The organism is Comamonas sp. F1-6, assembly GCF_039581415.1.
Taxonomy (GTDB): Bacteria; Pseudomonadota; Gammaproteobacteria; order Burkholderiales; family Burkholderiaceae_C; genus Comamonas; species Comamonas thiooxydans.
This window is the reverse complement of the sequence record NZ_JBCPWN010000001.1, coordinates 398,072-454,634: the sequence shown is the minus strand read 5'-3', so window position 1 is coordinate 454,634 and position 56,563 is coordinate 398,072. Positions and strand designations below refer to the sequence as shown.

The 56,563-nt window shown below is 62.4% G+C and carries 51 protein-coding genes (2 of these 51 cut by a window edge); 28 read left to right on the top strand and 23 right to left on the bottom strand.

From position 1 onward, the window contains the following. From AAIL66_RS02095 to ahpC, 3 genes are all read right to left on the bottom strand, one after another. Positions 1–1,198, bottom strand: partial view of a TonB-dependent hemoglobin/transferrin/lactoferrin family receptor gene (locus AAIL66_RS02095; protein WP_343495884.1) — the 5' portion only. 1,067 nt of this gene lie to the left of the window's left edge; 1,198 of the gene's 2,265 nt are visible here — the first part of the coding sequence; its start codon is at positions 1,196–1,198; the stop codon falls past the left edge of the window. 390 nt (positions 1,199–1,588) lie between these two features. Next, the gene (ahpF, locus tag AAIL66_RS02090; protein WP_343495883.1) at positions 1,589–3,145 is read right to left on the bottom strand and encodes an alkyl hydroperoxide reductase subunit F; all 1,557 of its coding nucleotides are present in this window, start codon (positions 3,143–3,145) and stop codon (positions 1,589–1,591) included. Between the two features lie 175 nt (positions 3,146–3,320). After that, on the bottom strand, positions 3,321–3,896 hold the full coding sequence (gene ahpC, locus AAIL66_RS02085; protein ID WP_003057651.1) for an alkyl hydroperoxide reductase subunit C: 576 nt from the start codon (positions 3,894–3,896) through the stop codon (positions 3,321–3,323). Positions 3,897–4,288: 392 nt separating this feature from the next. On the opposite strand from ahpC, the gene bfr reads away from it, so the two are divergent. Beyond that, positions 4,289–4,765, top strand: a complete 477-nt coding sequence (gene bfr / locus AAIL66_RS02080) for a bacterioferritin (protein ID WP_003057652.1) — start codon at positions 4,289–4,291, stop codon at positions 4,763–4,765. 65 nt (positions 4,766–4,830) lie between these two features. Here bfr and AAIL66_RS02075 read toward each other — a convergent pair whose 3' ends face one another. From AAIL66_RS02075 to AAIL66_RS02060, 4 genes are all read right to left on the bottom strand, one after another. Continuing rightward, positions 4,831–5,787, bottom strand: a complete 957-nt coding sequence (locus AAIL66_RS02075; protein ID WP_003057653.1) for an alpha-E domain-containing protein — start codon at positions 5,785–5,787, stop codon at positions 4,831–4,833. Continuing rightward, positions 5,781–5,927, bottom strand: coding sequence for an alpha-E domain-containing protein (locus tag AAIL66_RS02070; protein WP_343495882.1), 147 nt, complete (start codon positions 5,925–5,927; stop codon positions 5,781–5,783). The genes AAIL66_RS02075 and AAIL66_RS02070 overlap by 7 nt, the downstream gene beginning before the upstream one ends. Continuing rightward, positions 5,927–7,387, bottom strand: coding sequence for a circularly permuted type 2 ATP-grasp protein (locus AAIL66_RS02065; RefSeq protein ID WP_034392114.1), 1,461 nt, complete (start codon positions 7,385–7,387; stop codon positions 5,927–5,929). The genes AAIL66_RS02070 and AAIL66_RS02065 overlap by 1 nt, the downstream gene beginning before the upstream one ends. 160 nt (positions 7,388–7,547) lie before the next feature. After that, positions 7,548–10,037, bottom strand: coding sequence for a DNA internalization-related competence protein ComEC/Rec2 (locus AAIL66_RS02060; protein ID WP_343495881.1), 2,490 nt, complete (start codon positions 10,035–10,037; stop codon positions 7,548–7,550). A gap of 208 nt (positions 10,038–10,245) precedes the next feature. Between AAIL66_RS02060 and AAIL66_RS02055 the strand changes: the two genes are divergently transcribed. Beyond that, entirely contained in the window at positions 10,246–10,704 is a 459-nt protein-coding gene (locus tag AAIL66_RS02055; protein ID WP_003064600.1) for a RidA family protein, read from the top strand. A gap of 163 nt (positions 10,705–10,867) precedes the next feature. After that, positions 10,868–11,764 carry a pyridoxal kinase PdxY gene (gene pdxY, locus AAIL66_RS02050; protein ID WP_012837395.1) on the top strand — a complete coding sequence of 299 codons (897 nt, stop codon included), beginning with the start codon at positions 10,868–10,870 and terminating at the stop codon, positions 11,762–11,764. A gap of 288 nt (positions 11,765–12,052) precedes the next feature. On the opposite strand, the gene AAIL66_RS02045 is transcribed toward pdxY, so the two are convergent. Both AAIL66_RS02045 and AAIL66_RS02040 read right to left on the bottom strand, forming a co-directional pair. Then, complete coding sequence (locus AAIL66_RS02045; RefSeq protein WP_343495880.1) at positions 12,053–13,534, bottom strand: MFS transporter; 1,482 nt, start codon at positions 13,532–13,534, stop codon at positions 12,053–12,055. 227 nt (positions 13,535–13,761) lie between these two features. Next, positions 13,762–14,226, bottom strand: coding sequence for a PACE efflux transporter (locus AAIL66_RS02040; protein WP_224650058.1), 465 nt, complete (start codon positions 14,224–14,226; stop codon positions 13,762–13,764). 83 nt (positions 14,227–14,309) lie between these two features. On the opposite strand from AAIL66_RS02040, the gene AAIL66_RS02035 reads away from it, so the two are divergent. Next, positions 14,310–15,194, top strand: a complete 885-nt coding sequence (locus AAIL66_RS02035) for a LysR family transcriptional regulator (RefSeq protein ID WP_343495879.1) — start codon at positions 14,310–14,312, stop codon at positions 15,192–15,194. 148 nt (positions 15,195–15,342) lie between these two features. Here AAIL66_RS02035 and parC read toward each other — a convergent pair whose 3' ends face one another. The 3 genes from parC to AAIL66_RS02020 are packed head-to-tail and all read right to left on the bottom strand — an operon-like array spanning position 15,343 to position 20,647. Beyond that, on the bottom strand, positions 15,343–17,733 hold the full coding sequence (gene parC / locus AAIL66_RS02030) for a DNA topoisomerase IV subunit A (protein ID WP_343484148.1): 2,391 nt from the start codon (positions 17,731–17,733) through the stop codon (positions 15,343–15,345). 40 nt (positions 17,734–17,773) lie between these two features. Next, on the bottom strand, positions 17,774–18,622 hold the full coding sequence (locus tag AAIL66_RS02025; RefSeq protein WP_343495878.1) for a transglycosylase SLT domain-containing protein: 849 nt from the start codon (positions 18,620–18,622) through the stop codon (positions 17,774–17,776). A 54-nt stretch (positions 18,623–18,676) separates the two neighbouring features. Continuing rightward, complete coding sequence (locus AAIL66_RS02020) at positions 18,677–20,647, bottom strand: DNA topoisomerase IV subunit B (RefSeq protein WP_003064589.1); 1,971 nt, start codon at positions 20,645–20,647, stop codon at positions 18,677–18,679. 419 nt (positions 20,648–21,066) lie between these two features. Between AAIL66_RS02020 and AAIL66_RS02015 the strand changes: the two genes are divergently transcribed. The 7 genes from AAIL66_RS02015 to bamC all read left to right on the top strand — a co-directional run bounded on the left by AAIL66_RS02015 (position 21,067) and on the right by bamC (position 28,492). Next, entirely contained in the window at positions 21,067–22,263 is a 1,197-nt protein-coding gene (locus tag AAIL66_RS02015) for an MFS transporter (protein WP_343495902.1), read from the top strand. Positions 22,264–22,279: 16 nt separating this feature from the next. Then, positions 22,280–22,411, top strand: a complete 132-nt coding sequence (locus tag AAIL66_RS02010; RefSeq protein WP_003057673.1) for a hypothetical protein — start codon at positions 22,280–22,282, stop codon at positions 22,409–22,411. Between the two features lie 42 nt (positions 22,412–22,453). Continuing rightward, positions 22,454–23,266, top strand: a complete 813-nt coding sequence (locus AAIL66_RS02005; protein WP_059441210.1) for an SDR family oxidoreductase — start codon at positions 22,454–22,456, stop codon at positions 23,264–23,266. Positions 23,267–23,299: 33 nt separating this feature from the next. After that, on the top strand, positions 23,300–23,935 hold the full coding sequence (locus AAIL66_RS02000; protein WP_343495877.1) for a class I SAM-dependent methyltransferase: 636 nt from the start codon (positions 23,300–23,302) through the stop codon (positions 23,933–23,935). A gap of 35 nt (positions 23,936–23,970) precedes the next feature. Next, positions 23,971–26,121 (top strand): hypothetical protein, encoded by a 2,151-nt coding sequence (locus tag AAIL66_RS01995; RefSeq protein ID WP_343495876.1) that lies wholly within the window; start codon positions 23,971–23,973, stop codon positions 26,119–26,121. A gap of 298 nt (positions 26,122–26,419) precedes the next feature. Next, positions 26,420–27,316 (top strand): 4-hydroxy-tetrahydrodipicolinate synthase, encoded by an 897-nt coding sequence (gene dapA, locus AAIL66_RS01990; RefSeq protein WP_003064577.1) that lies wholly within the window; start codon positions 26,420–26,422, stop codon positions 27,314–27,316. Between the two features lie 63 nt (positions 27,317–27,379). Continuing rightward, positions 27,380–28,492: an outer membrane protein assembly factor BamC gene (gene bamC / locus AAIL66_RS01985; RefSeq protein WP_034359980.1), complete on the top strand. Its 1,113-nt coding sequence runs from the start codon at positions 27,380–27,382 to the stop codon at positions 28,490–28,492. A 271-nt stretch (positions 28,493–28,763) separates the two neighbouring features. On the opposite strand, the gene AAIL66_RS01980 is transcribed toward bamC, so the two are convergent. The 3 genes from AAIL66_RS01980 to AAIL66_RS01970 all read right to left on the bottom strand — a co-directional run bounded on the left by AAIL66_RS01980 (position 28,764) and on the right by AAIL66_RS01970 (position 31,554). Then, the gene (locus AAIL66_RS01980; RefSeq protein ID WP_034359978.1) at positions 28,764–29,030 is read right to left on the bottom strand and encodes a hypothetical protein; all 267 of its coding nucleotides are present in this window, start codon (positions 29,028–29,030) and stop codon (positions 28,764–28,766) included. Positions 29,031–29,407: 377 nt separating this feature from the next. After that, on the bottom strand, positions 29,408–30,532 hold the full coding sequence (locus AAIL66_RS01975; RefSeq protein ID WP_343495875.1) for a cupin domain-containing protein: 1,125 nt from the start codon (positions 30,530–30,532) through the stop codon (positions 29,408–29,410). 71 nt (positions 30,533–30,603) lie between these two features. After that, the gene (locus AAIL66_RS01970; RefSeq protein WP_034378841.1) at positions 30,604–31,554 is read right to left on the bottom strand and encodes a helix-turn-helix domain-containing protein; all 951 of its coding nucleotides are present in this window, start codon (positions 31,552–31,554) and stop codon (positions 30,604–30,606) included. Between the two features lie 354 nt (positions 31,555–31,908). On the opposite strand from AAIL66_RS01970, the gene AAIL66_RS01965 reads away from it, so the two are divergent. The 4 genes from AAIL66_RS01965 (at position 31,909) to AAIL66_RS01950 (ending at position 35,956) form a co-directional block, all read left to right on the top strand. Continuing rightward, positions 31,909–33,360: an aldehyde dehydrogenase gene (locus AAIL66_RS01965; protein ID WP_343495874.1), complete on the top strand. Its 1,452-nt coding sequence runs from the start codon at positions 31,909–31,911 to the stop codon at positions 33,358–33,360. 176 nt (positions 33,361–33,536) lie between these two features. Continuing rightward, a complete protein-coding gene (locus AAIL66_RS01960) occupies positions 33,537–33,857 on the top strand; it encodes a cytochrome c (RefSeq protein ID WP_343495873.1) in 321 nt (106 codons plus the stop codon). Positions 33,858–33,870: 13 nt separating this feature from the next. After that, the gene (locus tag AAIL66_RS01955; protein WP_343495872.1) at positions 33,871–34,386 is read left to right on the top strand and encodes a hypothetical protein; all 516 of its coding nucleotides are present in this window, start codon (positions 33,871–33,873) and stop codon (positions 34,384–34,386) included. 19 nt (positions 34,387–34,405) lie between these two features. Further along, a complete protein-coding gene (locus AAIL66_RS01950; RefSeq protein ID WP_034378834.1) occupies positions 34,406–35,956 on the top strand; it encodes an FAD-binding oxidoreductase in 1,551 nt (516 codons plus the stop codon). A 279-nt stretch (positions 35,957–36,235) separates the two neighbouring features. Here AAIL66_RS01950 and AAIL66_RS01945 read toward each other — a convergent pair whose 3' ends face one another. Continuing rightward, a complete protein-coding gene (locus AAIL66_RS01945; protein ID WP_034359967.1) occupies positions 36,236–37,216 on the bottom strand; it encodes an AraC family transcriptional regulator in 981 nt (326 codons plus the stop codon). A 214-nt stretch (positions 37,217–37,430) separates the two neighbouring features. Between AAIL66_RS01945 and AAIL66_RS01940 the strand changes: the two genes are divergently transcribed. The 6 genes from AAIL66_RS01940 (at position 37,431) to AAIL66_RS01915 (ending at position 43,821) form a co-directional block, all read left to right on the top strand. After that, complete coding sequence (locus tag AAIL66_RS01940; protein ID WP_224650041.1) at positions 37,431–38,654, top strand: amino acid ABC transporter substrate-binding protein; 1,224 nt, start codon at positions 37,431–37,433, stop codon at positions 38,652–38,654. Positions 38,655–38,881: 227 nt separating this feature from the next. Next, complete coding sequence (locus AAIL66_RS01935) at positions 38,882–39,757, top strand: branched-chain amino acid ABC transporter permease (protein WP_343495871.1); 876 nt, start codon at positions 38,882–38,884, stop codon at positions 39,755–39,757. After that, on the top strand, positions 39,754–40,704 hold the full coding sequence (locus AAIL66_RS01930; RefSeq protein ID WP_343495870.1) for a branched-chain amino acid ABC transporter permease: 951 nt from the start codon (positions 39,754–39,756) through the stop codon (positions 40,702–40,704). The genes AAIL66_RS01935 and AAIL66_RS01930 overlap by 4 nt, the downstream gene beginning before the upstream one ends. Next, on the top strand, positions 40,701–41,471 hold the full coding sequence (locus tag AAIL66_RS01925) for an ABC transporter ATP-binding protein (protein ID WP_343495869.1): 771 nt from the start codon (positions 40,701–40,703) through the stop codon (positions 41,469–41,471). The genes AAIL66_RS01930 and AAIL66_RS01925 overlap by 4 nt, the downstream gene beginning before the upstream one ends. Further along, positions 41,464–42,177 (top strand): ABC transporter ATP-binding protein, encoded by a 714-nt coding sequence (locus tag AAIL66_RS01920; RefSeq protein ID WP_343495868.1) that lies wholly within the window; start codon positions 41,464–41,466, stop codon positions 42,175–42,177. The genes AAIL66_RS01925 and AAIL66_RS01920 overlap by 8 nt, the downstream gene beginning before the upstream one ends. A gap of 192 nt (positions 42,178–42,369) precedes the next feature. After that, complete coding sequence (locus AAIL66_RS01915; RefSeq protein ID WP_343495867.1) at positions 42,370–43,821, top strand: aldehyde dehydrogenase; 1,452 nt, start codon at positions 42,370–42,372, stop codon at positions 43,819–43,821. Between the two features lie 274 nt (positions 43,822–44,095). On the opposite strand, the gene AAIL66_RS01910 is transcribed toward AAIL66_RS01915, so the two are convergent. After that, on the bottom strand, positions 44,096–44,875 hold the full coding sequence (locus AAIL66_RS01910) for a DUF2076 domain-containing protein (RefSeq protein WP_343495866.1): 780 nt from the start codon (positions 44,873–44,875) through the stop codon (positions 44,096–44,098). Positions 44,876–45,110: 235 nt separating this feature from the next. Between AAIL66_RS01910 and AAIL66_RS01905 the strand changes: the two genes are divergently transcribed. Next, positions 45,111–45,632 carry an FKBP-type peptidyl-prolyl cis-trans isomerase gene (locus AAIL66_RS01905; protein WP_003064531.1) on the top strand — a complete coding sequence of 174 codons (522 nt, stop codon included), beginning with the start codon at positions 45,111–45,113 and terminating at the stop codon, positions 45,630–45,632. Positions 45,633–45,823: 191 nt separating this feature from the next. Here AAIL66_RS01905 and AAIL66_RS01900 read toward each other — a convergent pair whose 3' ends face one another. After that, entirely contained in the window at positions 45,824–46,429 is a 606-nt protein-coding gene (locus AAIL66_RS01900; protein ID WP_343495865.1) for a glycine zipper 2TM domain-containing protein, read from the bottom strand. Positions 46,430–46,706: 277 nt separating this feature from the next. Beyond that, positions 46,707–47,087, bottom strand: a complete 381-nt coding sequence (locus tag AAIL66_RS01895; RefSeq protein ID WP_003064525.1) for a PepSY domain-containing protein — start codon at positions 47,085–47,087, stop codon at positions 46,707–46,709. Positions 47,088–47,367: 280 nt separating this feature from the next. Between AAIL66_RS01895 and AAIL66_RS01890 the strand changes: the two genes are divergently transcribed. The 3 genes from AAIL66_RS01890 to AAIL66_RS01880 are packed head-to-tail and all read left to right on the top strand — an operon-like array spanning position 47,368 to position 49,869. After that, positions 47,368–47,676: a PepSY domain-containing protein gene (locus AAIL66_RS01890; RefSeq protein ID WP_012837366.1), complete on the top strand. Its 309-nt coding sequence runs from the start codon at positions 47,368–47,370 to the stop codon at positions 47,674–47,676. Positions 47,677–47,704: 28 nt separating this feature from the next. Next, complete coding sequence (locus tag AAIL66_RS01885) at positions 47,705–48,376, top strand: response regulator transcription factor (RefSeq protein ID WP_046461267.1); 672 nt, start codon at positions 47,705–47,707, stop codon at positions 48,374–48,376. Positions 48,377–48,381: 5 nt separating this feature from the next. After that, a complete protein-coding gene (locus tag AAIL66_RS01880) occupies positions 48,382–49,869 on the top strand; it encodes a sensor histidine kinase (protein WP_087865948.1) in 1,488 nt (495 codons plus the stop codon). A 6-nt stretch (positions 49,870–49,875) separates the two neighbouring features. On the opposite strand, the gene AAIL66_RS01875 is transcribed toward AAIL66_RS01880, so the two are convergent. The 4 genes from AAIL66_RS01875 to coaBC all read right to left on the bottom strand — a co-directional run bounded on the left by AAIL66_RS01875 (position 49,876) and on the right by coaBC (position 53,082). After that, the gene (locus AAIL66_RS01875) at positions 49,876–50,685 is read right to left on the bottom strand and encodes a hypothetical protein (RefSeq protein WP_343495864.1); all 810 of its coding nucleotides are present in this window, start codon (positions 50,683–50,685) and stop codon (positions 49,876–49,878) included. Between the two features lie 30 nt (positions 50,686–50,715). Further along, the gene (gene dut, locus AAIL66_RS01870) at positions 50,716–51,165 is read right to left on the bottom strand and encodes a dUTP diphosphatase (RefSeq protein ID WP_003064513.1); all 450 of its coding nucleotides are present in this window, start codon (positions 51,163–51,165) and stop codon (positions 50,716–50,718) included. A 148-nt stretch (positions 51,166–51,313) separates the two neighbouring features. Next, positions 51,314–51,832, bottom strand: a complete 519-nt coding sequence (locus AAIL66_RS01865; RefSeq protein WP_039049908.1) for a hypothetical protein — start codon at positions 51,830–51,832, stop codon at positions 51,314–51,316. Positions 51,833–51,855: 23 nt separating this feature from the next. Continuing rightward, on the bottom strand, positions 51,856–53,082 hold the full coding sequence (gene coaBC / locus AAIL66_RS01860) for a bifunctional phosphopantothenoylcysteine decarboxylase/phosphopantothenate--cysteine ligase CoaBC (protein ID WP_034359938.1): 1,227 nt from the start codon (positions 53,080–53,082) through the stop codon (positions 51,856–51,858). 113 nt (positions 53,083–53,195) lie between these two features. Here coaBC and AAIL66_RS01855 point away from each other — a divergent pair, with 113 nt between their 5' ends. The 3 genes from AAIL66_RS01855 to eno form a co-directional block, all read left to right on the top strand. Continuing rightward, positions 53,196–54,857, top strand: a complete 1,662-nt coding sequence (locus AAIL66_RS01855; RefSeq protein WP_034359936.1) for a CTP synthase — start codon at positions 53,196–53,198, stop codon at positions 54,855–54,857. A gap of 149 nt (positions 54,858–55,006) precedes the next feature. Beyond that, positions 55,007–55,864 (top strand): 3-deoxy-8-phosphooctulonate synthase, encoded by an 858-nt coding sequence (gene kdsA, locus AAIL66_RS01850; RefSeq protein WP_343495863.1) that lies wholly within the window; start codon positions 55,007–55,009, stop codon positions 55,862–55,864. Between the two features lie 435 nt (positions 55,865–56,299). After that, positions 56,300–56,563, top strand: partial view of a phosphopyruvate hydratase gene (gene eno / locus AAIL66_RS01845; RefSeq protein ID WP_003057720.1) — the 5' portion only. 1,023 nt of this gene lie beyond the right edge of the window; 264 of the gene's 1,287 nt are visible here — the first part of the coding sequence; it begins with the start codon at positions 56,300–56,302; its stop codon lies beyond the right edge, outside the window.

The window sequence follows — 56,563 nt, the reverse complement described above, 5'->3', positions numbered from 1 at the left end:
GGCCATTTTCCCAGCGCAGCGTCTTGCCGGCCTGGGCATGCAGCTGCAGCGCATCCTCGTCATAGGTCACATCGCGCTCGCGATAGGCCAGAGGCGGGGTGCGGGTTTCGGTCACGAACTCGCGCGAGCTCGAGCTTTGATAGCTGGCCATCAGCTTGAGCTCGTCGGCCAGTGCCGTATCCAGCTGCTGCCACTGCCCCTGCCAGGTAGCGCGCCAGCGCTTCATGGTGGTCTCGGCACGCGAATCGGTGACGGTGGCGCTGCGAGCGCTCAACAGGTCGTAGTCGGCGCGCTTGTCCACGTTTTCCAGCGTGAAGACATGTTTTTGCACGGCCGATGGCGTGTAGACCAGGCGGCCCAGCAGCGAATGGCTCTTGTCCTTCTCGGGGTTGGGCGTGGTGCGCAGAGCACCCACGGTGTTATTGCTGCCCATATTCTCCAGCGCGCTGGAGCGGCCCACACCGGCCGAAAGCAGCCAACTCCATTCATCGCTGGCCTTGCCCGCGAGGGTTGCGCCCAGGCGCTTGCCGTTGTCCGAGCCGTCATAGCTGGCCGAGACCCGGCCGCCAATGGTCTTGCCGTCCTTGAGCAGATCGTCGGGCTGCACGGTGATGAAATTGACCAGGCCGCCCATGCCGTCCGAGCCATAGAGAGCGGGCACGGCGCCGCGCAGGATTTCCACGCGTTGCACCAGACCCAGATCCAGATAGTCGCGGCCAAAGGCATTGGCGCTGAAGGTATAGCTGCGCGGCAGGCGCACGCCATCGACCAGCATCAGCACGCGGTTGCCTTCCAGGCCACGGATATTGAAGCCGCTGTTCTGGTCACGCCCGGTGGGAGAGCCGGCCAACGTGAAACGCGCAGGACTGCGCGGCACGGTCACATTGGGCAGCTTGGCTGCAAGCTCACGGATATCGCCGATCTGCTCCTCTTCCATTTGCTTGGCGTCGATGACGTCCACCGTCATGGGCAGGCTGTCGGCATCCTGCTCGTCGCGCGAGGCACTGATGACCACATCGCGCAAAACAGGAGTGTTGCGGTCGGCGCGGGCCGCTGCGACCTGTATGGACTCGGAGGATTGCTGCTGGGCCTGGGCCGAAATGGCGGCGCAGGCCAGTGCGCAGGCCAGCGCCAGCGGACGGAGATTGGAGCGTGGCGCCGGCATGGCGCGGGCGTGCAAAGCGGTGGCGGAAGCCATACCAGAAACCCTCTTTATTCATAGAAATGGAAAAGAGCTGGCTTCTGATAGGTACGTCAATGGCCACAGGTCGAAACGTCAGAGGCTTCGCGGCCTGTAGCTGGCACGGCATTGGCTGGCTGAATGTGGAAGAAGTATATGCGAATAATTCTCAACCGCAAATAAACTTGTTACAAAACCGGGAATTGAGTCTTGCGCAAGGCTACGGCTTGCAGCGCCGCCTGTTTTCACGGGCTGCTTATGTCCTCAACCCGCCCCGAGGAACGCTGCAGCCCTGACGACCCCGGCGGAAATGCCCCCTCCTCCAGGCCGCCCATAAGAAAAAAGGACTGCCCAAGCAGTCCTTTTTTAATAGCTACCATCGCTTACCTTGCAAGCGATGAAGGCCGTTTAGTTGCGGATCAGATGATCGAAGGCCGACAGTGCCGCCGTGGCACCGGCGCCGGCGGCGATCACGATCTGCTTGTAAGGCACCGTGGTGCAGTCACCGGCGGCGAACACCCCGGGCAGACTGGTCTGCCCCTTGGCATCCACAATGATTTCGCCGAACTTGCTCAGCTCCAGTGTGCCCTTGAGCCATTCGGTGTTCGGCACCAGGCCGATCTGCACAAACACACCTTCGAGCTCCACATGGTGCTCGGCACCGCTCGTACGGTCCTTGTAGCTCAGGCCGTTGACCTTGCCGTTGGCACCCGTGATCTCCGTAGTCTGGGCGTTGGTGATGACGGTCACATTGGGCAGGCTGTGCAGCTTCTTGACCAGCACGGCATCGGCCTTGAGTTGATCGGCAAATTCCACCACCGTCACATGGGCCACCAGACCCGCCAGGTCAATCGCAGCTTCGATGCCGGAGTTGCCACCGCCAATCACCGACACGCGCTTGCCCTTGAACAGCGGACCATCGCAGTGCGGGCAGTAAGCCACGCCCTTGTTCTTGTACTCGGCCTCGCCAGGCACGTTCACATTGCGCCAGCGCGCCCCCGTGGACAGGATCACGGTCTTGGCCTTGAGCGAGCCGCCATTGGCCAGTTGCACTTCCACCAGATCGCCAGGGTGCGCAGCGGGAATCAGCTTCTCGGCGCGCTGCAGGTTCATGATGTCCACGTCATAGGCGCGAGTGTGGGCTTCCAATGCAGCGGCGAACTTGGGTCCGTCGGTTTCCAGCACGGAGATGTAGTTCTCGATCGCCAGTGTGTCGTTGACTTGGCCGCCAAAGCGCTCGGCTGCCACGCCGGTGCGAATGCCCTTGCGAGCCGCATACACGGCGGCTGCCGCGCCGGCAGGACCGCCACCGATGATCAGCACGTCGAAGGCTTCCTTGGCCGACAGCTTGGCTGCGTCACGCGAGGCTGCACCGGTGTCCAGCTTGGCCACGATTTCTTCGATGGTCATGCGACCGGAGCCGAACACGCTGCCGTTCATGAACACCATGGGCACGGCCATGATTTCGCGCTCGGTCACTTCTTTCTGGAAGGCACCGCCTTCGATCACCGTGGTCTTGACCTTGGGGTTGAGAATCGCCATCAGCGACAGCGCCTGAACCACGTCGGGGCAGTTGTGGCAGCTCAGGCTCATATAGACCTCGAAGTTGAAGTCGCCGTCCAGAGCCTTGATCTGGTCGATCACATCCTGCTCCACCTTGGGAGGATGGCCGCCCGTCCACAGCAGGGCCAGCACCAGCGAGGTGAATTCATGCCCCAGGGGCAGGCCGGCAAAACGCAGCTGGGTGGCCGTGCCCTGGCGCTGCAGCGTGAACGAGGGCTTGCGGGCATCGCTGCCGTCGGTGCGCAGCGAAATCTTGTCACTGCGCAGGGACTGGATGGTCTTCAGCAGATCGTGCATCTGTGCACTGGTCTCGCTGTCATCCAGAGAAGCCACCAGCTCAAACGGCTGCTGCACGCGTTCCAGATAGGCGGCGAGTTGGGCTTTGAGTTGATCGTCAAGCATGGTGGATTCCTTTGAATTTAGAGTTGTTGATGCAATGCAGCAAAGTGCTTTTGAGGCCTTTGCCCGCCCATGAAAGCAAAAACTGGGCGAAAAAAAGCCGGACAGACAGGCGGCACTCGCCTGAACGTCGTCCGGCTTTCAGAGCGCTTGCACGCTCAGCCGATAGGTATCAGGCTTAGATCTTGCCGACCAGATCCAGCGAAGGAGTGATCGTGCTGGCGCCTTCCTTCCACTTGGCGGGGCACACCTGGCCGGGGTTGGCGGCGGTGAACTGGGCAGCCTTGAGCTTGCGCAGGGTTTCGGACACGTCACGAGCGATTTCGTTGGAATGCACTTCCATGGTCTTGATCACGCCTTCGGGGTTGATCACGAAGGTACCGCGCAGAGCCAGACCTTCTTCGGGGATGTGCACGCCGAAAGCGTTGGTCAGCTGGTGTGTGGGGTCGCCAACCAGGGGGAACTTAGCCTTGCCCACTGCGTCGGAAGTTTCGTGCCACACCTTGTGCGAGAAGTGGGTGTCGGTGGTCACGATGTAGACCTCGGCACCGGCCTTCTGGAACTCGGCGTAGTTGTTGGCTGCGTCTTCGATTTCGGTGGGGCAGTTGAAGGTGAAGGCGGCGGGCATGAAGATCACCACAGACCACTTGCCCTTCAGGCTCTCTTCAGTCACGGTGATGAATTCACCCTTGCCGTTGCGGTTCACATAGGCTTCGGTCTTGAAAGGTTGAACTTGAGTGTTGATCAGAGACATTTGCTGTTTCCTTGTGGTTAGTGTTTGAAGACAGGATGAAGTTTAGAGCGGCCCACTTAATAAAACCAATCGATTGATTTCATCAAATTGATTTACAAAACCTATCAAACCAGATTCCCGGCTTCTGAAGTCAAGCCGCACCGCTGTGCAGCTCAGCTTTCTATTGTGGGCCGAAACCAGGTAGTTCAAGCCAATAGTCCTTCAATCACGCTCATAGCTTTTGTTGTCATCACTGAGTCAAACCTCGCGAGGAAGGTCCGTCCGGCAGCACGTAAGCTAAACGAGAACGCGCATCAGATGCAGCCAATTCGCGCGGGCATGGGCTTTGTTTGATTTGCCTCATAAAGCATGGACAATCGACTCGAACAACAACTGCCCGAGAAGGAGTCCTCATGAAAGGTGATGCACAAGTCATTTCCTGGCTGCAAGCCCAGCTCAAGAACGAACTGACCGCCATCAACCAGTACTTTGTGCATTACCGCATGTACAAGCACTGGGGCTTCGACAAGCTGGCCAAGAAGGAATATGAGGAATCCATCGGCGAGATGAAGCATGCCGACGCGCTGATGGACCGCATCTTCATGCTCGACGGCCTGCCCAATCTGCAGGACCTGGGCAAGCTGCAGATCGGCGAGGACGTGCCGGAAGCCCTGGCCTGCGACCTGCGCCTGGAGCAAGCGGCGCAGCAGACCATCAAGGACGGCATCGCGCACTGCGAATCCGTGCGCGACTATGTTTCGCGCGATCTGCTGCAGAAGATTCTGGACGACACCGAAGAGCACATCGATTTCCTCGAAACCCAGCTCGACCTGATCGACAAGGTCGGCACGCAGAACTATCTGCAGTCTCTGATGGGCGAGATCGAATAATTTCGGCTTCACGCTGAAAGACAAAAGCGGCCTCAGGGCCGCTTTTTGCTTTGGAGACCCCGGCCTCAGGTCGGCATCAGGAAGTCCCGGCTGATGCCGGAGCCCAGATCGTTGACGCGATCGAGAAACTGCGTCAGATAGGCGTGCAGGCCGGTGGTCAGTATCTCGTCGATGCGACCGTATTGCAGGTCGGCCAGCAGGCGCCCGGCCTTGCGCGTGGTTTCCTGCGAATGGTCGTTGGCCACGCGCTCCAGGTTCTTGACCACCTCATGCATGCTGGCCAGCAACGAGCGCGGCATGTCGGCGCGCAGCATCAGCAGCTCGGCTACGCGTTCGGGCGTGATCACATCGCGGTAGACCTTGCGGTAGACCTCGAAGGCCGAGACGCTGCGCAGCAAGGCGCTCCAGTGATAGAAGTCGAAGTTCATCAGGGCACGACCGCGCGGCATGCCGTGGTAGTCGCGCTCTATGGAATGGAACTTCACATCCAGCAAACGTGCCGTGTTGTCGGCCCGTTCGACAAAAGTGCCCAGGCGCACAAAGTGCAGCGCCTCGTCCTTGAGCATGGTGCCCAGCGACACACCGCGCCACAGGTGCGAGCGGTATTTGACCCATTCGAAGAACTGCGCCGGATCCTTTTTCCAGGCATCCTTGCCGAAGTGGCGCTGCAGCGCCAGCCAGGTCTGATTCTGCGTTTCCCAGGACTCCGTGGTCAGCGCACCGCGCACGGCACGCGCGTTCTCGCGTGCAGCCTTCAGACAGGCAAAGATGGATGACGGATTGGCCTCGTCCGACACCATGAACTGCAGCACCGACTCACGATCCACCACAGGAAACTGAGCCTTGAAGGCCGGGATCAGCTCGCTGATGGACAGCACGCTCTGCCAGCCACGGTGCGCATCATGGATGGCCTGCGGCAGCATGGCGGTTTCATAGGCCACGCTGAGCATGCGCGCGGTGTTCTCTGCCCGCTCGGTGTAGCGGGACATCCAGTACAAATGATCGGCGGTACGACTCAGCATAGGCCCTCCTTGGGCAGAGAACCCCGCACGCGCTGAACGCGCGCGCCGTATTCTGGTGAAAAAATGCTTGCAGCATTTTTTTCCGCCCGCTCGGTGTAGCGGGACATCCAGCACAAATGATCTGCGGTACGTGACAGCATCAGCGAGCTCCCCCTTGATCTTCCAGCACCCAGGTATCCTTGGTTCCGCCGCCCTGAGACGAATTCACCACCAGCGATCCCTGCTTGAGCGCCACACGCGTGAGTCCACCGGCCACCATATTGACCTCGGTGCCCGTGAGCACAAAGGGCCGCAGGTCGATATGGCGCGGTGCAATGCCTTTTTCCACCATGGTCGGGCAGGTGGACAGGGAGAGCGTGGGTTGAGCGATATAGCCCGATGGATTGCCGACCAGCACGCGGCGGAAGGCCTCGATCTCGGCCTTGGTCGCCGCCGGCCCGATCAGCATGCCGTAGCCGCCTGCTCCGTGCACCTCCTTGACGACCAGCTCATGCAGGTGATCGAGCACGTATTTGAGGTCGTCCTCCTTGCGGCACAGCCAGGTCGGCACGTTCTGCAGGATGGGCTCCTCACCCAGATAGAAGCGGATCATCTCCGGCACATAGGGGTACACCGATTTGTCATCGGCCAGGCCCGTGCCCACGGCATTGCAGATATTGACGTTGCCTGCACGGTAGGCCCGCATCAGGCCCTTGCAGCCCAGCGTCGATGTGGGCCTGAAGACTTCGGGGTCGAGGAAATCATCGTCCACACGGCGGTAGATCACGTCCACACGCTGCAGCCCCTGGGTGGTGCGCATATAGACCACGTCTTTCTCGACCACCAGATCCTGGCCTTCGACCAGCTCCACCCCCATTTGCTGGGCCAGGAAGGCATGCTCGAAATAGGCGCTGTTGTACATGCCCGGCGTCAGCACCACCACCGTGGGCTCCAGCACGCCCGACGGTGCGCTGGCACGCAGCGTGTCGAGCAGCATGTCGGGATAGTGGGCCACGGGTGCCACGGCATGCTTGCCGAAAAGTTCGGGGAACAGGCGCATGGTCATGCGACGGTTCTCCAGCATGTAGGAAACACCCGATGGCACGCGCAGATTGTCTTCGAGCACGTAGTAGACGCCGTTGCCCTGCTCATCGGGCGCCCGCACGATGTCTATGCCGGCGATATTGGCGTAGACATCGTTGGGCACCTGAATGCCCTCCATCTCGGGCCGGTACTGGCTGTTGCCGCGCACCAGCTCCGTCGGGATCAGGCCGGCACGCACCATGTCCTGGCCATGGTAGGCATCGCGGATGAAGCAGTTGAGCGCCTTCACGCGCTGGGCCAGACCGGCCTGCATGCTGGCCCACTCATGGGCCGGAATGATGCGGGGGATCAAATCGAACGGAATCAGGCGCTCCGTACCGGCGCCGCTCTCGTCCTTGTCGCCATAGACGGCAAAGGTGATACCCACGCGGCGAAAAACGATTTCCGCCTCGGCACTGCGCGCTCGCAGGTATTCCTGCGATTGCTTGCCCAGCCACTGCGCATAGTCCCGATAGTGGTCTCGCACCGCACCACCTTCGGCGGGCAAGCTCAGATACATCTCATCGAATGTGCGCATCTTGTCCTCTCTATTTTTGCCGCTGCTCACACAGGCAAGCCACGGATTTCAGTTTAGCGACGCCGCACCGGACAAGCTGCCAGGCAACGAGCGTGCAACCATGCATGTATGCACCCGCCCGAAGGCGGTACAGCATCAATGCAAGCCCCATGCCAGTTTCTCAGGGCTGCTCCATGGAAACGGCATGGACATCCCAATAATGCGCCCGAATCAAGCGCTCGCATTCCAATTTTTCAGGTTGAGCAGAGTTCCAGTAGGCCGCGCCGCAGCGATCCTGAGCCACCAGCTGGCTGCCCACCGCCTGATAGCGCTGCACCACAGCTGCCACCGGATGTCCGAAACGATTCCGATAACCCGCCTGCACCACTGCCCAGCGCGGCCGCAGAGTGCTGACCCAGGACTCGGTCGATGAAGTCTTGCTGCCATGGTGAGGCACCAGCAGCCAGTCCACTGGCTCGTCCAGACTGGTTTGCAACAGTTGCTGCTCCTGCGCTGCCTCGATATCTCCGGCCAACAGGGCCACGCGCCCGCTGGCCGAACGCAGGCGCAACACGCAACTGCCAAAGTTCGGCTTGGCCTTGCGACCATTGAGCCAGGCCTCTCCTGCAGGCGGATGCAGCACTTCAAACGTCACACCATCCCATTGCCAGTGCTGCCCCTGTGTACAGCGCTGAACCGGAGCCAGGCCCGCCAGTTGCGGGGCTTGAATCACCGAGTCCGAGCCCCAGACTTTCGCGCGAGGCTGAGCCTCCTTGACGGCCAGAGCCCCGCCGGTGTGATCCTTGTCGCTGTGACTGAGCATCATGGCATCAATCTGCATGCCATTCGCGGCCATCAGCGGCAGGAGCACACGCTCGCCGGCATCGCTGTGGCGGCTGTACTGCGGCCCTGCGTCATAGAGCAGACGGTGGCTGGCTGTGCTGATGATGACGGCATTGCCCTGGCCGATATCCGCCGCCAGCAGTTCAAACTCGCCCGCACGCGGCCATGATCGAGGCCAAAACAGGGCTGGCAAAACAAATATGGCCGCCACCAGCCGCAACCTGAGTGGCAAAGGCGCAATCACCAGCAGTCCGGCGGCTATCGCCAGCACACTGGCCCACCAGGCAGGTTGCGGCAAGGCCCATACGGCCCCGGGCAGCGCAGCCAGCCACTGCAGCAGGCTCATCAAGGGCAGCATGGCGACGGCGGCAGCGCTTGCCGCCATGGGCAGCACGGCAGCCAGCAAGGCCAGCGGCGTGACCACCAATGTCACCCAGGGAATGGCCAGCAGATTGGCCAGCAGGCCCACTACGGACACTTGACCAAACAGCAGCAGACCCAGTGGTGCCAAGGCCAGGGAGATCAGCCACTGCTCGCGCCACAATTCCTTCAAGCGTGCGAGAAATCGTCTTTTTGCGCTTGCAGCTTCAGCGCTAACGGCCCCTGAATTGGAAGCAAGCAATACGCCGACGGCGACAAAACTGAGCCAGAACCCAGCCTGCCACAACGCCCAGGGGTCGGCCACAACAATCACCGCCAGTGCCAGCAGCCATACACAGGCCCAGGGCCAGCGCACGCCCAGCCATTGAAGCAGCGCCACTACAGCCAGCATGCAGATCGTGCGCTGCGCAGGCAGGCCCCAACCGCTGAACAAGGCATAGGCCGCCGCCAGTAACACGCCCATGACCAGGGCCGCGCGCGGGGCAGGCATCCAACGACAAGCGCGCGCATTCAGCCTCCATACACGGCCCACGATCAAGACTGCCAGCCAGGCAAACATGGTGATATGCGGGCCCGATATGCTCATCAGATGCGCCACACCTGTCTGACGGAACAGGGTCCAGTCCTTGCGGTCAATCGCCTGCTGATCGCCCACGGCCAGCGCAGCCACCACACCCAGAGCGGTCTGAGCATGCTCTGCACCGCCACCTGGCAACCAGCGCTGCAAGCGCAATGCCTCGCCCTGAATGCGATCGCGCAAGCCCTGTCGCCAGCGCTGCAGCGGATATTGGCTTGTCACGGCCAGCAGTTCGGGCGCGGGCTGCTTGCGCACATAGCCCGTGGCCAGCACTCCTTGCTCCCAGGCCAGCAGCTCATAGTCAAACCCGTGCGGATTGCGCGAGCCATGCGGGCGCTTGATGCGCACCGTGAAGCGCCAACGCTGTCCGGGACTCAGCGCCACGCCTTTGGCCCAGTCAGGCACGAGAGGCTGGTTGGCATCCGGCACCTGCCCGAACGGGCCATACCAGGACAGCTCCAGCAGCCTTGGCACGCCTGCGTCCGAACTATCGACCACAAAACGCCAGCGCTGGCCGTTGGCCTGGTTCTGCAGCATGGAGGCAATCCGGCCTTCCACCTGCAAGTCCACCGCCTCCAGCGCCTGTGGCAGGGTCTGCGTCAGATAAACATGTGCACGCCAACCCGTCAGCCCCGCCACACAGCAGGCAGCACCCAACAGCATCAGCCACCAGCTCTGCCAGGACCTGTCACGCCATCTGCTTGCAAACAGCAGTGTCAGCAAGCCCCAAGCCAGCAAGATCTGGTAGAGCGACAGATGCCACAGCCTGGCCTGGGTCACCTGCCATGCAGCGCCCAGCACACAACCCCAGAGCGGCGCCAGCCACGACAAGCGGCGACGCTGAGAGCTTGGAGTCTGATGGAGCGGCATGCTGCCATGCTAGGAGGGAGCGACCAGGCCCAGCATTGCGACTATCCCTGCCCTGTCTCGGACATCAAAACAGCATCAAACATTTGCTCTCATTGTGCGAGCAGCTATCAATTCAAAAGCTATGGCCACTGTGCCAAGGCGATCCATGCCCGGGCCCGCTGCTGTGTCAAACTTGTCGATCCTTAGCCTCGCACTTTTTGGAGCCGTCATGAGCGTCTATGAAAAACTCAAAGCCCTGAACATCACCCTGCCCGAAGTGGCCATGCCTGCAGCCGCCTACCTGCCCTATATGCAGACCGGCAATCTGGTGTTCCTCAGCGGCCATATCGCCAAGCAGAACGGCCAGCCCTGGGTCGGCAAGCTGGGCGAGAACATGACGACCGAAGAAGGCAAGCAGGCAGCCCGCGCCGTGGCCGTGGATCTGATGGGCACGCTGCAGCATGCCTGCGGCGGCGATCTGAATCGCGTCAAGCGCATCGTCAAGGTCATGAGCTTGGTCAATTCCAGCACCAGCTACACCGAGCAGCATCTGGTCACCAATGGCTGCAGCGAACTGCTGGGCGAAGTCTTCGGCGAAGCCGGCAAGCACGCCCGCAGCGCCTTCGGCGTGGCCCAGATCCCCCTGGGCTGCTGCGTGGAAATCGAGCTGATGGCAGAGCTGGGCTAAGACTTCCGCTCACACACATAAAGTGAGCTAATACCGCTTGCCATTCATAGAGTTCAGATAAAAAACCATCTGAATTGATTGACAGGCAAGCGCAAGCAGCTCACTTTATCTTTGCAGCGCGATGCTTGCCGCAAGCATCTCGATCACTCACGAAAGAGCCCTCATGCCCAGCACGCAGGCACCCCCGCTGGTTCTCAGCATTCAATCCCATGTCGCCTACGGCCATGTGGGCAACGACGCCGCCATGCTGCCGCTGCAACTGCTGGGCATAGAACCCGTGGCCGTGCATACGGTGCAGTTCTCCAACCACACGGGCTACGGCGAATTCAAGGGCCAGGTCTTCACGCCGGCCCATGTACAGGATGTGCTGGACGGCCTGCGCGCCCGCGGCGTGCTGGCGCGCTGCACGGCCGTGCTCTCGGGCTATCTGGGCGATGCCGGTGTGGGCGAAGCCATTCTGGCCGCCGTGCAGGAGGTGCGCGCCGCCCAACCCAAGGCACACTATCTGTGCGACCCGGTCATGGGCGATGTGGGGCGCGGCGTGTTTGTGCGCCCCGGCATCCCTGACTTTCTGCGCAAGCGCGCGCTGTCCCAGGCCAGCGTCATCACGCCCAACCATTACGAGTTCGAGCTGCTGTGCGGCGGCCAGCCGCTGAGCACCGTGGAAGCAGCCACCCAGGCGGCCCGAGCCATGCTGACGCAACTGCATCACAGCCCATCGGCCCTGATCGTCATCACCAGCCTGCGCACCGACGATCTGCCTGCCGACCAACTGGCCACGCTGGCCGTGACTGCCGACAAGTCCTGGCTGGTACAGACGCCCTATATCGACCTGCACCCTCTGCCCAACGGCATGGGCGATGTGTTCTCGGCCGTTCTGCTGGGCCATCTGATTCAAGGGCGCGCCGTGCCCGATGCCGTGTCCAGGGCCGTGAGCACCTTGTATGCCCTGGTTTCTCGCACCGAATCGGGGCAGCGCGACCTGCCCCTGGTCGCCTGCCGCGACCAGATAATAGCCCCAGCGCAAACCTTCACGGCATTGCCTGTGCCAGCGCAGTGAATGGGCGCAAGAGCTTTGCCAAAGCTCTTTGCATCAACAGGCCTCCGGGGACTGGAGCGAGCTAGGCCTCAACCCAGTTCGAAATCGAATTTCCTGCTGTGAGCATTAATCCCCGGCGGCCGGAATTGAGTCAGCGAGGCAAGCTGCTTTGGAATAGATTTTGACTGTCGCCGTTCGGCGCCCCAAAGCCGCCGCACGCGTACTTTATGAAACGACAGCTTTGGACCAAAGCTGCGGCGCGCTGTTGCAAAAGCAGAGCAACCTCAAAATCCTGCCTCTTGCCTGGAGTCAGCTGCCCGTCTGCTGCTTGGGTAAATGACGAGCCAGCACCAAAACGACTAGCGCGAGAGAAAAAAGCAACGCGATGACAACACCGCTAACCGCGGCAAAAGACGCTTCAAACGCTTGCATTGCGCTTTGTAAAACGGCTGGAGATTGGATGCCTTGCTGGGTATTTCGGTACGCTTCGTCCAGGCCGCTGCCAGCCATGGCCTCTATACCGCCGTGTCGTACATGCGCGACGTAGACCGCCGTCATCAGGGAGCCAAAAATAGTCACCCCCAACCCTCCTCCAAACTCATAGGCCACGCCTTCTACAGACCCCGCCATGCCTGCGCGGTCTTCTGACACATTCGTCATTACCAGCGCGCTGGAGGCGGTCAGGCTGAAGCCTATTCCCACACCGCACAAGGCCAGGCCCCCCACTTGCCACAATGCGCCTGCCTCGTTCAAGCCAAGATATCCCCAGATGCCTGAGGCACACATGACCAGGCCGGCAGCAATGACACGCGGACCGCCAATGCGTCCAATCAATACCCCCGCCAATGGTCCTGCGAAGAAAGACCCCAAGGAGATAGGCAGAACAGATGCACCTGCCTCAAGAGGACTTTTTCCCAGAACCAACTGCAGCCTCTGACTGAGCACCAACTCAAAGCCGATCAGCATCATTGACGCCACGAGGGCGATAAAAATACCCATGGCTATGGGGGTGACTGAAAGCAAGCTGAAATCAATCAATGGTTGAGGCAGCCGGAGTTGACGTCGCACAAAGACTGTCAATGTCACAGCTCCCGCAAGCAAAGCCCCCCAGGCCAAGAGCACATGACTATCGAGCCTGGCCAATTCCTTGATGCCATAAGCCAGTGCAATGATGCCAAGCGTGCTTTGCCAGCAGCTATGCAAGTCGATGGTGACGCTCGCATTCCCCGCGCTCTTGGGAACCAGCCACCAGGCCAGCACTGCAGCCACAGCAATGACTGGGACGTTGATCAGAAAAACCGAACCCCACCAAAAATGCTCCAGCAAGACTCCACCCAAAACCGGGCCCACCGCAGCGCCACCAGAGGCCACAGACGCCCAGACACCAATGGCAAAAGCCAGTTCTTTGGGGTCGTGGAAGGTGGTACGAACAATGGCAATCGTGGCCGGCATCATGGCTGCGCCGCCAATGGCAAGCAATGCACGAGCAGCGATCAGTACAGCGGCGCTGGGAGCAAATGCTGCAATCACGGAGGCCAGTCCAAACAGAGCCATGCCACTGATAAAGACCGCCCGGTGGCCCAGACGATCGCCCAAGGCACCCATGGCCGGCATCAATCCGGCCATCACCAAAGAGTAGGCATTGAGAATCCACAGCTTTTCCGAAGCCGTGGTGTGCAGGGCCTGCGCCAGACTCGGCAACGCCGTGTAGAGCACCGTCATATCGATGACGATGAGCAGCAACGCCGTTGAAACCACGCCAAGCGTGAGCCAGCGGCTCTGGAATTTCATAGAGAACCTTCGAACATTGACTTCGGTGCCTTGCAGATGCAGGCCTTGTGGCATTCGATGGATAGCGCGACTGGCTACCCCTCAAGCCAAACGACATGATGGGCGCTCCAATTCAGTCTTCAGTCCGACACTGGATTGCGCGGGGAATCCGTAACTGCAACTCAAACCTGCACCACGTCATGAAGCCAGCCCCTCCATGAGACTTGGCACCCAAGCCGGGCTGTGAACTATGAAGCCTCGCCCAAGTTGGAAACAACCTGAGGGCGGCTATTTGCCATGACCGGGAAAAAGCGGTCATAGGCGACGTTGAACACAAAGTTGTAAACAAGATAGAACACGACGATAGCCAGATCGAGCACCAGCGTATCGAGTAGCGTCATATTCAGATACCAGGCTATCAACGGCAGCAGAATCAGCAGCAGACCCGCCTCAAACAAGACAGTGTGCAGCAGGCGTGCTTTGAAGCTCTTGCGAATGTGGCCGTACATCTTCCGCATGCAGCGATCAAATCCGATGTTGAACGTGAAATTCCAAACCGTCGCGATCGTGGCAGAGCCGATACCCACCACACCCATGTGCGTCATGGGCTTGTTGAACAAGGCTGCCGAGGCCGGGATGATGATCATCAACCCGATAGCCTCGAACATCAAAGCGTGCCGCACCCGATCAGAAAGACTGCGCGTTTTCATCATTTTTCTCCAATCACATTGATTGGTGTGCAATGTATCTTGATATCAAATAATGAAAAGTTATCTTCCATCTTAAAATCAGATAGATGAGCATATCCATGGATCAACTGGAAGCATTCGTCTCGGCGGCAGAAAAAGGATCGTTTTCTGCTGCCGGACGAGCTTTGCGCAAGGCGCAATCGGCCGTCAGCACCCAGGTTTCCAACCTGGAGACGGATCTTGGGGTGATGCTGTTCGACCGGGCCGGACGCAACCCCTCGTTGACGGCTGCGGGCGAGCGCCTGCTGGCTGAGGCCAGGCTGATCCTCGACCGCCGCGAACACCTCATTGGGGTTGCGGCGAGCTTCGAGGCGCATGTTGAAAAGCGCCTTGTCGTAGCCATCGACGAGCTCTACCCGGAGCATGTGCAGGGAGAGCTATTCGCCGAGTTCGCGACCCTCTTTCCCCATGTCGAGCTGGAGTTGCTGTTCCCCATGATGGAGGATGTCAGCAACATGATTCTTGATGGAAAAGCGGATATCGGAGTGATGTGGCGCCAGGAATCGCTGCCCGCAGAACTTGGCTTTCACACTATTGGCTGGGTACCGCTCAAACTGGTTTGCGGAAGCAACCATCCGCTTGCGCACACCGTTGTTGACTGGGAGGAGCTCAAGCGTCACCGCCAAATCATGGTGACCCTGAGGTCCGAGGGAACCGAAAAGCACCGCCTTCGCGTCGCTGCCGAGGTCTGGTGGGTCGAAAGCCATTGGGTCATCCTGCAAATCCTCAAGCAAGGAATTGGCTGGGCACTGATCCCTGATCACATCATCGCGCGCTCGCCTATCGCCAAGGACCTCGTCATGCCAGCGCTACGATTCGACGAAGGGGCGCACCCAGTGGCCTTGGAGCTGGTTTGGCACAAACAGCGGCCCAGCGGGCCCGCGGCCACATGGCTGCGCGAGAGATTTGCGGCAACGAAGATCTATACGTGACAATTTCTGAGAAAGATCGAAGCGATACCGTTGACGGCTTCGACACAAACGTCCGCCAGGGATCGTTCTCTGTCACTCCTTCTTCAAACCCGATAAAAAAACCGCTCTAGCAAAACTGACGCGGTTTTTTCATGGGCGTATTGATCACCTATTCCACACGCGTCACCGCCTGGGGCTTGAAGCCCAGGTCGGCAGCCTTGCCCTTGCGGCCGCGGTTGCCACGGGCGTTGTTGAGGCTGCGGATCTCCAGCGTCTCGGTCCGCGCCTTGCCGCCGCGCCCCACGCCATCCAGGCGGATGCTGCGCGTATAGGCGGCCGCGCCGGCCAGCTGATCCTTGTCTTCCAGGCTGATCAGCATCAGGCCGCGCCCGCCCTTGGGCATGGCCTTGAGCTCTGCGATCTCGAAGGTCAGAATGCGACCGCCCACCGAGGCACAGATCACATGGCTGGCGAGGTTGAGCAAACCGGCGCCCTGCTCGCCGCCTTCCACATATTCGGCACGCGCATTCATGGGCACGCCATGCACCACCGAAGGTGCGCACAGGGTCTCGCCCTCGCCCAGCGTGACAAAGGCCTTGCCGGCCTTCTGGCGCGAGACCATATCGCCCACACTCGCCGTGAAGCCATAGGCGCCCGAGCCCGACAGCAGCAGCTGCGTGCTTTCGCTGCCGGCAAAGTAGTACAGCAGCTGGGTACCGGCTTCGAGTTCGATCATCGTCGTCACGGGCTGGCCGTCGCCGCGTCCGCCCGGCAGGGCCGACACCGGCACCGAATAGACCCGGCCGTTGCTGCCAAAGGCCAGCAACTGATCGACGGTGCGGCACTCGAACGTGCCGTAGAGGCTGTCGCCTGCCTTGAAGCTCAGCGTGCCCGCATCCACGCCATGGCCTTGACGCGTGCGCACCCAGCCCTTTTCGGAAATGATCACGGTCGTGGGTTCATCCACCACCTTGACCTCGGCCACCACCTTTTTCTCCTCGTGGATCAGCGTGCGACGGGCATCGCCGAAGGTCTTGGCATCGGCCTCGATTTCCTTGCAGATCAGGCGGCGCATGGTCGCCTCGCTGCCCAGGATGTCTTCCAGCTTGCCCTGCTCGCTGCGCAGTTCCTTGAGCTCCTGCTCGATCTTGATGGCCTCCAGGCGCGCCAATTGACGCAGACGGATTTCAAGAATGTCCTCGGCCTGACGCTCGGAAAGATTGAAGGCGTCGATCAGGGCCTGCTTGGGTTCATCGCTGGCGCGGATGATGGCAATAACCTTATCGATATTGAGCAGCACGGCCTGACGGCCTTCGAGGATGTGGATGCGATCGAGCACCTTCTCCAGCCGATGCTGGCTGCGTCGCGTCACGGTCTGGAAGCGGAAGGCAATCCACTCCTCCAGCATCTGGCGCAGCGACTTCTGCACCGGGCGGCCATCGAGGCCGATGCTGGTCAGATTGATCGAGCTCGAAGACTCCAGGCTGGTGTGGGCCAGCAGCGCCGTGATCAGCTCCGACTGGGGAATCTTGCCGGTCTTGGGTTCGAACACGATGCGCACCGGCGCATCCTTGCTCGACTCGTCACGCACGCAGTCCAGCACGGCCAGCATGCTGGCCTTGAGCTGGGTCTGCTCCTGGCTCAGCGCCTTCTTGCCGGTCTTGACCTTGGGGTTGGTGATGTCCTCGATCTCTTCGAGCACCTTCTGAGCCGACACGCCGGGCGGCAGCTCGGTCACCACCAGTTGCCACTGGCCGCGTGCCAGCTCTTCGATCTTCCAGCGCGCACGCACCTTGAGACTGCCACGGCCCGTGCGGTAGGCATCGGCAATATCGCTGCTCGATGAAATGATCTGGCCGCCGCCCGGATAGTCGGGGCCGGGAATCAGCGCCAGCAGCTCTTCCTCGGGCAGCTGCGGCTTCTTGATCAGGGCCACGCAGGCCGCCGCCACCTCGGGCAGATTGTGGCTCGGGATTTCCGTTGCCAGACCCACGGCAATGCCGCTGGCGCCATTGAGCAGCGAGAACGGCAGGCGCGCCGGAAGCTGCTTGGGCTCCTGGGTGCTGCCGTCGTAGTTGGGCACAAAGTCCACCGTGCCCATATCGATTTCGTCGAGCAGCAGACCGGTGATCTTGGACAGGCGCGCCTCGGTGTAACGCATGGCCGCTGCGCCGTCGCCGTCGCGGCTGCCGAAGTTGCCCTGGCCGTCGACCAGCGGGTAGCGCTGGTTGAAGTCCTGGGCCATGCGCACCAGTGCGTCGTAGGCCGACTGGTCGCCGTGCGGGTGAAAGCGGCCCAGCACGTCGCCGACGACACGGGCGCTCTTGACCGGCTTGGCCGCCGTATTGCCATTCGGGCCGCTATAGCCCAGACCCATGCGGTCCATGGCATAGAGGATGCGGCGCTGCACGGGCTTGAGGCCATCGCTGACGTCGGGCAGGGCACGGCCCTTGACCACCGACAAAGCGTATTCGAGATAGGCGCGCTGTGCGTATTGACCCAGGTCCAGTGCATCGCCAGCGGCTTGTTGAGACAAATCCAGTGTGGTTTGATCGCTCATGAATTCTTTGTGATTTTCCAAATTGCGCCGATCCGGCGACTCAAGGTATTTGCGCGTCCGCGGCCGCAGAGGCCGCGCCCGGCAGAGTCATGCGTATGCGGGAGCCGGCCGCAGCCAGCCGACCGCTCAGGGGCCGGGCTGCCTGCAACTGCTCGTAGATGCCGGTGACGGCCTTGACGTAATTCATTGTTTCTTTGTAGGGCGGAATCGCCTTGCCGAATTTCTGCACCGCACCTTCGCCTGCGTTATAGGCGGCCAGCACCAGATCGAGCCGCCCCGGGAACAAGTCCATCAGATAGCTCAGATAGCGCGCGCCGGCAGGCACGTTCACGGCCGGGTCGGCCAGTTGCTGCTGCATGCTGCGCTTTTTGCTGGCCGACACGCCAAAGCGCTCTGCCGTGGCCGGCATCAGCTGCATCAGGCCGACAGCGCCCTTGGGCGAGACGGCCTGGGCATCAAAGCCGGACTCCACGGCGATCACGGCCTTGATCAGGTCGTAGTCCACGCCGGTTCTCTCGGCCGCCTTCTGCAGATGCGGCCTCACGCTCTTGTAGCGCGGCGAGACCTCGAAAAAGCTCTGCATGCGCGTGCGGGCGTTGAGCCCCTTGGCCGCCGAATCCTGCTTGAGCTGCAGACCCGGCTGGCTGCTGTCGTAGAGCTCGCCCTTGAAGAACAGCTTGTAGCGTTCGTCCAGCGCCTCGGCCGCAAAGTGCGTGACGCCGAATTCGTCGACATAGGCCCAGAGGTCGGCATGCGCCGCCGGCGCCAGGGCCAGCCAGCCCGAGCCCGCCAGCAGGGCAGCTGCCACCGCACGTCGCAAGCGCACAGACGCGAACCCGCCGCGCGCGGGCGGCTGGCTGAGTGAGGCATCGAACATGGGCTTGTGCATGGCTGGCTCCATCGACCGCTAGTGAGCACTAGTGCAGACGTTGGCAACGCCCGCCTAGATATCGACCTCCACGGCATCGCCATGCAGCTCCATCAGCTCGCGGCGGGCGGCGGCTTCGCCCTTGCCCATGAGCTTGGTGACCACGGCCTCCGACTGTGCAAAGTCCAGATTCATGAACTGCACCGGCAGCAGACGACGCGTATCGGGGTTCAGCGTGGTTTCCCACAGCTGTTCGGCATTCATCTCGCCCAGGCCCTTGAAGCGGCTGACCTGGCATTTCTCGCGCGGCACGCCGTCCTTGGCGCATTTCTCGATGATGGCATCGAGCTCGCCCGCATCGAGCGCATAGACCTTGATGGCCGGCTTCTTGCCGCGCGCAGGCACATCCACCCGGAACAGCGGCGGCAGCGCCACATGGATGTGGCCGGCCTCGATGAGCTTGGGGAAATGCTTGAAGAACAGCGTCAGCAGCAGCACCTGGATGTGCGAGCCGTCCACGTCCGCATCCGAGAGAATGCAGATCTTGCCGTAGCGCAGGCCGGACAGATCGGGCTCGTCATTGGGGCCATGCGGGTCCACGCCGATCGCCACCGAGATATCGTGGATTTCGTTGTTGGCGAACAGCCGGTCGCGGTCCACCTCCCAGGTGTTGAGCACCTTGCCGCGCAGCGGCAGGATGGCCTGGGTTTCCTTGTCGCGGCCCATCTTGGCGCTGCCGCCGGCAGAGTCGCCCTCGACCAGAAACACCTCGTTGACGGCTATGTCCTTGCTCTCGCAATCGGTCAGCTTGCCGGGCAACACGGCCACGCCGCTGCCCTTGCGCTTTTCCACCTTCTGGCCGGCCTTCTGACGGGTCTGGGCGGCCTTGATGGCGATTTCGGCCAGCTTCTTGCCCCAGTCCACATGTTCGTTAAGCCACAGCTCCAGCGCCGGGCGCACAAAGCCCGAGACCAGACGCACGGCATCGCGCGAGTTTAGGCGCTCCTTGATCTGGCCCTGGAACTGCGGGTCCAGCACCTTGGCATTGAGCACATAGCTGGCGCGCGCAAACACGTCGTCGGGCATGAGCTTGACGCCCTTGGGCAGCAGCGAGTGCATGTCGATGAAGGCCTTGACGGCCTGGAACAGGCCGTCGCGCAGGCCGCTGTCATGCGTGCCGCCCGCCGTGGTCGGAATCAGGTTGACATAGCTTTCGCGCAGCGGCGCGCCGTCTTCGGTGAAAGCCACGCACCAGGCCGCGCCCTCGCCTTCGGCAAAGCTGTCGTTGTTCTTGTCGGCAAAGCCCTCGCCTTCGAACAGGGGGATGACGGGCTCGCCATGCAGGCTCTGCGCCAGATAGTCGCGCAGACCGCCCTTGAACTGCCAGCTCTGGGTGTCGCGCGACTTTTCGTTGATCAGCGAAACGGCCACGCCGGGCATGAGCACGGCCTTGCTGCGCAGCAGATGCACCAGCTCGCCCATGGGCAGGGCCGAGGATTCGAAGTATTTGGCATCGGGCCAGGCACGCACCGTCGTGCCCTGCTTGCGCTCGCCGGCCTGCAGAGGGCGCACCTTGAGCGGCTCGATCACATCGCCGCCCGAGAACACCAGCGTGGCCACCTGGCCGTCGCGGTGCACCTGCACCTCCAGGCGCGTGGCCAGCGCATTCGTCACCGAGACGCCCACGCCGTGCAGACCGCCCGAAAAGCTGTAGGCGCCGCCATTGCCCTTGTCGAACTTGCCGCCCGCGTGCAAACGCGTGAAGACCAGCTCCACCACGGGCGCCTTCTCCTCGGGGTGCAGACCGAAGGGAATGCCGCGGCCGTCGTCCTCCACGCTGTAGGAGCCGTCGGCATGCATGGTGAACTTGATTTTCTTGCCGTAGCCGGCAAGCGCCTCGTCGGCCGCGTTGTCGATCACCTCCTGCAGGATGTGCAGGGGGTTGTCGGTGCGCGTATACATGCCGGGACGCTGTTTGACAGGCTCCAGACCCTTGAGAACGCGGATCGAGCCTTCGGAATATTCGTTGGACGGTTTAACTGCCATGGGGGCGGATTGTAGTAGCCTCTCCGAGTGAGAGCTGGATAAATTCACAGTTGTTTACTCCCAATACTCTTGCACAAAGCCCGAACATCTGTCTTGGCAACGTGTTTTTACCGGGTCTTCATCGCTGCGGATACTCTGAAAACAATAGCATTTACTGCTTGCCATTCATACGTTATGGATAGTTTCAAATCCATATCTATTACACGGATTGCGCAAAGCGCTCACTTTTTATTTTTTTCTGCCCGGCTGCGGCTCCCGCGCAGCAGCTTGCCGGTCACGCATTCTGGCAGGGCAGCCTGCCACGCATGTGACGGCCTGTGCAGGCGCAAAACAGCTTGTTTCGTTAAAGTGACAAGTTGACCGCACCCCAAGCCTTTTTTCGCACACACGGCATGACTACAAAGACAACTCAAGCCCCCATGTCCATGGCGCAGATTCTTCTGTGCGGTGGCGCCATCGTCACGCTCTCCATGGGCATACGCCACGGCTTCGGCCTGTGGCTGCAACCCATCACCCAGGAGATGGGCTGGACGCGCGAGAACTTCTCCCTGGCCATTGCCGTGCAGAACCTGTCCTGGGGCATCTTGGGCATCTTCGTCGGCATGCTGGCCGACCGCATCGGCGCCTTCAAGGTGCTGATCGGCGGCTCCATCCTCTATGCGCTGGGTCTGGCCGGCATGGCGCTGTCTCCCGATGCCACCGTGTTTTTGCTGACCGCCGGCGTGCTGATCGGCGCGGCCCAGGCCGGCACCACCTATGCCGTGATCTACGGCGTGCTGGGCCGGCAGATTCCCGTGGCGCGGCGCAGCTGGGCCATGGGCGTGGCCGCGGCAGCAGGATCGTTCGGCCAGTTCTTCATGGTGCCCGTGGAAGGCAAGCTGATCGCGCAGTTCGGCTGGTCCAATGCCTTGCTGATACTGGCGCTGTTCGCGCTGCTGATCGCCGCCCTGGCCTTCGGCCTGCGCGAGCCGGGCTTTGGCGGCAGCACGCCCATCAAGCGCGAGCAGACCGTGGGCCAGGCGCTCAGGGAAGCCTGGACCTACCCCAGCTTTCTGCTGCTGATGGCGGGCTACTTTGTCTGCGGCTTCCAGGTCATGTTCATCGGCGTGCACATGCCCAGCTATCTGAAGGACTTCGGCATGGCGCCCCATGTGGCCAGCTATTCACTGGCACTGGTCGGCCTGTTCAATATCTTCGGTACCTATCTGGCCGGCAATCTGGGCCAGAAGCTGCCCAAGCGCTATCTGCTGTCGGGCATCTACGGTCTGCGCTCGGTGGCCACCGTGGCCTTTTTGCTGACACCGCTGTCGCCCTGGTCGGTCTATGCCTTCTGCGCCGCCATGGGCTTTCTGTGGCTGTCCACCGTTCCGCTGACCAATGCCACCATCGCCCAGATCTTCGGCGTGCAGCATCTGTCCATGCTGGGCGGCTTTGTCTTCTTCAGCCACCAGATCGGCAGCTTCCTGGGCGTCTGGCTGGGCGGCTATCTCTACGATATCAACGGCAACTACGATATGGTCTGGTACATCTCGATTGCCCTGGGCATTTTTGCCGCCATCGTCAACCTGCCCGTGCGCGAGGCAGCCATTGTGCGCCGCGCGCCCAGCGCCGCCTGATACCGGAGACACCCACATGCAGCTCAAACTCTGGCAACGCATCTCCATCTGGTGTGCCGTGCTCGTGCTGCTGCTGGCGGTGTTTGCCCTGTATCTGCAACCGGAATTCATGCTCACACTGGCAGACCAGGTCTGGGCCTGCTTCTGAGCTCTTGGGCAAGCTGCCCGGGCGGCATGGCCGGGAGAGAGCATGACCCGCATCATCATCACCGGAGCCTCGGACGGCATAGGCGCCGAAATGGCCCGACAGCTGGCACAAACCCATCAGAGCAGGCTGCAGCTGACGCTGGCCGCGCGCAATGCCGGCAATCTGCAAGCCGTGGCAGAGCAATGCCGGGCCCTGGGGGCGCAGGTGCTGACAGTTCCCACCGATGTGAGCGAAGAGGCCCAGTGCCGTGCGCTGATCGACGCAGCCGTGCAGCAGTTTGGCGGGCTGGACGCCCTGATCAACAATGCTGGGATCTCGGCCCATGCGCTCTTTGAACAGGTCAGCGCACAAGACCTGGGCTGGTATGAGAGATTGATGCGCATCAACCTCTGGGGCAGCGTCTGGTGCACCCATGCAGCGCTGCCGCACCTCAAGACCAGCCAGGGCTCCATCGTCGCCGTGTCTTCGCTGGCAGGACTGATAGGCGTGCCGGGCCGCACGGCCTACAGCGCCAGCAAATTCGCCATGGCCGGCTTCTTCGAAGCCCTGCGCATCGAGCTCAAACCCGCCGGCGTGAGCGTGACCACGGCCTACCCCGGCGTGGTGGATACGCGCATCCGCTACCACGGCTACAACGCCAGAGGCGAGGCCGCAGGCGTCAGCGGCCTCAAGGAAGACGGCGCGATGACGGTGGCCGAATGCGCGCACCTCATACTCGACGGCATGAGGCGCCGCCAGCGCGAGGTGGTGATGACGGGCAAGGGCAAACTGGGTCGCTTCATCAAGCTGATCGCCCCGGGCATGGTGGAAGACATGGCCCTGGCCGCGCTCAAGGACGATGTGAAGCCGCACTGAGCTGGCGGCCTACATCTGACGCTGCGGCAGGCCATGCAGGAACAGGGCTGCGGGCACTGCTATAGTTTTCGCAAGATGACCAGCAACACCCAGCCTCCCACACCCGCCGCCATTCCTGCGATTGCCGCCAGCCACTGCGCGCCGGCGCCCTCCGCCTGGATTGCCCGCTTTGCCCATCTGCTACGCCCGCAGGGCTCTGTGCTGGATCTGGCCTGCGGCATGGGCCGCCACACCCGTTTCCTCTCGGCCTTGAATCACGCGTTGACCAGCGTGGACAAGGCGCCGGAAGCGACCCGGTCCGTGGCGGATATCGCCGAGACGATTACCGCCGACATCGAGAACAGTGCCTGGCCGCTGACGGGGCGCAGCTTTGATGGCGTGGTCGTCACCAACTATCTGTGGCGACCGCTGTGGCCGCTGATTCTGGCCAGCGTCAAGCCCGGCGGCGTGCTGCTCTACGAAACCTTCGCCCAGGGCAACGAGGCCTATGGCAAGCCCTCGCGCCCGGACTTTCTGCTGGCGCCAGCCGAGTTGCTGCAGGTCTGCGCAGGCTGGAATATCGTCGCCTACGAGCACGGCCTGCTGCACCAGCCCGAGCGCGTGGTTCAGCGCATTGCCGCCATCAGGCCCGGTGGCCCGGCCGCGCCTGCCGCATTGCTTCAAGCCTGACGCCCTTCTTCTGCATCCACATCTGCCCGACTGCCATGCCCGCCTACGCCCTGCTGCTTGCCCACGACGAACACCCCAGTCCCTCGACAGAGTGGCCCGCAGAGCCCGGCGGCAGCTGCGACGGCTGGGCCGAATGGTTCAGCAGCACACCGCTGCTGTTCAGCGTGCTGCTGGGCGATGCGCGGCATCTGCCCGAACTGGTTCCCTGCAGCGCCTACCAGGACAAGCAAAGCCTCTCGGCCCTGGCCGCCCCCATGGAGCAGGTCCGGGCCCGCTGGCAATGGCTGAGGAGCGTGATTGAGCCATTGCCCGCAAAAAGCCCTGCGCATTGGCCCGACTCCGTCAAGAAGCAATGGCAGCACATCGATCACACCATCAGCACCAGCACGCGCCAGTGGCTGCTGCTGGACTGCGCCACGCTATGTCCGCATGACTTTGACGAAGCGCAGTTCACAACCTTTTTGCAGGCCCAGCGCGAGCTATGCTGGCAATGGAGCTGCAGCGGCGGCGAGCTGCCCGAATCTCTGCAGGCCTTGAAGCGGGCGCCGCAATCCCATCTGGGATGGTGGAGCGATTCGGTCATTGCCCGCACCGAGGTCATTGAGCAGGAAAGCGAAGAAGACTGGCCCGGCTGGCTGGCCGATCACTACGAGCCGCGCCACCATGGCGCCTGGGACGAAGCGACCGAAAGCTATTACGTCATGCCCAAGCTGCACCCGCGCACGGGCCTGAAGCCACAGAACGAAGCCGAGCGCGACCACTGGCCCGTGGGCATGGTCACGCCCTATGGCCGCTGGCTTCAGCGCCCCTTGGAAGGCGCGAGCATGACTTTTGTCTCTGGCAAGCATCTGAGCGTGCACTATCCCGAGACCATGCCGGGCGAAGGCGCGAGGTCCGGCATCAAGGATTTGAACGGCATCTGGCTGGTATCGCCCTCCGAGGGCTATCGCGACGCCTATGCCGTCACGCCCCATGTGATGGCCTGCAGATCACCGAGGCAGGAAAACATGCAGGACCTGCGCAACCTGCCCGGCCTCGCGTTGCTGCACGAAGGGCTCAGCAGCATCGACTACAACGAGGAACAGGACGAATTCATCCGTGCCGAACAAGGCCCTTATGGCGACTCGCGCCAGCTGCTGCTCAAGCCCGACGGCCACCCTGTGTTTGATGCGGGCCGCTATGAGCACATCAACGACTTCAGCGCCAAGACAGAGCTGGCCGTCGCCTGCGTCCGGGAACCCTTTGTCAACGAGCAGGGCGAGCAGGAGTTCCGCATCCTCGAAGGCGTGATTGACATCCGCGGCCAGGAAATCATCCCCTGTCAGTTCAAGACCATAGAGCGCGGCTTCAGCAGCTCGCCCCCCAAGGTATTTCCCGGCCGCAAGCTGCTGGCCATCACCGAAAAAGGCGAGCCCCGCATCTTCAACACCAAAGGCAAGCTGCTGGCCGCCCCTGATATCTGGTGCCCGCCGCTGAACTGCAGTCCCAAGAAAAATGAACTGCTCACCTTTGTGGGCGAAGGGCCGGAGGCCGAACTGGTCATGTTCTCCATCCAGGATTTCAGCATCACCCGCACTGGAGAAACCTGGGAGGACTACCGTAACGCGCTGCGCGGCATGTTCAAGAGCCTGGGTGGCGACACCCCCGAAACCACGGCCATGACCCGCGCGGAACTGATAGAGGCAGAGGATGAGGCCTGGATGCAGGATATGTCGCGCATTCTCTGCCTGAATGACGCAAGCCAGGCTGCAGAACTGCTGCTGCAATGGCGTGACTGCGTGGCGGCACCTGATCCTGACGACATGGGCTGGGACGAAGATGACGAGATCGACCCCGATGTCATGCATCTGCCCGCTGGTGAAAACGCGCTGACCCTGTACTGGGTTCATCTGCTTGCCGTTGCCGCTCAGTTCGCCCGCTTTGACTGGAAGGATGCCGATGGCATTGCGAACACGCACTGGCTGCCCGGCACCGATGACTGGCAATGGGACACGCCCGCTGACGGTGTTGAATCGGGCCTGGAGCATATGGCCGAGCATCTGGCCGGCCGCCAGCTGGCCCTGATCAAGCTGGCCACCGATGACGACAGCCTGCGCGTGACCGTGGTGCGCTCGGCAGATGCCGAGGACTTCATGGAGCGGCTGGCGCAGGCCCATATCAGCGCCTGGAACTACAGCGCGAACTGAAGCGATGCCGGCGGGGCTGGAACCACGGTCGCCGGGCCTGCCTGCAGGCTTTGAGAAAAGCGGCCGGACCGCATTGTGCAAGACTTGCAAAGCCGCCAGATTGCAGCCATGCCGTCCGAAACAAAGCCACGACCAACGAACAATATGACGCACAGAAATTAAATATTTCGTCATTTCGTCATTTATCAACAACACTTCGACAAAAACAGAGTTTTGCTAGACACTGTTGATCGCAAACCACTGCCTGCACCCTGTCCCTGTTTGTAGAATTCATTTTTACCGTTTTCTGATTGCGGATATGACATCACCCTCCGTTGCTCTCACTGGCAGCATTGTTGCCCTCATTACGCCCATGCTCGAAGACGGTAGCGTCGACTACCCGTCGCTGCGCAAACTCATCGACTGGCATGTGGCCGAAGGCACCAACTGCATCGGTGTGGTCGGCACCACCGGTGAATCGCCCACCGTGAATGTCGAAGAGCATTGCGAAATCATTCGTGTCGCCGTGGAACAGGCCGCCGGCCGCGTCTCCATCATGGCCGGCTGCGGTGCCAACAGCACGCACGAAGCCATCGAGCTGGCCAAGTACGCCAAGAAGGTGGGCGCCGACAGCCAGCTGCAGGTCGTTCCCTACTACAACAAGCCCACACAGGAAGGCCAGTACCAGCACTTCAAGGCCATCGCCGAAGCCACTGGCGACCTGCCCGTGGTCCTGTACAACGTGCCCGGCCGCTCGGTTGCGGACATGCAGCATGACACCGTGCTGCGCCTGGCCCAGATCCCCGGCATCATCGGCATCAAGGAAGCCACCGGCAACATCGAGCGTGCTCAATGGCTGATCCGTGACGTGCCTGCCGGCTTCGGCGTCTACTCCGGCGACGACCCCACCGCCGTGGCACTGATGCTGTGCGGCGGCCACGGCAACATCAGCGTGACGGCCAACGTCGCTCCCCGCCTGATGAGCGAGCTGTGCAAGGCCGCCATGGCCGGCGATACCAAGCGCGCCATGGAAATCCAGTTCAAGCTCATGCCCCTGCACAAGAGTCTGTTTGTCGAAGCCAATCCCATTCCCGTGAAATGGGCAGCAGCCCGCATGGGTTTGTGCGGCCCCGCCATGCGCCTGCCCATGACGCCGCTGAGCGAGCAATGCGAAGCAGTTGTTGAGGATGCTCTGCGTAAAGTTGGCGTACTCTGATCGAGTTGCGCTAAGCTAGCGGTTTTTCGCACATAGCTTGAACGCTACCCAAGGACAATCCGCGTGAAACAACAAACAGCACGTTTGAGCCTGCTCAGCATCGCGCTGGGCCTGTCTGCCTGCACGACCACGTTCCAAGAGACCAAGATCGACTACAAGAGCGCGGGCAAGAATCAAGCTCCCTCTCTTGAAGTCCCTCCGGATCTGACGCAGCTGTCGCAAGACTCGCGCTATACCGTCCCTGGTGGCGTGGTATCCGCTGCTGCCATGCAGGCCAATGCCAAGGCCGCCAAGCCTGCCGACAACAACACCGCGGCCAACAAGATTGGCGACGTCCGCATCGAGCGCGACGGTGCCGAGCATTGGCTCGTGGTTGATCGTGCAGCCGACAAGCTCTGGGAGCCCACTCGCGACTTCTGGCTGGAAAACGGCTTCATCTATGCGATGGAAGACCGCCAGTTGGGCATTCTCGAGACCGACTGGGCCGAAAACCGCGCCAAGCTGCCTCAGGACATCATCCGAAAAAGCCTGGGCAAGGTGTTCGATTCGCTCTACTCCACCAGCGAGCGCGACAAGTTCCGCACCCGCCTGGAGCGCGAGCCCGATGGCAAGACCCGCATCTATGTCACCCACCGTGGCATGCAGGAGGTCTACACCAGCGAGCGCAAGGACAACACCATCTGGCAACCGCGTCCTCGCGATCCCGAACTGGAAACCGAATTCCTGCGCCGCATCATGGTCAAGCTGGGTGTGAGCGAAGAGCAGGCCTCTGCCGTTGCCAAGGCGGACAAGTCTGCAGCCACCACCTCGACCAGCGCACGCATGGACACCATCAACGGTGTGCCCACGCTGCAGCTGGAAGAAGGCTTTGAGCGCGCATGGCGCCGCGTTGGCGTGGCACTGGACCGCACCGGCTTCACCGTGGAAGACCGCGACCGCAGCCGCGGCCTCTACTACGTGCGCTACGTGGACCCGAACGCCAAGCCTGAGTCCAAGGGCTTCTTCAGCAAGATCTTCAGCCAGGGCAAGGAAGCTGCCGCGCCTCAGAAGTATCAGATCCAGGTCAAGGGCGACGGCAACAAGTCCCAGGTCAGCGTGCTCAATGAGCAAGGCCAGCCGGACAACTCCGCCAACGGCCAGCGCATCGTGCGCATCATCACCGATGATCTGAAGTAAAGAGCGCTGCCCCCATGCAAAAGCCACCGGACTGCGCTCTGGTGGCTTTTTTCATGCCCGAACGAATCGAACTTCGGCTTGGGGGCTGCAATGCTCATGGCGCGCTTGCCCGCGAGAATCCGCCCAAGTGCTGATACAGGTGCAGATCTTGTATGCCGACAAGCATCCGCGGCTCGAAAATCCGCTGTGAAATCCAGACGTAAAAAAACCGCACCTGAGTGCGGTTTTTTCATGCTTGAGGCCTGGGCCTCAAGCTGGCTGATGCAGCGAATTACTTGGCAGCAGGAGCTTCAGCGGCGGGAGCAGCAGGAGCGTCAGCGGCAGGAGCAGCAGGAGCGTCAGCTGCGGGGGCAGCAGGAGCATCAGCAGCAGGAGCAGCAGCGTCAGCGGCGGGAGCAGCAGGAGCTTCAGCAGCAGGAGCGGGAGCAGCAGGAGCTTCCACAGCAGGAGCGGGAGCAGCAGGAGCTTCTTCCTTCTTGCCGCAAGCAGCCAGAGCAGCAGCAGCGATCACGGTAGCCAGAATCAGAGAGTTCTTCATGACAGTTTCCTAAATGGTAGGTTCAGCAGACGGTATGCAGATTGCCATTACGGTCAGCCTTTTGCAGCTATTGATCGCTCTGGCAGATCAGGTCAAACGATAAATTCGACTCAGCCCGCATTATAGGTAGTTTTGCCCATTGCTGACTAACACTGACAGCAACCAAACAATTCTGCACAAATCGGCGCGTTCTCATTTATCGGGCAAGCCCACGCTTGCCTTGAGCCACACTGTGGAGCATAAATTTATTCCTGTCAAATCCCTGACAAAGCTTTGATAAAGATTTACATAACCTACACAAAGCCTGCGAAATCAGCAGGAGCCACAGAGGACAAACCCGTAAGTTAGCACGATCGCTGTTACAAGTCCACCCTGTTTCAGTCGCCGGAGCGAACCCAGCCAGCATCAAACCACGACGACAGCAACTCCAGCGCGTCATCGCTGGCAGTTGCCAGATCCTTGCGCGACAGGGCTCGGCTGTCTGCCAGCTTGCGCATCAACGTGGCATCGCGGCCACCTGCCAGATAGCTTTCGCCATTGATGAAGATGTGCTTGGCGTCATACATCATGCGCGTGCGACGATCCAGCACCACGCTCTCGAACATGCCGTTTTCATCGCCATGCTCGAACCAGACATTGGGCTTGGGGTCGGTCAGGTACTCGCCCAGCGCGCGCTCCAGCGCCAGCGGATCGGCCATGGCCTTCTTCAGTGCCTCGCGGGCAAAGTCATACATGCCTTCAGGAATCAGCGCCGGGTTGCTCACGGCCTCCTGCTTGGGGTCGCGATAAATGACCGGAGTTTCGGGCTCGTCGGGCTCGTCCGACATGCGCAGCAGCAACTCGCGGCCCAGCTCGCTGCGATCGGGCGAGCGAAAGCCTATCGAATACGTCATGCATTCGCCTTCCGCCACACCGTCATGCGCCCATTTGGGCGGCAGATACAGCATGTCGCCGGGCTCCAGAACGAACTCTTCCTCGGGCTCGAAATTGGAGAGGATTTTCAGTGGCTTGCCCTGCTGCAGAGACAGGTCTTTTTGACGACCGATGCGCCAGCGGCGCTTGCCCTGGGCCTGCAGCAGAAACACGTCATAGCTGTCGAAATGCGGGCCTACGCCCCCCTGATCGGTGGCAAAGCTGATCATCAGATCATCGAGGCGCGCCTCGGGCACAAAGCGGAATTGCTGCAGCAACTCATGCGCCTTGGCGTCATGCATGTCCACGCCCTGCACCAGCACGGTCCAGCCCGGCTTGGTCAATGCAGGCAGGCTGCGACGGGACAGCGGGCCGTGGCTGAGCTTCCAGTTGTCGCCTTCGAGCTGCTGGATCAGGCGCGACTCCACGCCATCCTCGCCCGCCATGGCCAGCAGTCGGGCGCGCGAAATAGGGGCCTTGAAGCCGGGGATGGCCTGGCGCACCAGCAAAGGCTTTTTATGCCAGTGGCGGCGCATGAATTGAGAGGCGGTGAGCCCACCCAGCAGGGTGAGCGGCGTATTGATGTCCATGAATACAGTCCTGCTTTCTAAGCAACGGCCTGCATTGTCCTATAGGCCTCGAAAACGCTGGTCGGCACAGATCAATGACCGAGCGCTCTGAACTCGGACGGCGACATGCCGGCATAGGCCTTGAAGGCACGGCTGAAGTGCGCGCTGTTGCCAAAACCACAGCCCATGGCAATTTCCGTAATGGTGCGGTGCGCGAGCGCCGGGGAATGCAGCTCCCGCATGCAAAGCTCCAGCCGGCTTTGCTGGATGAAGCCGCCCAGCGACTGGTCTCGCCCCGCAAAGGCGTTGTGCAGATGCCGACGGCTGCAATTGAGGGCTTCGGCCACCTGATCGACCGACAACCCGGGGTCGCGCACATGGCAGGCCACATGCTCGCAGATGCGGTCGTACAGAGCCTGCTTTTGCGTCACCGCCGTGGCCTGCCCGCCAAGTGCCTGCAGGGACAGATGCACCATATCCACCAGCAACTCCCCGGCGCGGCGCGCCAGCGGTGCCGTCATATTGTCCAGTTCCTGGTAAGTGCTGCGCATGGTCTGCAGAGCAATACGCGCAATGCCGGCGCTGCCCCCCACCGATCGACCCATGAGGTTTTCCAGACGCAGGCCTCGCTCGGCAATGCTCTGTTTGGGCACCATCATGATCAGGTGCTCCGTGTGCCGGGGGTTGGCCACCACATAGGGCTGCGAGGTGTCATAGATGGCCCAGCTGCCATTGCTCACGCAGGCCTTGCTGCCGTACTGCTCCACCTCGGCATGGCCGCTCCAGGGCGCCACGATCTTGAGGTAGGCCGCTTCACTATCGCGCAGACGGTGGCTGTCGCGTATGACGCGGTGGCGCCCGGCATCCAGTTTGGTGAGCATCACATCGCCTGCGTATGCCACGCTCAGATGCCCGTCAAAACAGGTGTCGCCATACAGATCCGTATCCAGACCCGAGAACAGCTGTGCCATCCAGCCCTGCCAGGCTGGTGCAGTTTCCTTCTCGGGAAGACCATCGGTACTCAGTACCACGGGCGCGGTCATGGGCCTTGACTCCTCGTTGTATCTATCTCTGCCTGTACCGACAAAGTACAACAATTATCGGTAAGTGAGCACTTTCGCGCTCAGGCCATGAAGAATCTCCCACACTGCATTCAAACTAGTGCAAACCCTAGGTCGCGTGCACGATTCGTCAAACGGTTTGTGCACATTGCGCACAGCATCTTGCCAGGGCTTTTCCTACGATCACTCACACGCCAGTGTCAGGCGAAACATCACAAAAGGTGGAGACAAGCCCGGTGACACAAGCCTTGTGCAACGACACCAGCCCCCACTTTTCAACTTGCATCAACAAGCAGTGACTGCGGTCACGCGCCCTTGGTAGTGAAGGAAGCGAAGATGATTGAACAAAGCATGCTCATCGGCGGTAAGACCGCACAGGCCAGCAATGGCGCCACTTTCGAGCGCAAAAACCCTCTGGACGGCTCGGTCGCCACGCGTGCCCCGGCCGCCACAACAGCCGACGCCGTGCGTGCCGTGGAAGCCGCTCAGGCGGCCTTCCCTGCCTGGGCGGCCCTGGGCCCCACAGAACGCAGGCTGATGCTGATGAAGGCCTCGCAGGCCCTGGAGGCCAAGGCCGAAGCCTTTGCCGCAGCCATGGCGGCAGAAACCGGCGCCTCCGGCATCTGGGCCGGCTTCAATGTGCATCTGGCCGCCAATATGTTTCTCGAAGCTGCGTCGCTGACCACCCAGATCAACGGCCAGCTGATTCCTTCGGACATCCCCGGCAGCATGGCCATGGCCGTGCGCCAGCCCGCCGGCGTGGTGCTGGGCATCGCCCCCTGGAATGCCCCCATCATCTTGGCCGTGCGCGCCATTGCCACGCCCCTGGCCTGCGGCAATACCGTGATCCTCAAGGGCTCGGAGCTGTGCCCTGCCACGCACGGCCTGATCATCGAAGCGCTGCAGGAAGGCGGCTTGCCGCCCGGCGTGGTGAACTTCGTGACCAATGCGCCCGAAGACGCCGGCGCCGTGGTCGAGGCCATGGTGGCCCACCCCGCCGTACGCCGCGTGAACTTCACGGGCTCGACGCGCGTGGGCCGCATCATCGGCCAGACCTGCGCCAAATACCTCAAGCCCGTCATCCTGGAGCTGGGCGGCAAGGCCCCGTTCCTGGTCCTGGACGATGCCGACATCGACTCCGCGGTGGCCGGCTGCACCTTTGGCGCCTTCGCCAACTCGGGCCAGATATGCATGTCCACCGAGCGCATCATCGTGGACGAGGCCGTGGCCGAGGAATTCATCGCCAAGCTGGTGGGCCGCGCCCAGACCCTGCCTCTGGGCGACCCTCGCCAGGGACCGGTGGTGCTGGGCTCAGTCGTGGACATGAACACCGTGAACCGCGTCAACGAGCTCATCGACGATGCCGTGAGCAAGGGTGCCAGGATTCTTTGCGGCGGCAAGGCCAACGACACCTTGATGGCAGCCACGCTGATAGACGGCGTGACTCCCGAGATGCGAATCTTCCGTGAAGAGACCTTTGCCCCGGTAAAAGCCATCGTGCGCGTGCGTGGCGAAGAGCAGGCCATCGCCATGGCCAATGACAACGAGTTCGGCCTGTCTTCCGCCGTCTATACCAGGGACACAGCGCGTGGCTGGCGCGTGGCTGGCCGTATCGAGGCCGGTATTTGCCATATCAACGGCCCCACCGTGCATGACGAAGCCCAGATGCCTTTCGGCGGCGTGAAGAACTCGGGCTACGGCCACTTCGGCGGCCAGGCCGGTATCGATGCCTTCACCGACACCCGCTGGATCACCATGCAGACCACCGCACGTCACTACCCCTTCTAAAGCGTCCAGGACAGCAGTCGTAGCCTGCAGGCATGACTCCTGTCTTCGCTTGAAACCTCCATCGCCGGCACTGGGCCATGAGGCAAAGACCTCAGGTGCAGCGCCTGCATGGGCAAGGCGCGGACCCCAACCCGCGCCTTGTGTCTGCCGACCCACAGAACCACCGGAGACCCACGTTGAAACATGCCTCCCAACTGGCCCTGGCAGCCCTGCTGTCTGGCCTCAGCCTCGCCGCCTCGGCTGCGGACTCTCACAACATTGGCCCCGGCCAGCGCTTCTACGAAAAGACCTGCGCCAAATGCCATGAAGCCGGCATAGGCCCCGTCATCAAGGGGCGAGGCTTTCCGCCCGCGACCTACGTGATCATTGCGCGCAACGGCATGAACGCCATGCCATCCTTTCGCGTGACCGATATCGACGACGCCACGCTGGAAGACTTGGCAAACTACCTGTCCAAGACAGAGGCCCCCAAGGCAGCCGAGCCAACCAGGAAATAAGGAGGACGATGCAATGCAAACCGATCGTCGCTCCCTTCTCAAAGGTCTGACCGCTGCAGGTCTGGCTGTCTCCGGCATAGGCTGGGCACAGGCTGCCACCTCCGCTGCAGGCCGCACCGCCAGCGCAGCCACGCGCTCTGCCGAGGTGCTGGCCGTGACCTCCTCCATGCACGCCAGCGCGCTGGACAAGGCCTTTGTGGCCGGTGTTCAGAGCACCTCCCGCAACGTGGTGCACACCGGCCTTCAAGGTCTGGACAGCGCCGCATTCAACCAATTGGGCGAGCTGCTGACCGACAGCCAGGAAACCCTGCTGGTGGGTCTGCTTGATGACGCCTCGGCCACGTTGGTGCTGGACCTGGTTCGCTCCAGCGGCGGCCGCGTGCTGGCCGTGGAACACCATCGCGTGGACGGCGCCGCCGCCGACTGGGCCCAGGCGCTGGGTCGGTCGCTGGCGTCCGGTCAAGTCATGAACACCACCACGGCGGCAGCAGGCAAGGAAGCCCGCGTGTCCTTTAGCTGCGTAATCTAAGAAACAAGGAAAGCAGAGCATGACAAGCAAATACATGGCCCTGCCCAAGGGCATGAGCGAGAGCAGCTTCGATGCGGCCATCGCCCAATTCAAGAAGGCCCTGGGCGAAGACAATGTGATGATCAAGGACGAACTGGTTCGTCCCTACACCAAGGTGATGATGGCTGTGCCTACCGAAGAGCACACACCTTCCGCCGTGGTGACTGCCACCACCGTGGAGCAGGTGCAAGAGGTCGTCAAGATCTGCAACGCGCACAAGGTGCCCGTGTGGACCATCTCCACCGGCCGCAACTTCGGCTACGGCTCGGCCGCACCGGGCCAGCGCGGCCAGGTGGTGCTGGATCTGCGCAAGATGAACAAGATCATCCACGTGGACCCCGAACTGTGCACGGCCCTGGTTGAGCCTGGCGTGACCTACCAGATGCTCTACGACTACCTCGAAGAGAACAAGATTCCCTTGATGCTGTCGTTCTCGGCACCTTCGGCCATTGCCGGTCCTCTGGGCAACACCATGGACCGCGGCGTGGGCTACACACCTTATGGCGAACACTTCATGATGCAGTGCGGCATGGAAGTGGTGATGGCCAACGGCGATGTGCTGCGCACCGGCATGGGAGGCGTCAAGGGCGACAAGGCCTGGCAGGTGTTCAAATGGGGTTACGGCCCGACGCTGGACGGCATGTTCACCCAGTCCAACTACGGCATCTGCACCAAGATGGGTTTCTGGCTGATGCCCAAGCCCCCGGTCTTCAAGCCGCTGGAAATCCAGTTCGACGAAGACAGCGATATCTCCGAAATCGTGGAATTCATCCGCCCCCTGCGCATCGCCCAGGTCATCCCCAATTCGGTGGTGATTGCCGGCGTGCTGTGGGAGGCATCCACCTGCAACACCCGCCGCTCGGACTACACCACCGAGCCCGGCCATACGCCCGACGCCATCCTCAAGCAGATCCAGAAAGACAAGCATCTGGGCGCCTGGAATGTCTACGCTGCGCTGTACGGCACCAGGGAGCAGGTCGACGTCAACTTCAAGATCGTGCAGGACGCGCTCAAGAAGCTGGGCAAGGGCCGCTTGATCACCGAAGAAATGGCGGGCGACACCCAGCCCTTCAAGTACCGTGCCCAGCTCATGTCGGGCGTGCCCAACCTGCAGGAATTCGGCCTGTACAACTGGCGCGGGGGTGGCGGCTCGATGTGGTTTGCCCCTGTGTCGCAGGCGCGCGGCAGCGAGTGCGACAAGCAGAAGTCGCTGGCCAAGAAGATCCTCAACAAGCATGGCCTGGACTATGTGGGCGAGTTCATCGTCGGCTGGCGCGATATGCACCATGTCATCGATGTGCTCTACGACCGCAGCAACGAAGAGGAAACCAAGCGCGCCAACGCCTGCTTTGCCGAGCTGCTGGACGAGTTCGAGAAGGAAGGCTATGCCGTGTACCGCGTGAACACGGCCTTCCAGGAGCGCGTGGCGCAGAGCTACGGTCCGGTCAAGCGCGATATCGAGCGCAAGATCAAGCGTGCTCTGGACCCCAATGGGATTCTGGCCCCGGGCAAGTGCGGAATAAACATTTGATCTCCCCCTGAGGCGCTTTGCGCCTTCCCCCTCTCTCGCTTTGCTTCGCAATGCGGGAGGGGGACGACAGCTTTGCTGCGCGGCGGCGCTTGCTTGCTGTCCTTTGATGGGGCATGCCTGTTCAATTGCTGCGCCCTAGCCTCAAATTTTTAAAGCCACCTGATTTGAAAACGCCAGGTGGCTTTCTTTTTCTTGCTTGCTTCTTGCTTGCTTCTTGTTTGCTATTGTATCAATAGCTGTTTGCTATTTTCTGGATTGGGTTTAAGGCCAATTTAATGCCTAGTTCAGCAGACTCGAAGACTGCACGCCTGCCCTGAACTGCGCCGGCGTCTGCCCCGTGTGCTGCTTGAACAGGCGGCTCAGATGCGCGCCGCTGGCAAAGCCGCTGGCCAGCGCCAGCTCGGTCAGGGTGCAATGGCGATTGGCAGGACTGAGCAATTCGCGCTGGAACAGGGCCACGCGCTCGGCCCAGATATGCTGGCTGATGGACAGGCTCTCATCGGCAAAGGCGTTGTAGAGATGACGCTTGCTGCAGTTGAGCGCTGCGGCTACGGCATCCACGCTCAGGGCAGGATCGCGCAGATGCTGGCGCACATAGGCCTTGATGCGGCCCTGCAGCAGCTCGCTGGCGCTCAGCGAGGCCGCGCGGCCGCAGGCATCGAGCAGGGACAGCTGGATCAACTGAAGCAGCGAATCCGTCACATGCTGGGCCAGTCCCTGGCCCATGGCCCGACATTCGGCAAAAGTGCCGCGCATCATGTCCAGCGCAATGCGGGATACGCCTTCGCTGCCGCCCACATAGCGCCCCATGAGGGCGTCGATGGCGCGGCCATGGTCTTCGAAGCGGCTTTTGGGCAAGGTGATGATCAGATGCTCGCACCACTCGGGGTTGAGCACCTCGTACTCCTGCGTGGTGTCATAGATCAGCCACTGGCCGCTGCGCGCCACGGCTTCGCGCCCGTTCTGGCAGACGCGGGCCTCGCCATGCCAGGGGGCCACGATCTTGAGAAAGTCGGTGCTGTGGCGTGCCATGCTGGCCGAAGTGCGCCGCACGCGATGGCGGCTGGCCTCGATCCGGGTCATGCCCACCGGCCCCAGCTCCAGGGTTCCCAGCCGCGCCGAGAAATGCTGATCGCCATAGACATCGCTCTCCAGTCCATAGAGCGTGGACATCCAGTGCTGCCAGGCGCCCACGGCTTGGGCACCTTGCATCTCGGTCATCTTCTCGGTCACTTGGTAGGCAGGAATGTCTGGCCGCATCTGGGCTCCTGAAGAAGTAACAGGATGCTTCATTATCCATAGCAATCCAGACCAGGGGCCGGGCAAAACCGGCGCCTCGCAGGGAAATCAGTGTTTACCCACAGACACTTGCATGCACAGACAAGACGCAGTGCACGCACAGACAAGCCCCTTGCGCCGCGATTTCCTACGATGGCCGAAAACCCGGACACCCGTCCATCAAAAGGAGACAAACATGACATTCGCCGACAAGCGTTTTGTTCTCAAAAGCCTGGTCGCAGCCACGGCCCTGGCGGGCCTGTGCGGCCAGGCCCTGGCCCAGGAAGCGCCCAAGTCCATCCGTATCGGCTGGGCAATTGCCAAGACCGGCGTCAACGCGGGCGGTACTTCCGTGACCACGGCGCCCAACTACAAGCTCTGGGTCAAGGAGATCAACGACGCCGGCGGCATCATGCTCAAGGCCTACAACAAGCGCGTGCCCATCGAGGTCATCGAATACGACGACCGCTCCAGCACCGAGGAGGCCGTGCGCGCCACCGAGCGCCTGATCACCCAAGACAAGGTGGACTTCGTGCTGCCGCCCTGGGGCACGGGCTCCAACCTGGCCGTCGGTCCGACCTACGAAAAACACAAATACCCGCTGCTGGCCGCCACCTCGGTGACCGACAAGGCCCCCGATCTGGCCAAGCGCTGGAAGCATGCCTTCTTCTTCCTGGGCACGGGCGGCGAATATGCAGAGGGCCTGGTCGCCATGCTGGAAAAGGCCAAGAAAGACGGCAAGATCAACAACAAGATCGCCATGATCAACATCGCCGACGGCTTTGGCGTGGAGCTGGCCAATGCCACGCGCAAGGCCGCCAAGCAGCATGGCTTCGAGCTGGTCTACGACAAGAGCTACCCGATCGGCACGCAGGACATGACGCCCGTCATCAACGAGGCCAAGGGCAAGGGTGCCGACACCTTCGTGGCCTACTCCTATCCGCCCGACACCATGCTGATCAACGAGCAGGCCAGGACGCTGGGCCTGGCTCCCAAGGTGCTTTTCACCGGCGTGGGCACGCAGTTCCCCATGTTCAAGGGCAAGTTCGGCGCAGCGGCCGAAGGCGTGATGGCGCCGGGCGGCATCGATGCCGGCAACCCGCAGATGCAGGCCTATCTGAAGCGCTTCAAGGAAGTGACCGGCCAGGAGTCGGACCGCTTTGCCAGCCCCATCGTCTATACCTCGCTGCAGATGCTGCAGCAGGCCATCGAGCGCGTGGGCAAGATTGACCGCGCCGCCGTGACCCAGGAGCTCAAGAGCGGCAGCTTCGAGACCGTGCTCGGCCCCGTCAAGCTTGAAGGCCAGATGCTGACCAAGCTCTGGCATGTGGGCCAGTGGCAGAACGGCGAGTTCAATGCGATTGCGCCGACTAGCCGAGCGGGGGTCAAACCTGCGGTGATACCGCGGGTCACCCCCTGAGGCGCTGCGCGCCTTCCCCCTCTCTCTACGCGCTTCGCGCTATGGGAGGGGGACGACAGCCTCGGTGCGGGGCTGCCCTTCCTCGCTGTCCCGTTGCTGGGGCATGCCTATTCCAGCATTCGCCCAGCTCCGCAATAACTATCAAAACAAGAGCTGCTTATGCATGTCTAGCTTTAACTTTGCATTGATTTCATAACAAGAACAATGAATCACAAGCGGTATACGCTATGAATTTAATAGACATCCTTCTCGCTGGCGCCATGCTGGGCGGGCTCTACGGCCTGGTGGCCATGGGGCTGACGCTGCAGTATGGCGTGGCGCGCATCATGAATCTCTCGTATGGGGAGTTTCTGATTGCACCGGCCTTTCTGGCCTTTTTTGCGGTGAGCAGCTGGGGTATTTCACCGCTGCTTCTGGTGCTGCTGGTGGTGCCGCTGGGCTTTGTCATCCAGTGGCTGATCTATCAGCTGCTGCTGACCCCGCTGGTGCGCCGCGCCAAGGGCGGGCCGGCGCTGGAGGTGGATTCGATTCTGGCCACCTTCGGCATGCTGTTCGTCGTCCAGGGCGTCATGCTGGTGATGTTCGGCGGCGACTATCACAGCTACAGCTATCTGTCCGAACCCGTGGAGATCCTGGGCAGCAAGGTCGCGGCCAACCGTCTGCTGGTGCTGGGCTTTGCCATCGTGCTGGGCGGCGGCCTGTACCTGCTGCTGACACGCACCCGCGCCGGCGCCGTGGTGCGCGCCGTGTCCGTGGCACCGCAGTTCGCACCTCTGGTCGGCATCAATGTGCGCAGCACGGCGGCACTGGCCTACGGTCTGGGCGGCGCGCTGGTGGCGGTCTGCGGCGTACTGGTCAGCATGTTTCTGCCCTTCTCGGCCGGCATGGGCACCATGTTTGCGATGAAGGCGCTGATCGTCGTCATCATGGGCGGCGTGGGCAATCTCATGGGTTGCCTGGTGGCCGGCATGCTGCTGGGCTTTGCCGAAACACTGGTGGCCTCCTTTGTCGACCCCGGCCTGACGCTGGCCGTCAACTACGCGGTGTTCCTGCTGGTGCTGCTGTTCAAGCCCACAGGATTGTTCGGGAGGGCCGCACGATGAATCCGAACCATCGCAAGGAAATCCTGATCTGGGCCGTCAGCGCCGCCGCCCTGCTGGGCCTGGCACTGCTGCCGCGCTGGCTGACGGACGAGTACTACCTCTCGCTCATGATCAGCATCCTGATGTACTGCGTGCTGGCCACGGCCTGGGCGCTGTTCTCTGGACCGACGCGCTATATCTCGCTGGCCACCGTTGCCTTCTTCGGCATGGGCGCCTATGTCACCGCCGTGTTCGGCGAGTCCCTGCCCTGGGCCGCCGTGCTCGGCATTGCAGCCGGCGTGGGCCTGGTCATGGCCTTGATCGTGGGTTTGTCCACGCTGCGGCTGTCGGGCGTGTACTTCGTGATCTTCAGCTTCGGCCTGGCCGAGCTGGTCAAGCAGCTCGTCACATGGTGGGAAGTCAACATTACCAAGGATCTGGGCCGCTATGTGTTCGTGGAGATCACCCAGCTCGATATCTACTGGCAACTGCTGGCCATGCTGGCCCTGGTGCTGGCGCTTCGCGCCCTTATCAACCGCTCGCGCCTGGGTCTGGCCCTGCGCGTGATCGGCGAGGATGAGACCGTGGCCACCCATGTGGGCATCAACACCACCACGGCCAAGCTGCTGCTGTTCGCCGTCAGCGCCGTGTTCATCACCGTCACGGGCGCCATCATGGCTCCGCGCTGGACCTATATCGACCCCAGCATTGCCTTTGCTCCCGCCGTCTCGTTCCAGACCCTGATCATGGCCCTGCTCGGCGGTGCCGGCGCGCTGTTCGGCCCGATTCTGGGGGCCGTGCCGCTGGTGCTGCTGTTCGAGTACCTGGCTGCCAACTTCCCCAACCATTTCTCGATTCTGCTGGGCCTGGTGTTCATCGTGATCGTGTACTTCATTCCCCAGGGCCTGTCTGGCGTGCTGGCCAGGCTGCTGGGCAGGAATTCGGCCAGCAAGGGAGACCAGCCATGAAGACCGCCACCCTGCTTTCCGTGCGCGGCGCCACCAAACGCTTCGGCGGCCTGGTGGCCGTCAACGCACTGAGCTTTGACGTCTACCCGGGCGAGGTCGTGGGCCTGCTCGGCCCCAATGGCTCGGGCAAGACCACGGCCATGAATTTGATCTCGGGCGCCCTGCCCGTCAACGGCGGCGAGATCGTATTCAACGGCAAGCCCATCCACCCGCTCAAAAGCCACCAGATCGCCCGCCTGGGCGTGGCACGCACCTTCCAGCTGGTCAAGGTGCTGGGCTCCATGAGCTGCACCGACAACGTCATTGCCGGCATGGCCTTCAAACCCCGGCCCCTGTTCGGCAGGCCCGCCGCCGCGCGTGCCCTGCAGTTGCTGAATCAGGTGGGTCTGGCCGAATTTGAGAATACTCCCGCAGGCGAGCTCACCTATATCAACCAAAAGCGCCTGGAGCTAGCCCGCGCGCTGGCGCTGGAGCCGCAGATCCTGCTGCTCGACGAATGGCTGGCAGGCCTGAACCCCACGGAGCTGCAGCAGGGCATTGCACTGATCCGGCAGTTGCAGGCCACGGGGCTGACGATTCTCATGGTCGAACATGTGATGGACGCCGTGCATGCGCTGTGCAGCCGCTGCGTGGTGATGAACGCGGGCACAAAAATAGCCGACGGCCCCACGGCCCAGGTGCTCAAAGAGCCCGAGGTGGTGCGTGCCTATCTGGGGGAAGATGTGAGTGCAGATGAAGACCGGTCAGCGGAGGTTCGCCATGCTTGAAGTGCGCAATATCTCGGTGAGCTACGGCAAGCATGAGGCGCTGCACCAGGTCAGCCTCCAGGTGAACCCCGGCGAGCTGGTCGTCATGCTGGGCGCCAACGGCGCCGGCAAGTCCAGCCTGCTCAAGGCGCTGGGCGGCATGGTCACGCCCCAGGCCGGCGCCAGCGCCCAGCTGGCGGGCCAGGAGCTGATGCAGCTGCCCCAGCATGCCATCGTGCAAGCCGGCCTGGCCCTGGTGCCCGAGGGGCGCGGCGTGTTCGGCGATCTCAGCGTCAAGGAAAACCTGCTGCTGGGAGCCCAGCCCCGGCGCGCACGCGCCAATGAAGCACGGAATCTGGAGCAGGTCTTCGCCCTCTTTCCCAAGCTGCGCGATCGCCTGCCGCAAGTCGTTCGCACCATGAGCGGCGGCGAGCAGCAGATGGTGGCCGTGGGCCGCGCGCTGATGAGCCAGCCCGATATCCTGCTGCTGGACGAGCCTTCGCTGGGCCTGTCACCGCTGATGTGCAAAGAGCTGTTCGCAGCCCTGGCGCACATCAAAACGCTGGGCATGGGCGTGCTGCTGGTGGAACAGAACGCGCGCCAGAGCCTGGCTATTGCCGACCGTGGTTACTTGCTGGAAACCGGGCGCATCGTGGGCGAAGGCTCGGCCGCAGAACTCAGCAGCAGCCCCGCCGTGCGCCGCGCTTATTTAGGCGGTGAACATTGAGATGAATCCCGCTGAGCGGCCTTGCCGCTTCCCCCGGAGGGGGACGGTGCCATCGCTGGGGCTGCCCATGCTGCGGGGCGGCGGGGCCGCCTAGGCCCTTGCTCGACACCCCCTTACCAGGCCGCACTTCATTGAAGGCCCTGAACAATTACCAGTCTCATCGACTGGCTCGACACTTAAAAGGAGACACAAATGATCGAACAAAAAATGCTGATAGCCGGCCAGGAATGCGCAGCCGGCAATGGCGCGACTTTTGAACGCAGGAACCCGCTGGATGGCAGCGTGGCCACACGGGCCCCGGCAGCCACGACCGAGGACGCGATTCGCGCCTGCGATGCAGCGGCAGCAGCCTTCCCCGCCTGGTCGCAACTGGGGCCGAACGCCCGCCGCGCCATGCTGATGAAGGCCTCCCAGGCGCTGGAGGCCAAGGGCGAAGCGATTGCCGCGGCCATGGCCGCAGAAACCGGCGCCTCGGGCATCTGGGCCGGCTTCAATGTGCATCTGGCCGCCAGCATGCTGCTGGAAGCGGCTTCGCTGACCACGCAGATCAATGGCGAGATCATTCCCTCCGACGTGCCCGGCAGCCTGGCCATGGCCGTGCGCCAGCCCGCCGGCGTGGTGCTGGGCATCGCGCCCTGGAATGCCCCCGTGATCCTGGCCGTGCGCAGCATCTCCACGGCCCTGGCCTGCGGCAATACCGTGATCCTCAAGGGATCGGAACTGTGCCCCGCCACCCACGGCCTGATCATCGAGGCACTGCAGGACGCGGGCCTGCCCGCCGGCGTGGTGAACTTTGTGACCAATGCGCCCGCCGATGCGGGCAGCGTGGTCGAAGCCATCGTGGCCCATCCCGCCGTGCGCCGCGTGAGCTTTACCGGCTCCACACGTGTGGGCCGCATCATCGGCCAGACCTGCGCCAGACATCTCAAGCCCGCGCTGCTGGAGCTCGGCGGCAAGGCTCCCTTCCTGGTGCTCGACGATGCCGATATCGATGCGGCAGTGAACGCCGCCACCTTTGGCGCGTTTGCCAACTCGGGCCAGATCTGCATGTCCACCGAGCGCTTTGTGGTGGATAACAAGGTGGCCGAGGAGTTCATCGCCAAGTTTGCCGCCAGGGCCAGCAGCCTGCCGCTGGGCGACCCGCGCAAGGGCCCCGTGGTACTGGGCTCGGTGGTCGATCTGGCCACGGTGGAGCGCTGCAATGCCATGATCGACGACGCGCTGGCCAAGGGCGGAAAACTGGTCTGCGGCGGCAAGGCCGAGAGCACGCTGATGCCCGCCACGCTGATCGACCATGTGACGCCGGCGATGCGCATCTTCCACGAGGAGACCTTCGGCCCGGTCAAGGGCATCGTGCGCGTGAACGGCGAGGAAGAAGCCATTGCCACGGCCAATGACAACGAGTTCGGGCTGTCCTCGGCAGTCTTCACCCGGGATACGGCCCGCGGCTGGCGTGTGGCGGCGCGCATCGAGGCCGGCATCTGCCATATCAACGGCCCCACGGTGCATGACGAAGCCCAGATGCCGTTTGGCGGCGTCAAGGCCTCGGGCTATGGCCATTTCGGCGGCCAGCAGGGCATCAATGCCTTTACCGAAACCCGCTGGGTGACCATGCAGACCGCAGAACGCCACTATCCGTTCTAAAGACCCCCTGAGCGGCTTTGCCTGGGCGGCCCCGCCGCTTCCCCCTCTCTGCTTCGCGGGGGGACGACAGCTTTGCTGCGCGGCGGCGCTTGCTTGCTGTCCCACACTTAGGTCGCGCCCTAGTTAAAGCTCGCGCCCATCGCTACTGAAATTAAAAAAGCCACCTGATTTGAAAACGCCAGGTGGCTTTCTTTTTTCCTTCTCACTATCTAATCCATAGCTGCTAGCGTTTGATGGAAAAGGGCTTGAGCCTCAAAAATCTCAAAGCATGTAATCAGGCAAAGTCATCGTCAAAGAAGCCGCCGCCATCGTCCCAACTGCCGCTGTCAAAGCTGGCTGAGTTGTCTATGCTGCCAAGGCCCGCATCGTTGGCCAGGCTGGAGGTATTGCCGCTATCGCCATGCAAGCCCTGGTTGCTGCTGTCCTGCGCCAGCGACTTGCTTTCGCCGCCACTCTGGCTGCCCGAGCCGGCGTGATGGCCGCCCATCAGATTCTCCAGCCCGTTGAACAGAAACATGCCGCCCGCCACACCGGCTGCGGCCGCTGCGGCATTGCCCAGGAAGCTGCTGCCGGCAGAGGTTGCAGGCTGCTGGCCATAGGCCTGCGGCGCTGCAGCACGCGGCGCCGAGCCGCCGCCAAAGAAACGGTCGCGCCAGCTGGAAGGTTGAGGCGCCACTTGCGGCTGGTTCTGCGGCTGGTACTGGGGTTGATAGGGAGGCTGGGCATTGGCAGCGTAGCCACCATCCTCGGCATAGCGCTCGGGAGCGCGGCCGAAGTGCGTGCCCAGGCCGCCCGAGAGAAAGCTGCCGGCGCCCTGGCCCTGGCTTTGCTGGGCCAGCTTCACCTGCTGCTGCAACTCGCCGATCTGCTGCTGGGCCTGCTGAATGGCTTGCTCCAGCATCAAGGTGCGCTGGGCCAGCCAGTAGACCGCATCGGGCGCGTTGCTCAATCCACGGCGCAGCTCGGCATCGGCCTGCGCGTCCTTGGGCTGACCCTGGGTCAGCGTCAGCCTGGCGCACAGGTCTTGCAGCAGTTGTTGTTCCTGAGAGGTCATGGTGCCTTCCTTAAAGCCCGCAAATTACTTGCAGCAGAGATGGGGTCAGTATGCAGGCCTGCAAGAGCGCCAATGTGAAGGCTGTGCAAGTGCTTTTTGCAGGGTGTAACAAAAGGCCTGTGCTGCAGTTGCGGGCAGCGCATGGGACAATGCCTGCCATTGCGCCACGGCCGTGGCGGCGTTTCAATTTCGGCTGCGGGACTGGCCCGCGGCCCACCAACTGCATACACACACCATGGAAGTTACCCAACAATGCGTGGTCGCCCTGACCTGGACACTGAAAGACACCCTGGGCGAGGAGCTGGATGTGCTGGACGAGCCCGTGGAGTTCCTTGTCGGCGGCGATGACCTGTTCAAGCGCATCGAAGAGGCTCTGCAAGGCCACGGCGTAGGTACCACACTGGACCTGCACCTGGAGCCCGAAGAGGCATTCGGCGACTATGACGAGAGCCTGATCTTCCTGGAAAAGCGCGAGCTGTTCCCCGAGGAGATCGAGGAAGGCATGAGTTTCGAGAGCACGGCCATGCCCAAGGGCACCAACCCCGTGCCTCCCGATCTGCTCTACACGGTCACCGAAATCTATCCCGAGCATGTGGTGCTGGACGGCAACCACCCGCTGGCCGGAATCGCCATCCGCCTGCACCTCAAGATCGAAGCCGTGCGTGAGGCCACCGAGGAAGAAATCGGTCGCGGCACGGCCGGTACGGGATTTTTCCGTATCGAGCCCATGGCTCCGGGCAATGAAACACTGCATTGACACCCCCTGAGGCGCTTTGCGCCTTCCCCCTCAGGGAGACGACAGCTTCGCTGCGGGGCGGCGGGGCCGCCTAGGCTCTTGCTTGCTATCTCTGGCTTGAGAACACGCCAGTTTTCAAGGCTGTACTGCTCTTGACTGGTGAAGTAAAAAGGGACTCCTCGGAGTCCCTTTTGTTATGTGCGCCTGCCTGCTCAGCGGCGGAAGATCTGGTTGCCTTCCACGCGCACATATTCGCCGATGCTCAGCTGCGGAGGCTGCTGGTAGTCCAGAGCGCGCACGCTGCCGTCCTGCAATTGCACGGTGACGCGGTAAATATCGCGCACGCTGCCGCCGCCCATGTTGTTTTGCACGGCGTTGCCGGCAAAAGCGCCTGCAGCCACACCGGCGATGGTCGCCAGTGTACGGCCCGAGCCCTTGCCCACCTGGTTGCCCAGCACACCGCCGATCACGCCACCGGCAATCGCGCCGCCGGCGCCAATGCCGCTGCCGTCCTGCACGCGCACGGTCTCGATATTCATCACACGGCCCTGCTGGGCGTATTGCTGAGGCTGCTGCGAATAGCAGTTGGGGTTGTTGTAGCCGCAGTTATTGGCGGGATAGGTCTGGACCTGGTTGTTGCCCACGGGGTAGGCCTGTGTGCTGCCAGGGTAGCCTGTACCCGAATAAGCACCCTGGGAGTAACCTCCCTGGTAGCCGCCGCTCTGGTAGCCACCCTGGGGATAGGCCGCGCAGGCCGACAGAGCCGCAACGATTGTGCTCACCATGGCCAAGCGGCCCCAGCGTTGATTGATTTGCATGGAAATCTCCTGGTTGGCGCATGCACATTCCATGCGCCGCAGTCCCTGTTATGAGTTGCTCTGCAAACCTTGCACGGTCTGCCTTTCCATTGCAACGCGGCACAGGCTCGCCAGGACGACAGCTTTCACATTTGCTCACAATACTTTGAGTAAAGCGCAGCCGTTTACAACTCTTCAAACCATAGCGCCTTGCCCAATACCTGGCTTCTTTGCTCTGCAAACCGTCATGGAGTCCACAACGGCAGGGCGCTGACAGCTATCGAATCCGGAGCCAATCCTAGCCCTTGGTGCGTACGCGCAGCACTTCGCCGCTACGGCCGTCGACATAGAGCTTCACAAAGCGTCCATCGCTGGCCGTGGCCTTGACCTTGTAGAGGCCGTCGTCCCATTCCACTTCCTGGAATTCGCGATAGCCGGCCTTCTCCAGCCGGTCGCAGACATCGCGGATGGACAGGGCCGGCCCGAGCGCCATGCCGCGCACGGCGGCCACCGAGGCCGAGGCACGATCCGCCAGGGAGTTTTCTGCGGCCAGGCAAGTGCCAGCCGACAGCAGCGCCGCGCCTGCGAGCAAGACCGTGCCGCTGCGACGCCGCAGGGAGCGGAATACGGACAGGGGGCCTGAGGACATGGAAAAAGCCGGGCTGGGAAGATGGGACATGAAAACTCCTGCAGTCGCTGGGTCGAAGAAAGGGACAAAACACGGCCCGCCAGTGCACAAGCACTGCGCAGCGGGTTGGTGCCGATTGTTCGCAAGTCAGGCTGAACCGTTTCTGAAGCCGCCATTCAGCTTCCGTTCATCGATGCAGGCCTATAACCTTGGCTGCAGACCGCTACCAGACCTCATCACCTCCAACTCCAGCCCTCTCGCCATGTCTTTTCTCAACGCCTCGAATGACCCGCAATCTGCGCACCGCCCACGCCGGCGCGCCCTTCATGCCGTGCTGGCCATGCTGCTGGCAACGGCAGGCTTTGCCGCACTGAGCCTGTGGCCCGCCACCTCGGATGCCGGCGACAACGATCACGAACTCGCCCGTCAGGCCTTGCGCCAGGGTCAGGTGCTGCCGCTGCGCACGGTTCTGGATCAGGTCGAGCAGCAATACCAGGGCCAGGTCATCAAGGTGGAGTTCGACCGCGAGGACGGCCGCTTTGTCTACGAGATCCGGCTGCTGCAAAACGACGGCAAGGTGGTCAAGCTGGAGATCGATGCCAGCAACGGCAAGCTGATCAGCATGAAACGCAAGAAGTGAACCCCGGCACTCAGGAAGGCTGCAGAGCATGCGAATTTTGCTGATTGAAGACGAACCCACGCTGCGCGAGCAGCTGCATCAGGCCCTGCTGCAGGCCGGCCACACTGTGGAGACGGCCGCCGATGGCGAGACGGCGCAATACCTGGGCGAGGTCGAGAGCTTTGACGCTGCGGTGCTGGACCTGGGCCTGCCGGTGCGCGACGGGCTCAGCGTGCTGCGCGCCTGGCGTGCGCAGGGCCGCTCCATGCCGGTGCTGATCCTCACCGCCAGAGCCGCCTGGCATGAAAAAGTCGCAGGCATGGATGCCGGAGCCGACGACTATCTGGCCAAACCCTTCCACATGGAAGAGCTGCTGGCGCGTCTGCGCGCCCTGCTGCGGCGTCTGAGCCCGCATGCCAGCGCACTGTGGCAATGCGGCTCCATCACCCTGGATTCGCGCCAGGCGCGCGTCACCGTCGAAGGTCAGGCGCTGACGCTGACCAGCCATGAATTCAAGGTGCTGGCCCTGCTGATGCAGCGCATGGGCGCCGTGGTCTCACGCACCGAGCTGTCCGAGCATATCTATCCGCAGGACAGCGACCGCGACTCCAACACCATCGAGGTATTTGTCGGGCGCCTGCGGAAAAAACTACCCGCCGGCTCGATCGAAACCGTGCGCGGCCTGGGCTATCGCCTGGCCGCGCCATCCAACCAAGAATAAAGCCTATGTCCGAGCACACTCTGACCTCCCCCATGGCCCAACAGCCGCCACCGCTGAGCGCGGGCTCCTGGAAGAACTCGCTGCGCCTGCGACTGCTGGCGGGTGCCATGATCTGGGTGCTGGCTGCACTGCTGCTCACGGGCTGGGGCCTGCGCACGCTGTTTGCCGAGCACCTGACCCAGCAGTTGCGCAGCCAGCTGGTGGCCAAGCTCGACCGGCTCAGCGGCGCCGTCAACTACCAGCCGGATCAGTCCGTCCCGGTCACGGTCTCGCCCTTCTCCGGCGACCCCTTGCTGCAGCAGCCGCTGTCGGGCATGTACTGGCAGGTAGACCAGCTCGATGCGGCCGGCAAACAGACGGTTCAGGCCGGCATCCAGCGTTCGCGCTCGCTCTGGGACCAGACCCTGGACTGGCCTTTCTTCAAGGCCGACAAGGTCTGGGAGCCCACCCTGCCCCTGCACGCTCCCGCCAGCTACGGCCATATGTCAGACGGCAATGGCAACACCCTGGTGATCGTGACGCGTACCGTACAGCTGCCCGAGGCCGACGCCCCGCCGCTGCGCCTGATGATTGCCGCCGACGCGGCCATGCTGGCCACGCCGCTGCAGCGCTTTACCAAGATGCTGGTGGCCGCGCTGTGCATGCTGGCTGCGGGGCTGATCGCCGCCGTGGTCGTGCAGCTGCAGCTGGCACTGGCTCCGCTGGCCGCCCTGCGCCGTCAGCTGGCCGCCGTGAGCCAGGGCGAAGCTTCTGAAATCAGGGGCGAGCACCCGGCCGAAATCATGCCCCTGGTTCAGGAGTTCAACCATGTGCTGCGCATGAATGCCGAGATGGTGGAGCGAGCCCGCACCCAGGCTGGCAATCTGGCTCACGCAGTCAACACTCCGCTGAGCATCATGGGCAACGCGGCCGCGCAGCAGGACAGCCCGCTCGCGACCCTGGTGCGCGAGCAGGTCGCCAGTGCCAGCCGCCAGGTCGAATATCACCTGGCCCGCGCCCGCGCCGCCGCAGCAGCGGCGCAGCAAGGCCATGGCCTGCGCACCGCGCTGGCCGGACCGCTGCACTCCCTGGTCCACACCATGGACAAGCTGCATGCGGCGCGCTGCATACGCTTCGAGCTGCAGGGGGATGCCACCCAATGGGACTTCAAGGGCGACTCCCAGGACCTGATGGAGATGCTGGGCAATCTGCTGGACAACGCCGGCAAATGGGCCAGGTCGAAGGTCGTGCTGAAGGTGCAGCCTATAGCCGATGACAGCCAGCAACTGACGCTGTGCATAGACGACGACGGCCCGGGCATCGCCCCCGAGTTGCGCGAGCGCATCTTTGCGCGCGGCGAGCGGCTGGACGAACAGCGTCCCGGCGCCGGCCTGGGCCTGGATATCGTGCGTGATCTGGTTCAGACCTATGGCGGCAGCATCCAGGCTCTGCCGTCGCCGCTGGGCGGGCTGCGCATGCAGCTGCAACTGCCCGGCGCCAGGCACCAGGACTGAGGGCGATCAAAGACTGCGCAGCACCTGTGCGAGGGTATCGGCCTGGGGAAACAGCCAGTCGGCGAGCAGCCCCAGCGCCACGGCCGCGACCAAGGCGCCCAGCACGGGCTTCCAGCTGATGCGCAGCGCCGCCAGCAGCCAGCCTTCGCGCTCCACCACATACAGGGTTCGGGTCATCAGCAGCGCAAACGCCACCTCTACCGCCACGGTCAGGAACAGATCGGCACCGAACACCAGCCACACCAGCGAGCCCATGCCCGTGACCGCGATCAGCAGGGCCGCAAAAACCAGCAGCACCGGCACGAGCACCACGGCGCCTTCATCGAGTCCGTCCAGCCCCGACACATCCACATCGGGCAGCTCCAGGCCCGATGACGCAGGCGCGATATCAGGCACGGCTGCGCCATCGTCCCAGTGGCCGCCGGCACCGCCGCCGCCGTAGGAGCCTCCCTGCCCGCTTTCAAAGCCCGCAGCGTCGGCACTGCCCGACTTGCCGCCCAAGCCGGGACCATCGGAGGGCAGCTCGCCCCCGTCCCAGTCGCGGCGCAGCATGCAGCCCGCCCACAGACGCACCAGCAGCAGATAAAGCAGATAGCCGCAGGCCAGCGCCAGCCCATAGCGCAGCCCCATGCTGTGCACACCGGCATGCAGCAGACACAGGCTGATCAGGGACATGGCAGCCAGACTCAGGCCGCCGGTCAGAGCGGCATGCAGACGCAGCCAGTGGTGTTTTTGCAGGCGTCGCCGCATGTGCTGGTCGCGCCCCAGCTGCACCTTGGTCCAGGAGGCAGAGCGGCTGCGGGTCTGGCGGCTCATGTTGCGCGAGATGCGGGCGAGTCCAGAGACTCAGTGCTTGCCGGTAGAGCCGTAGCCGCCTTCGCCGCGCTCGCTGGCGTCGGCAAAGTCATCCACCAGATTGAACTGTGCCTGCACCACGGGCACGATGACCAGCTGGGCCAGACGGTCCATGGGCTGCAGCGTGAAGGCGGTCTGCGAACGGTTCCAGGCGCTGACCATGAGCTGGCCCTGGTAGTCGGAGTCGATCAGGCCGACCAGGTTGCCCAGCACGATGCCGTGCTTGTGGCCCATGCCCGAGCGCGGCAGGATGAGCGCCGCGTAATGGGGATCCTTGAGGTGCATGGCCATGCCGGTGGGAATCAGCTGCCACTGGCCGGGCTCCAGGGTCACGGGCGCGTCGATGCAGGCGCGCAGGTCCAGTCCGGCGCTGCCGGGGGTGGCATAGGCGGGCAGGTTGTCGCGCAGGCGCGCATCGAGAATCTTTACATCAACATTCATAAGGATCTGGCTAGTCTTGTCTGTCTTGAAACAAGGCCCGTGAACCGGGCCTTGCATCCATTGCGGCAGCTGCATGGCAGCGGCCAGCAGTTTTCCTGAAGGGCGCCATTGTGCCCGCTGCCGGGCAGGCGTCGGCGCTTGACGCCTGTCAGCGGCCTTGCAGGCGCTTGAGCACGCCGCCCACCAGCGACATCAGGCCCATGAGTGCGAGCAGCACGCCAAAGCCCTGGATGAACTGGGAGAGGATCACCCCGCCCACGATCAGCGCCAGCGAGCCCGGAGACACCCAGGGCTTGCGACCGTTCTGAGCCTTCTGCCCCTCGATCTCGCGCTCCATGGCCCTGAAGCGCTGCTGCGCCTCCTGCTTGGTCACGGCCGTATTGGGGCGCCGTGCAGCAGCCGTGCGCTGGGCCGGTTGAGCAGCCGCCGTGGTTCGCGCTCCCGGCACCTGCTGGGCCTGCTCGGCCATGTCGCGCGCCTTCTGCAAGGTGTTGCGCAGCTGGGACATGGGCGAGGCGGCCTGGGAGCCGGGCGTGACGACCGCGGTCTGAATCGCTCCGTCGATGCTGCGCAGCGTGCGGCGGTACTCGGGACTGGCTCGCATCAGCTGATCCACATAAGCCACATAGTCGCCATTGCGCGGGCCTTCATAGCTGGAGGGATTCATGTTCGGGCTCCTGGGATCACGGGTCAGGGACGCTTGGCGCTCAAGCGCTGCGCAATTTCATCGACCAGCTGGCGCGCCAGCACGTCCTTGCTGGCATGGGGCAGCTCCTTGGAGCCTTGATCGTCGATCAGCAGCAGTGCATTGTCGTCCTTGCCAAAGGTGGCGGGACCGATATTGCCGACCAGCAGCGGCACACTCTTGCGCAGCCGCTTGGCGCTGGCGTGTTTGAGCAGATCATGGCTTTCGGCCGCAAAGCCCACGCAATACAGCTTGCCGGACCGGGCCTGGTCGGACTGGGCCACACCGGCAAGAATGTCGGGGTTCTCGACAAAGTCCATGGCCGGCACATCGCCCGAGCCATCCTTCTTGATCTTCTGATCGGAAAACTCGGCCGGACGCCAGTCGGCAACGGCGGCCGTGGCAATGAAGATCGAGGCCCCCGCCACCAGGGACTGCACGGCAGTCTGCATCTGGCGCGCCGACTGCACGTCAACGCGGGTCACTCCGCGCGGCGTTGGCAGATGCACGGGGCCTGCCACCAGCGTGACCTGGGCGCCGGCCTCGTGCGCCGCACGGGCAATCGCGAAGCCCATCTTGCCGCTCGAAAGATTGGTGATGCCGCGTACCGGATCGATCGCTTCGAAGGTCGGGCCGGCCGTCACCAGCAGATGCTGGCCCTGCAGGCTCTTGGCCGTGAAGTGCGCCGCCAGCTCCTCCATGATTTCCTCGGGCTCGAGCATGCGGCCGTCGCCGGTCTCGCCGCAGGCCTGGCTGCCGTTGCCCACGCCCAGCACCTGGGCACCGTCGGCCTGCACCTGGGCCAGATTGCGCTGGGTCGCGGGGTGGGCCCACATCTCGCGGTTCATGGCCGGGGCCAGCAGCAGGGGGACGCTCTCCATGGGGCGGGCCAGGCACATCAGGCTGAGCAGCTCGTCCGAGCGGCCCTGCACCAGGCGCGCGATGAAGTCCGCGCTGCAGGGTGCGATGAGGATGGCATCGGCCTCACGGCTCAGATTGATGTGGGGCATGTTGTTGGGTTCGCGCACATCCCACTGGGAGGTGTAGACTGCGCGCCCAGAAAGCGCCTGCATGGTGACGGCCGTCATGAACTGCTCGGCCGCCTCCGTCATGACCACTTGCACCGTGGCACCGGCCTGGACCAGCAAGCGGCACAGCATGGCCGATTTGTAACAAGCCACGCCTCCGGAGAGACCCAGCACCAGATGTTTGCCTGCGAACACGTCATTCATGCTGCGCAATTTATCAGACCTGAGCGGCTTTGCTGCCGCACAAGCATCCCTGTACGCCACGCCGAAATTCGTGGCAAACCTATAATCCTGTTTTACCACCACCAAAAAAAGACATGACCAAGTTCGTCTTCGTCACCGGCGGTGTGGTGTCTTCCCTAGGTAAGGGAATCGCCTCAGCCTCCCTTGCTGCGATTTTGGAATCGCGCGGTCTCAAAGTCACCCTCATCAAGCTCGATCCCTATATCAACGTGGACCCGGGCACCATGTCGCCCTTCCAGCACGGCGAAGTGTTCGTGACCGATGACGGAGCCGAGACCGATCTGGACCTGGGCCACTATGAGCGTTTCATCGAAACGCGCATGCGTCAGAGCAACAACTTCACCACGGGCCGCATCTATCAGTCCGTGCTGGAAAAGGAACGCCGTGGCGACTATCTGGGCAAGACCGTGCAGGTCATCCCCCATGTCACCAACGAGATCCAGGAATACATCAAGCGCGGCGCGGGCCTTGGCACCGACCACGAAGTGGATGTGGCCATCTGCGAAGTCGGCGGCACCGTGGGCGATATCGAGTCCCTGCCCTTCCTGGAAGCTGCGCGTCAGCTGGCGCTCAAGCTCGGCCCCAACAACTCCGCCTTTGTGCACCTGACCTACCTGCCGTTCATCGAGACGGCCGGCGAGCTCAAGACCAAGCCCACCCAGCACACCGTGCAGAAGCTGCGCGAAATCGGCATCCAGCCCGATGCGCTGCTGTGCCGCGCCAAGCACCAGGTGCCCGAAGAGGAAAAGAGCAAGATCTCCCTCTTCACCAATGTGCCCGAGTGGGGTGTGATCTCCATGTGGGACGTGGACACCATCTACAAGGTGCCGCGCATGCTGCACGAGCAGGGTCTGGACGGCCTGATCTGCGACAAGCTGCGCCTGAACACGCCTCCCACCAATCTCAAGCGCTGGGACGACCTGGTCTATGAGACCGAGCATCCCCAGGGCGAAGTCAAGATTGCCATGGTGGGCAAGTACGTGGAGCTGTCCGACGCCTACAAGTCGGTCAACGAAGCACTCAAGCACGCCGGCATGCGCAACCATGTGCGCGTGAAGATCACGCATGTGGACTCGGAAACCATCCACGACGCGGATGCCACCAAGCTGCTCAAGGATTACGACGGCATTCTGGTGCCCGGCGGCTTCGGCTCGCGCGGTGTGGAAGGCAAGATCTCTACGGCCAAGTTTGCCCGCGAGAACAAGGTGCCCTACCTGGGCATCTGCCTGGGCATGCAGGTTGCCACCATCGAGTACGCCCGTCATGTGGCCGGTCTCGCAGGCGCCAACTCCACCGAGTTCGACCCCGCCACCCCCAATCCCGTGATCGCCCTGATCACCGAGTGGAAGGACGCGGACGGCACGATCAAGACCCGTGACGAGAACTCCGACCTGGGCGGCACCATGCGTCTGGGCGCACAGTCTTCCGACGTGCAAAAGGGCACGCTGGCGCACAGCATCTACGGCGACGTGGTGACCGAGCGTCACCGCCACCGCTATGAAGCCAACACCCAGTATCTGGACCAGCTGCGCGAAGCCGGCCTGGTGATCTCGGCCCTGACCCAGCGCGAACAACTGACCGAAATCGTCGAGCTGCCCGCCAAGGTTCACCCCTGGTACATCGGTGTGCAATTCCACCCCGAGTTCAAGTCCACCCCCTGGGATGGTCACCCGCTGTTCAACGCCTTCATCAAGGCGGCCATGGACAACAAGGCCCAGCCTGGCAAGAAGGCCTGATTCCCCTCCTCCGGAATCAATCCTTAAATAGGAGCTGCCAGCGCTTGAAATGCAATGACTTCAGCATCAAATGATATTGAAGTCTTTCAAAATAGAGCGCCAGCAGCTTCAGTTTTTGAAGCATGCACGGCGTGCAAAAAGGAACCCCCATGAAACTCTGCGGCTTTGATATTGGTCTGGACAAGCGCTTCTTTCTGATCGCCGGCCCTTGCGTGGTCGAATCCGAACAACTGCAGATGGACGTGGCCGGGCAACTCAAGGAAATCACTTCCTCGCTGGGCATCAACTTCATCTTCAAGAGCAGCTTCGACAAGGCCAACCGTTCCTCGGGCACCAGCTTTCGCGGCCCCGGCATGGAAAAAGGTCTGGAAATCCTTGCCAAGGTGAAGAAGGAGCTGAACGTGCCCATCCTCACCGATGTGCACACCGAAGCCGAAGTGCCTTATGTGGCGTCTGTCGTCGACATGCTGCAGACCCCCGCCTTCCTGTGCCGCCAGACGGACTTCATCCGCGCCGTGGCCCAGTCGGGCAAGCCCGTGAACATCAAGAAGGGCCAGTTCCTGGCCCCGCATGACATGAAGAATGTCATCGACAAGGCCCGTGCTGCGGCGGTGGAAGCGGGCCTGCCCGCAGACAGCTTCACGGCCTGCGAACGCGGCGCCAGCTTTGGCTACAACAACCTGGTCAGCGACATGCGCTCGCTGGCCATCATGCGCGAGACCGGCGCCCCTGTCGTGTTCGACGCCACCCACAGCGTGCAACTGCCCGGCGGCAACGGCACATCCAGCGGCGGCATGCGCGAGATGGTGCCCGTGCTCTCGCGTGCGGCCGTGGCCGTGGGCGTGGCAGGCCTGTTCATGGAAACCCATCCCGATCCCTGCAACGCCCTGTCGGACGGCCCCAATGCCGTGCCGCTCAAGCACATGAAGGCACTGCTGGAGACACTGGTGGCGCTGGACGATGTGACCAAGCGCAACGGCTTCCTGGAAGACCATTTCCAGGCCTGAGCATGCATACACAGCGCATCAGCAGCGACATGACGGCCTTGCTGCAGGCCTGCATGTCCATACGCCCCGGCCGCCCCAAGGCGGGCAGCGGCGTCTGAGCAGATGATGCCCCCCGGCATGACCGACACGATGAAGCGTGGCGTCATGCCTTTTTTGTATCCGCTTTTGTGTCCGAATGCTTGCACAGAAACGTCTTGCGCAAGAAATTCGACTGCTGCAACACGTCAAGGCAAAAGCGGCCCACCAAATTTGTGCACAATAGCCGCCGCAGCCTCTTCCATACTCGTCGCGTGCATGGCGCGCGCGCAGCATGTGGAGAAGAGTCGGCTTCACAATTTTGATAGCAGCTTGCGCCTGATGCACAAGCGCTTGGGCGTGATTTCATGAAAGAAGTCAGCCTGCACGTACCGATTTCAGAAACCCAAAGGAAATGCAATGAGTGCCATTGTTGACATCGTAGGCCGCGAAGTGCTGGACAGCCGCGGCAATCCCACCGTTGAGTGCGACGTGCTGCTGGAATCCGGCGTGATGGGCCGTGCCGCCGTGCCCTCGGGCGCGTCCACCGGCTCGCGCGAAGCCATTGAACTGCGTGACGGCGACAAGAGCCGTTACCTGGGCAAGGGCGTGCTCAAGGCTGTGGAGCACATCAACACCGAAATCTCCGAAGCCGTGCTGGGCCTGGACGCTTCCGAGCAGGCT

Excerpts from the sequence above, each read along its gene's own strand:
- ahpF (WP_343495883.1), bottom strand. The coding sequence starts at position 3,145 with ATGCTTGACGATCAACTCAAAGCCCAACTCGCCGCCTATCTGGAACGC.
- ahpC (WP_003057651.1), bottom strand. The coding sequence starts at position 3,896 with ATGTCTCTGATCAACACTCAAGTTCAACCTTTCAAGACCGAAGCCTAT.
- bfr (WP_003057652.1), top strand. The coding sequence starts at position 4,289 with ATGAAAGGTGATGCACAAGTCATTTCCTGGCTGCAAGCCCAGCTCAAG.
- AAIL66_RS02075 (WP_003057653.1), bottom strand. The coding sequence starts at position 5,787 with ATGCTGAGTCGTACCGCCGATCATTTGTACTGGATGTCCCGCTACACC.
- AAIL66_RS02070 (WP_343495882.1), bottom strand. The coding sequence starts at position 5,927 with ATGCTGTCACGTACCGCAGATCATTTGTGCTGGATGTCCCGCTACACC.
- AAIL66_RS02065 (WP_034392114.1), bottom strand. The coding sequence starts at position 7,387 with ATGCGCACATTCGATGAGATGTATCTGAGCTTGCCCGCCGAAGGTGGT.
- AAIL66_RS02060 (WP_343495881.1), bottom strand. The coding sequence starts at position 10,037 with ATGCCGCTCCATCAGACTCCAAGCTCTCAGCGTCGCCGCTTGTCGTGG.
- AAIL66_RS02055 (WP_003064600.1), top strand. The coding sequence starts at position 10,246 with ATGAGCGTCTATGAAAAACTCAAAGCCCTGAACATCACCCTGCCCGAA.
- pdxY (WP_012837395.1), top strand. The coding sequence starts at position 10,868 with ATGCCCAGCACGCAGGCACCCCCGCTGGTTCTCAGCATTCAATCCCAT.
- AAIL66_RS02045 (WP_343495880.1), bottom strand. The coding sequence starts at position 13,534 with ATGAAATTCCAGAGCCGCTGGCTCACGCTTGGCGTGGTTTCAACGGCG.
- AAIL66_RS02040 (WP_224650058.1), bottom strand. The coding sequence starts at position 14,226 with ATGATGAAAACGCGCAGTCTTTCTGATCGGGTGCGGCACGCTTTGATG.
- AAIL66_RS02035 (WP_343495879.1), top strand. The coding sequence starts at position 14,310 with ATGAGCATATCCATGGATCAACTGGAAGCATTCGTCTCGGCGGCAGAA.
- parC (WP_343484148.1), bottom strand. The coding sequence starts at position 17,733 with ATGAGCGATCAAACCACACTGGATTTGTCTCAACAAGCCGCTGGCGAT.
- AAIL66_RS02025 (WP_343495878.1), bottom strand. The coding sequence starts at position 18,622 with ATGCACAAGCCCATGTTCGATGCCTCACTCAGCCAGCCGCCCGCGCGC.
- AAIL66_RS02020 (WP_003064589.1), bottom strand. The coding sequence starts at position 20,647 with ATGGCAGTTAAACCGTCCAACGAATATTCCGAAGGCTCGATCCGCGTT.
- AAIL66_RS02015 (WP_343495902.1), top strand. The coding sequence starts at position 21,067 with ATGTCCATGGCGCAGATTCTTCTGTGCGGTGGCGCCATCGTCACGCTC.
- AAIL66_RS02010 (WP_003057673.1), top strand. The coding sequence starts at position 22,280 with ATGCAGCTCAAACTCTGGCAACGCATCTCCATCTGGTGTGCCGTGCTC.
- AAIL66_RS02005 (WP_059441210.1), top strand. The coding sequence starts at position 22,454 with ATGACCCGCATCATCATCACCGGAGCCTCGGACGGCATAGGCGCCGAA.
- AAIL66_RS02000 (WP_343495877.1), top strand. The coding sequence starts at position 23,300 with ATGCAGGAACAGGGCTGCGGGCACTGCTATAGTTTTCGCAAGATGACC.
- AAIL66_RS01995 (WP_343495876.1), top strand. The coding sequence starts at position 23,971 with ATGCCCGCCTACGCCCTGCTGCTTGCCCACGACGAACACCCCAGTCCC.
- dapA (WP_003064577.1), top strand. The coding sequence starts at position 26,420 with ATGACATCACCCTCCGTTGCTCTCACTGGCAGCATTGTTGCCCTCATT.
- AAIL66_RS01980 (WP_034359978.1), bottom strand. The coding sequence starts at position 29,030 with ATGAAGAACTCTCTGATTCTGGCTACCGTGATCGCTGCTGCTGCTCTG.
- AAIL66_RS01975 (WP_343495875.1), bottom strand. The coding sequence starts at position 30,532 with ATGGACATCAATACGCCGCTCACCCTGCTGGGTGGGCTCACCGCCTCT.
- AAIL66_RS01970 (WP_034378841.1), bottom strand. The coding sequence starts at position 31,554 with ATGACCGCGCCCGTGGTACTGAGTACCGATGGTCTTCCCGAGAAGGAA.
- AAIL66_RS01965 (WP_343495874.1), top strand. The coding sequence starts at position 31,909 with ATGATTGAACAAAGCATGCTCATCGGCGGTAAGACCGCACAGGCCAGC.
- AAIL66_RS01955 (WP_343495872.1), top strand. The coding sequence starts at position 33,871 with ATGCAAACCGATCGTCGCTCCCTTCTCAAAGGTCTGACCGCTGCAGGT.
- AAIL66_RS01950 (WP_034378834.1), top strand. The coding sequence starts at position 34,406 with ATGACAAGCAAATACATGGCCCTGCCCAAGGGCATGAGCGAGAGCAGC.
- AAIL66_RS01945 (WP_034359967.1), bottom strand. The coding sequence starts at position 37,216 with ATGCGGCCAGACATTCCTGCCTACCAAGTGACCGAGAAGATGACCGAG.
- AAIL66_RS01940 (WP_224650041.1), top strand. The coding sequence starts at position 37,431 with ATGACATTCGCCGACAAGCGTTTTGTTCTCAAAAGCCTGGTCGCAGCC.
- AAIL66_RS01935 (WP_343495871.1), top strand. The coding sequence starts at position 38,882 with ATGAATTTAATAGACATCCTTCTCGCTGGCGCCATGCTGGGCGGGCTC.
- AAIL66_RS01930 (WP_343495870.1), top strand. The coding sequence starts at position 39,754 with ATGAATCCGAACCATCGCAAGGAAATCCTGATCTGGGCCGTCAGCGCC.
- AAIL66_RS01925 (WP_343495869.1), top strand. The coding sequence starts at position 40,701 with ATGAAGACCGCCACCCTGCTTTCCGTGCGCGGCGCCACCAAACGCTTC.
- AAIL66_RS01920 (WP_343495868.1), top strand. The coding sequence starts at position 41,464 with ATGCTTGAAGTGCGCAATATCTCGGTGAGCTACGGCAAGCATGAGGCG.
- AAIL66_RS01915 (WP_343495867.1), top strand. The coding sequence starts at position 42,370 with ATGATCGAACAAAAAATGCTGATAGCCGGCCAGGAATGCGCAGCCGGC.
- AAIL66_RS01910 (WP_343495866.1), bottom strand. The coding sequence starts at position 44,875 with ATGACCTCTCAGGAACAACAACTGCTGCAAGACCTGTGCGCCAGGCTG.
- AAIL66_RS01905 (WP_003064531.1), top strand. The coding sequence starts at position 45,111 with ATGGAAGTTACCCAACAATGCGTGGTCGCCCTGACCTGGACACTGAAA.
- AAIL66_RS01900 (WP_343495865.1), bottom strand. The coding sequence starts at position 46,429 with ATGCAAATCAATCAACGCTGGGGCCGCTTGGCCATGGTGAGCACAATC.
- AAIL66_RS01895 (WP_003064525.1), bottom strand. The coding sequence starts at position 47,087 with ATGTCCCATCTTCCCAGCCCGGCTTTTTCCATGTCCTCAGGCCCCCTG.
- AAIL66_RS01885 (WP_046461267.1), top strand. The coding sequence starts at position 47,705 with ATGCGAATTTTGCTGATTGAAGACGAACCCACGCTGCGCGAGCAGCTG.
- AAIL66_RS01880 (WP_087865948.1), top strand. The coding sequence starts at position 48,382 with ATGTCCGAGCACACTCTGACCTCCCCCATGGCCCAACAGCCGCCACCG.
- AAIL66_RS01875 (WP_343495864.1), bottom strand. The coding sequence starts at position 50,685 with ATGAGCCGCCAGACCCGCAGCCGCTCTGCCTCCTGGACCAAGGTGCAG.
- dut (WP_003064513.1), bottom strand. The coding sequence starts at position 51,165 with ATGAATGTTGATGTAAAGATTCTCGATGCGCGCCTGCGCGACAACCTG.
- AAIL66_RS01865 (WP_039049908.1), bottom strand. The coding sequence starts at position 51,832 with ATGAATCCCTCCAGCTATGAAGGCCCGCGCAATGGCGACTATGTGGCT.
- coaBC (WP_034359938.1), bottom strand. The coding sequence starts at position 53,082 with ATGAATGACGTGTTCGCAGGCAAACATCTGGTGCTGGGTCTCTCCGGA.
- AAIL66_RS01855 (WP_034359936.1), top strand. The coding sequence starts at position 53,196 with ATGACCAAGTTCGTCTTCGTCACCGGCGGTGTGGTGTCTTCCCTAGGT.
- kdsA (WP_343495863.1), top strand. The coding sequence starts at position 55,007 with ATGAAACTCTGCGGCTTTGATATTGGTCTGGACAAGCGCTTCTTTCTG.